The 57,671-nt window shown below is 66.9% G+C and carries 29 protein-coding genes, 2 tRNA genes and 1 pseudogene (2 of these 32 only partly in view); 22 read left to right on the top strand and 10 right to left on the bottom strand.

Annotation, left to right across the window (positions count from 1 at the left end):
• From KK131_RS02940 to KK131_RS02905, 8 genes are all read left to right on the top strand, one after another.
• Positions 1–285, top strand: the 3' portion of a protein-coding gene (locus KK131_RS02940; RefSeq protein WP_214555171.1) for an isoleucine--tRNA ligase. It extends 2,679 nt beyond the left edge of the window; 285 of the gene's 2,964 nt are visible here — the last part of the coding sequence; its start codon lies off the left edge, out of view; its stop codon occupies positions 283–285.
• Between the two features lie 99 nt (positions 286–384).
• Positions 385–885 carry a signal peptidase II gene (lspA, locus tag KK131_RS02935; RefSeq protein WP_214555170.1) on the top strand — a complete coding sequence of 167 codons (501 nt, stop codon included), beginning with the start codon at positions 385–387 and terminating at the stop codon, positions 883–885.
• 85 nt (positions 886–970) lie between these two features.
• Positions 971–1,933: a 4-hydroxy-3-methylbut-2-enyl diphosphate reductase gene (ispH, locus tag KK131_RS02930; RefSeq protein ID WP_214555169.1), complete on the top strand. Its 963-nt coding sequence runs from the start codon at positions 971–973 to the stop codon at positions 1,931–1,933.
• 88 nt (positions 1,934–2,021) lie between these two features.
• Positions 2,022–2,097, top strand: a tRNA-Thr gene (locus KK131_RS02925).
• A gap of 376 nt (positions 2,098–2,473) precedes the next feature.
• Entirely contained in the window at positions 2,474–4,135 is a 1,662-nt protein-coding gene (locus KK131_RS02920; protein WP_214555166.1) for a ShlB/FhaC/HecB family hemolysin secretion/activation protein, read from the top strand.
• Positions 4,136–4,223: 88 nt separating this feature from the next.
• A complete protein-coding gene (locus tag KK131_RS02915) occupies positions 4,224–16,007 on the top strand; it encodes a hemagglutinin repeat-containing protein (RefSeq protein WP_214555164.1) in 11,784 nt (3,927 codons plus the stop codon).
• Position 16,008: 1 nt separating this feature from the next.
• A complete protein-coding gene (locus KK131_RS02910) occupies positions 16,009–16,305 on the top strand; it encodes a hypothetical protein (RefSeq protein WP_214555162.1) in 297 nt (98 codons plus the stop codon).
• A gap of 487 nt (positions 16,306–16,792) precedes the next feature.
• Complete coding sequence (locus tag KK131_RS02905) at positions 16,793–17,023, top strand: hypothetical protein (RefSeq protein ID WP_214555161.1); 231 nt, start codon at positions 16,793–16,795, stop codon at positions 17,021–17,023.
• Between the two features lie 230 nt (positions 17,024–17,253).
• Here the strand turns inward: KK131_RS02905 and KK131_RS17600 are convergent.
• A pseudogene (locus KK131_RS17600) lies at positions 17,254–17,423 on the bottom strand (IS4 family transposase); the annotation flags it as partial.
• 268 nt (positions 17,424–17,691) lie between these two features.
• Between KK131_RS17600 and KK131_RS02895 the strand changes: the two are divergent.
• The 7 genes from KK131_RS02895 (at position 17,692) to KK131_RS02865 (ending at position 26,911) form a co-directional block, all read left to right on the top strand.
• Complete coding sequence (locus KK131_RS02895; RefSeq protein WP_345777238.1) at positions 17,692–19,557, top strand: diguanylate cyclase; 1,866 nt, start codon at positions 17,692–17,694, stop codon at positions 19,555–19,557.
• A 177-nt stretch (positions 19,558–19,734) separates the two neighbouring features.
• Positions 19,735–20,373 carry a GspH/FimT family pseudopilin gene (locus tag KK131_RS02890; RefSeq protein ID WP_214555159.1) on the top strand — a complete coding sequence of 213 codons (639 nt, stop codon included), beginning with the start codon at positions 19,735–19,737 and terminating at the stop codon, positions 20,371–20,373.
• Positions 20,370–20,867 carry a type IV pilus modification protein PilV gene (gene pilV, locus KK131_RS02885; RefSeq protein ID WP_214555158.1) on the top strand — a complete coding sequence of 166 codons (498 nt, stop codon included), beginning with the start codon at positions 20,370–20,372 and terminating at the stop codon, positions 20,865–20,867. The genes KK131_RS02890 and pilV overlap by 4 nt, the downstream gene beginning before the upstream one ends.
• Positions 20,868–20,878: 11 nt before the next feature.
• Positions 20,879–21,925 carry a prepilin-type N-terminal cleavage/methylation domain-containing protein gene (locus tag KK131_RS02880; protein ID WP_250887138.1) on the top strand — a complete coding sequence of 349 codons (1,047 nt, stop codon included), beginning with the start codon at positions 20,879–20,881 and terminating at the stop codon, positions 21,923–21,925.
• Position 21,926: 1 nt separating this feature from the next.
• Positions 21,927–22,553, top strand: a complete 627-nt coding sequence (locus KK131_RS02875) for a PilX N-terminal domain-containing pilus assembly protein (RefSeq protein ID WP_214555156.1) — start codon at positions 21,927–21,929, stop codon at positions 22,551–22,553.
• A 71-nt stretch (positions 22,554–22,624) separates the two neighbouring features.
• Positions 22,625–26,437: a PilC/PilY family type IV pilus protein gene (locus KK131_RS02870; RefSeq protein ID WP_214555154.1), complete on the top strand. Its 3,813-nt coding sequence runs from the start codon at positions 22,625–22,627 to the stop codon at positions 26,435–26,437.
• A gap of 12 nt (positions 26,438–26,449) precedes the next feature.
• Complete coding sequence (locus KK131_RS02865; protein WP_284731440.1) at positions 26,450–26,911, top strand: type IV pilin protein; 462 nt, start codon at positions 26,450–26,452, stop codon at positions 26,909–26,911.
• Between the two features lie 67 nt (positions 26,912–26,978).
• Here KK131_RS02865 and recD read toward each other — a convergent pair whose 3' ends face one another.
• The 3 genes from recD to recC are packed head-to-tail and all read right to left on the bottom strand — an operon-like array spanning position 26,979 to position 35,874.
• On the bottom strand, positions 26,979–28,874 hold the full coding sequence (recD, locus tag KK131_RS02860) for an exodeoxyribonuclease V subunit alpha (protein ID WP_214555152.1): 1,896 nt from the start codon (positions 28,872–28,874) through the stop codon (positions 26,979–26,981).
• Positions 28,871–32,452, bottom strand: coding sequence for a UvrD-helicase domain-containing protein (locus tag KK131_RS02855; RefSeq protein ID WP_345777222.1), 3,582 nt, complete (start codon positions 32,450–32,452; stop codon positions 28,871–28,873). Before KK131_RS02855 ends, recD begins: the two co-directional genes overlap by 4 nt.
• Positions 32,449–35,874, bottom strand: coding sequence for an exodeoxyribonuclease V subunit gamma (gene recC / locus KK131_RS02850; RefSeq protein ID WP_214555151.1), 3,426 nt, complete (start codon positions 35,872–35,874; stop codon positions 32,449–32,451). The genes KK131_RS02855 and recC overlap by 4 nt, the downstream gene beginning before the upstream one ends.
• Positions 35,875–36,050: 176 nt before the next feature.
• Between recC and KK131_RS02845 the strand changes: the two genes are divergently transcribed.
• The 4 genes from KK131_RS02845 (at position 36,051) to KK131_RS02830 (ending at position 42,194) form a co-directional block, all read left to right on the top strand.
• Positions 36,051–36,470, top strand: a complete 420-nt coding sequence (locus KK131_RS02845; RefSeq protein WP_214555148.1) for a YciI family protein — start codon at positions 36,051–36,053, stop codon at positions 36,468–36,470.
• A 49-nt stretch (positions 36,471–36,519) separates the two neighbouring features.
• Positions 36,520–36,972 (top strand): YciI family protein, encoded by a 453-nt coding sequence (locus KK131_RS02840; protein WP_214555146.1) that lies wholly within the window; start codon positions 36,520–36,522, stop codon positions 36,970–36,972.
• 89 nt (positions 36,973–37,061) lie between these two features.
• Entirely contained in the window at positions 37,062–38,339 is a 1,278-nt protein-coding gene (locus tag KK131_RS02835; RefSeq protein WP_214555144.1) for an RNA polymerase sigma factor, read from the top strand.
• A 123-nt stretch (positions 38,340–38,462) separates the two neighbouring features.
• Complete coding sequence (locus tag KK131_RS02830) at positions 38,463–42,194, top strand: EAL domain-containing protein (protein ID WP_214555142.1); 3,732 nt, start codon at positions 38,463–38,465, stop codon at positions 42,192–42,194.
• A gap of 443 nt (positions 42,195–42,637) precedes the next feature.
• On the opposite strand, the gene KK131_RS02825 is transcribed toward KK131_RS02830, so the two are convergent.
• Positions 42,638–42,712: transfer RNA gene (locus KK131_RS02825), tRNA-Val, on the bottom strand.
• A gap of 125 nt (positions 42,713–42,837) precedes the next feature.
• Here KK131_RS02825 and KK131_RS02820 point away from each other — a divergent pair.
• Positions 42,838–43,179: a lipid-A-disaccharide synthase N-terminal domain-containing protein gene (locus KK131_RS02820; protein ID WP_214555141.1), complete on the top strand. Its 342-nt coding sequence runs from the start codon at positions 42,838–42,840 to the stop codon at positions 43,177–43,179.
• Positions 43,180–43,201: 22 nt separating this feature from the next.
• Here KK131_RS02820 and metH read toward each other — a convergent pair whose 3' ends face one another.
• Genes metH through KK131_RS02805 form a run of 3 tightly spaced genes read right to left on the bottom strand, consistent with a single transcriptional unit; the run spans position 43,202 to position 48,062 of the window.
• On the bottom strand, positions 43,202–46,009 hold the full coding sequence (gene metH / locus KK131_RS02815) for a methionine synthase (RefSeq protein WP_214555140.1): 2,808 nt from the start codon (positions 46,007–46,009) through the stop codon (positions 43,202–43,204).
• Position 46,010: 1 nt separating this feature from the next.
• On the bottom strand, positions 46,011–47,099 hold the full coding sequence (locus tag KK131_RS02810) for a homocysteine S-methyltransferase family protein (protein WP_214555139.1): 1,089 nt from the start codon (positions 47,097–47,099) through the stop codon (positions 46,011–46,013).
• A 33-nt stretch (positions 47,100–47,132) separates the two neighbouring features.
• Positions 47,133–48,062: a metalloregulator ArsR/SmtB family transcription factor gene (locus KK131_RS02805; protein WP_214555138.1), complete on the bottom strand. Its 930-nt coding sequence runs from the start codon at positions 48,060–48,062 to the stop codon at positions 47,133–47,135.
• Positions 48,063–48,194: 132 nt separating this feature from the next.
• Here KK131_RS02805 and KK131_RS02800 point away from each other — a divergent pair, with 132 nt between their 5' ends.
• A complete protein-coding gene (locus KK131_RS02800) occupies positions 48,195–49,355 on the top strand; it encodes an acyl-CoA dehydrogenase family protein (RefSeq protein ID WP_214555137.1) in 1,161 nt (386 codons plus the stop codon).
• 201 nt (positions 49,356–49,556) lie between these two features.
• Here the strand turns inward: KK131_RS02800 and KK131_RS02795 are convergent, their stop codons facing one another.
• Positions 49,557–52,730, bottom strand: coding sequence for a multidrug efflux RND transporter permease subunit (locus tag KK131_RS02795; protein ID WP_214555136.1), 3,174 nt, complete (start codon positions 52,728–52,730; stop codon positions 49,557–49,559).
• A 12-nt stretch (positions 52,731–52,742) separates the two neighbouring features.
• Positions 52,743–53,936 carry an efflux RND transporter periplasmic adaptor subunit gene (locus KK131_RS02790; RefSeq protein WP_214555134.1) on the bottom strand — a complete coding sequence of 398 codons (1,194 nt, stop codon included), beginning with the start codon at positions 53,934–53,936 and terminating at the stop codon, positions 52,743–52,745.
• A 511-nt stretch (positions 53,937–54,447) separates the two neighbouring features.
• Here KK131_RS02790 and KK131_RS02785 point away from each other — a divergent pair.
• Positions 54,448–57,671: the 5' portion of an NAD-glutamate dehydrogenase domain-containing protein gene (locus tag KK131_RS02785; RefSeq protein WP_214555132.1), read on the top strand. The gene runs 1,702 nt beyond the window's last position; the window shows 3,224 of its 4,926 coding nt (coding positions 1–3,224); it begins with the start codon at positions 54,448–54,450; its stop codon lies off the right edge, out of view.

Below are 57,671 nucleotides of genomic sequence, written 5' to 3'. Positions count from 1 at the left end.
GCCGCGGTGCAGTCGCGCTACGCCGAGGTCGCCGACGAACTGCGCTTCTTCTTCATCACCTCCGACTTCGCCCTGGCGCCATCGACGCCGCGCGCGGACGATGCGGTGAAGGTGGAGCTGGACGGCGCCGGAGCCTGGGTTCGCGCCGACGTGAGCGGCGCCGCCAAGTGCGTGCGCTGCTGGCACCGCCGCGACGACGTGGGCAGCCACGCCGACCACCCCGAACTGTGCGGTCGCTGTGTCGGCAACGTCGAGGGGCCGGGCGAGGATCGCCGCTGGTTCTGACCGGATAGCTCATGGACCGCCAGGAGCCGGCAGGCCCTGCCCGCCGGCTTTCTGGAATCCCGACGACCGAAATTTTTCATCACCGAGTCCCTGTGCTTCATGACCCCGAAACCCAACGCACTCTCCTGGTTGTGGCTGTCCGCCACCGTCATCGTGCTCGACCAACTCAGCAAGTGGTGGGCGCTACACGCGCTGCAGCCGGTGGGCGTGCCGCATCCGGTGATTCCGGGTTTCCTGAACTGGACGCTGGCCTTCAATACCGGCGCCGCGTTCAGCTTCCTGGCCGACGGCGCCGGCTGGCAGCGCTGGTTCTTCGTGTTGCTGGCGGTGGCGATCAGCGCCGTGCTGATGGGCTGGCTGCGGCGCACGCCGCGGCGCGACTGGCGTACCGCGCTGCCGCTGGCGCTGATCGTGGGCGGTGCGATCGGCAATCTGATCGACCGCCTGCACGCGGCCCAGGTCACCGACTTCATCCACGTGTACTTTCGCCAGTGGAGCTACCCGGTGTTCAACATCGCCGATTGCGGCATCACCGTCGGCGCCGTGATGCTGATCGCGTTCGGCCTGTTCACCGGCAGGTCCGGGGACAGCGTGCGATAATTGAGGAGCGAGAAAAATCAGGAGTGAGAAGCGAGTGGCTGCCTTTGCTCGTTCTCGCTCCTCATCACCCACTCCCGAGAAGTCAATGGACATCCTGCTCGCCAATCCCCGCGGCTTCTGCGCCGGCGTCGACCGCGCCATCGCCATCGTCGAGCGTGCGCTGGAATCCTACGGCGCACCGATCTACGTGCGGCACGAGGTGGTGCACAACCGTTACGTGGTCGACAAGCTGCGTGCCGACGGTGCGGTGTTCGTCGAGGAGCTGCATGAAGTGCCCGACGGCGCCACCGTGATCTTCAGCGCCCACGGCGTGTCGCAGGCGGTGCGCGAGGAGGCCGAGCAGCGCCATCTCAAGGTCTTCGACGCTACTTGTCCGCTGGTCACCAAGGTGCATATGGAGGTGGCGCGACTGGGCCGCATCGGCCGCAGCGTGGTGCTGATCGGCCACGCCGGCCATCCGGAAGTCGAGGGCACGATGGGCCAGTGGAACCCGGCCAACAGCGGCGAGATCCTGCTGGTCGAATCGCTGGAGAACGTCGCCACGCTGGCGCCGGCATTCCCGCACGAGCTGTCCTACGTTACCCAGACCACGCTGTCGGTGGACGATACCAAGGCGATCATCGAGGCGTTGCGCGCGAAGTTCCCCGACATCGAGGGTCCGCGCAAGGACGACATCTGCTACGCCACGCAGAACCGCCAGGACGCCGTGCGCCGGCTCGCCGATGCGGTCGACCTGATGCTGGTGGTCGGCTCGGTCAACAGCTCCAACTCCAACCGCCTGCGCGAGCTGGCCGGGAAGCAGGGCGTGCGCTCGTTCCTGATCGACGGCGCCGAGCACATCGAGCGCAGCTGGCTCGATGGCGTCAACCGCATCGGCCTCACCGCCGGCGCTTCGGCTCCGGAAAAGCTGGTGCGCGACGTGATCGCCCGCCTGCAGTCGTGGGGTGCCGGCGACGTGCGCGAGCTGGACGGCGAACCGGAAAACATCACCTTCGCCCTGCCGAAGGAATTGCGCGTTGTCGGCAGCAGCAGCTCCGCCAGCCTCTGAGCAGTGGGCGGGTGGCACCCCACAGGCCGGGGCTGCCGGCCCGCCCTTGCACCGCCACGCCCCTCCCCGTAAAATCGCCGGCTCTTCCGCCGGAATAGCTCAGTTGGTAGAGCGGCGCATTCGTAATGCGTAGGTCGTAGGTTCGATTCCTATTTCCGGCACCAGTTTCTGCACTATTCGAAGCTCCGGTCAGCTCATGCTTTCCGGGGCTTCGCTGTTTTCGAAAGCGGGAAGATCGGTTGTGAGGTGGCATCGTTCCAGGTGCGCACGATCGCAAGGTCTCCCGCACGACGCGTACAACGCCAGGGTGACGTCGCAAACGGAGATGCGTCTGGCGTTCGAGGCGAATGAGCGGGGATATTTAGGAATATTCCTACAGATCGGTTTTGGCCGACATGATAGGTTGAATCCTGGCAGCAGGTGCTTGCCATGCAATTAAACAAGGACGCTCGGGGCTCTGCTGCTGGTGCCCTGGCTTAACAGGGAGAGTGGGTTTTGGTTATGTCAGGAACCCGGTCCTGTGGTTTCTTGCTTCACCGGGTGCGCATCATCGCTTGCGTGCTTGGCCTCGGTTCGACAGCCTGGGCTCAGGCCCAGCAAACGCCCGCACAGACCCAGGAACAACGCGAGCGCGCCGCACGCGCCGCGCAACAGCGCGAGCAGATGCAGCATGCTCCCGACGTGCGGTTGCAACCCGTCATGGCCAAGGGTTTTCGCGCCATCGCATTGCCGCAGGAAAGTCCCTGCTTCACGCTGCGTGCATTGAGTCTGGAAGGGCCGCGCCACGAGGCGTTCGGTTTCCTGCAACGCTATCTGGACCGTTACACCGGACGATGCGTGGGGCGGCAGGGGCTGGCGCTTGTCGTCCATCGCGCATCGGACCTGCTTCTTGCGCGTGGCTACGTCACGACGCGTCTGGCGACACCCGAACAGAATCTCTCGCACGGACATCTGCGTCTGCTGCTGGTGCCTGGCTTGGTCGGACGCGTGCGCTTCGCACCGGGTTCCGACCCTATCGCATGGCGCAATGCGCTGCCGTTGCGTCCCGGCGACCTTCTCGACCTGCGCGCGATCGAGCAGGGGCTGGAGCAGATGAAGCGACTGTCCTCGCAGGACGTGAAGATCGATATCGCGCCCGGGCGCGAGCCGGGTACTTCCGATCTCGTACTCACCGTCCGGCGCGGCACGCCGTGGCACGTGACTCTCAACTACGACGACAGCGGCTCCAATGCCACCGGGCGCGAGCAAGGTGGCGTGAACCTTGTTCTGGACCATCCGCTTGGCATCAACGACGTGTTCGTCGCTGGTGTCACCCATGCGGTGGGGCGCGATGGTCCGGAGCACGATACGCGGGGGTCGAACTTCAGCTACAGCGCGCCCTGGGGCGACTGGATCTTCAGCGCGTCGACCAACGCCTACGGCTACCGCCAGCCGGTGACCGGTTCGCTGCAGACCTTCGGCTTCACAGGGCGCTCGCGCACCAGCAGCATGAGTGTTTCGCGTCTGGTGCATCGCGATGCAGTTAGCAAGACCTCGGTGCAGTTCACGCTCAGCGGGCGCCAGGCGCACAGTTACGTGGATGGCGTGGAGATCGATGTGCAACGGCGGCAGACTCGCTCGATCGAGCTTGCCCTCGTGCATCGGCGCTATCTGGGTCAGGCGCAACTCGACCTGCGCCTGGCCTATCGCCGCAACATGCCGTGGTTCGACGGCGACTGGACGGCGAGCGTGAACGGCGGTCCGACCTTCCGCGCCGGCATCGCCACGCTGGACGCCAGCCTCGGCCTGCCGTTCCGTATCGGTGCGCAACCGTGGCTGTGGACCAGCGAGCTGCACGTGCAGGGCACCGGCGATCAGGTCTATGTCGAGGACTACATCACCGTGGCCGGGCGCTACACCGTTCGCGGCTTCGACGGCGAGCGTACGCTCGGCGGCCCGCACGGCGCGTATTGGCGCAACACGCTGGGCTGGCCGATCGGCCGCAGCGGTGTGGCGTTGTATGGCGGCGTGGACGTGGGTCGCGCCGGCGGCACGCCGACCCCGGGCATCACCCGTCACGTCGTCAGCGGCGCCGTGCTCGGCGTGCGTGGCAGCCGTTGGGGCCTCAGCTGGGATCTGTTCGCCGGCTGGGCGCTGCAGGCGCCGTCCGGCTTCGGTACCCGGCGCCCCGCTGCCGGCATGCAGTGGATTTATTCGTACTGATGCTTCACCGCCCCGCGTCCGTCGAGGCAGAGACGCAGGGTGTTCGGCTAGTCACAGGGATTGCCTCGGTAAACCAGGGATCGACGTCATGATGGATACCCACCTGCGTACGCTTCGCAACTCGTATTCCGGCCGCGCGTCGCGCACCGTCGCGCAGGGGCTTCGCCAGAAGGCTTTGTGGGCCGCACTCAGCCTGGCTTTGGGCCTGCCCAACGTCCATGCGCAGACGGCGCCCCCGCCGGTGCGAGGCGATGGCAGCACGAGCACCTCGACCATGCAGGCGCCGAACGGCGTGCCGCTGGTGAACATCGCTGCGCCCAATGCCGCCGGGCTTTCGCATAACCGCTACCAGCAGTTCGACGTCACGAGCCAGGGCTTGATCCTCAACAACAGCGGCGCGATCAGCAACACCCAGCTGGCCGGCTATGTCGCAGGCAACCCCAATCTGTCGAATGGCTCATCGGCGCGACTCATCCTCAACGAGGTCACGTCGACCGCCCCAAGCAGACTTGGCGGCGCGATCGAGGTAGCCGGTCATGCGGCCGATGTGGTGGTGGCCAATCCGAACGGCATCGACTGCACCGGCTGCAGCTTCATCAATACGCCGCACGTCACGCTCGTCACGGGTACGCCACTGCTGGACGCCAGCGGCGGGCTCGGCGGCTATCGCGTCACCGGTGGTCACCTCACCGTAAGCGGGGCTGGCCTGGGAGCGAGCGACGTCGACCGCGTCGACCTGATCGCCCGCGCGGTAAGCGTGAACGCCGGCGTCTGGGCGCGCCAGCTCAACATGGTCACCGGCGCCAACCGGGTGAACGCGGCATCGCTGGCCACGCAGGCCCTTGCCCCGACGGATGCCCAGCCGGCGGTCGCGCTGGACGTGTCCGCGGTGGGCGGCATGTACGCCGGTGCCATCCGCCTGGTCGGCACCGAAGCCGGCCTGGGCATCAACAGCGAAGGGCAGATCGCCGCGCAGGACGGCAGCCTCACGCTCACCAGCGCGGGCGACGTGGTGCTCTCCGGCAAGACCAGCGCCACCGGCAACCTCTCGCTGCGCAGCACGCAGGCCGTGAGCAACGCCGGCACGCTGGCGGCAGGCGGTACGGTGAGCGTCGTCGCTGCCGACATCGCCAATGCCGGCACGCTCTACAGCGGCAGCTCGATGATGTTGAGCGCGTCCGGCCAGCTGGGCAACGGCGGCAAGATCCAGGCACAAGGTGGCGGACTCGTGCTGCACGCGGGCGGTGCGCTGAGCAATGCGTCAGGCGGCAGCATCCTGGCCAATGGAGCGGTCGACCTCAGCGCCGCATTGCTGAACAACGCCGGTGCCCTGGAGTCCGCGCAAAGCGTTGACGTTCAAGTGAGGGGGCAGGCCATCAACCTCGGCAGCGTGCAAGCCGATCGCGGCCATCTCAACTTCGCTGCCAATACGCTGGACAGTCGCGGTGATCTGGATGCGGGTGGTGACATCACACTCGCCGGCAGAACATCGCTGAGCAGCACTGGCACCCTGGTGGCCGGCACAGCGGTGATCCTGAGTGCGCCACGGCTGACCACGGCCGGCACCGTCCAGGCCGGCACCGTGCTTGCGATCGATGGCGGCAGCCTGAACAACAGCGGCGCGCTTTACGCGCTGGGCGGCAACTGGCAGGCCCGGCTCTCCGGCGCGTTCACCAACACGGCATTGGGCGATCTCTACGCCGGCGGCGACCTGGCGCTGGATGCGACATCGCTCGCCAACGCTGGAGCGGTCGAGGCGAAACAGGCCGTGCGCCTCACGAGTGCGGGCGACCTGGTCAACACCGGTACGTTGCAGGCGGATGGTAGTGATCTTGCCCTCGTCAGCGGTGGCCGGCTGACCCACACCGGCGACGCTTCTGCCGCACACAACATCAGTCTCAGCGCAGTCGAGGAGCTGGCCGTTCATGGGCAGGCGGTCGCCAATGGTGACGTGAGCCTGAGCGGTGCAAGCCTGGACACGGCGGGAATCGTGCAGGCGGGTGGGCAACTCGGCCTGACCAGCGTCGGCACGCTGGCCAACGCCGGCAAGCTGTATGCGCTGGGCGGCGGCTGGACGGCGACCGTCGGTGGCGCGTTCACCAATCAGGCCGGCGGCGATATCTACGGCAGCGACAGCATCGCGCTGAAGGCGGCATCGCTGTTCAATGCCGGTGCCATCGAAGCGAGGCAGGACGCCGCTCTGACCGTGAGTGGCGCGCTCGCCAACTCGGGCTACGTCCAGGCCGACCAGGGCAGCATCGCCCTGACGGCCGGTTCGCTGGACAGCGGCGGCACGCTCAGCGCCCAGCGCAACGTGCGGGCGCAGGTGACCGGCGCCGCCCGCAACAGCGGCATGCTGGTCAGCGGTCAGGCCACCACGTTGTCCGCCGGCGGCTTCGAGAACAGCGCAAGCGGCCAGATACAGAGCGGTACCGATCTGGCGTTGTCAGCCATCGCGATCGACAACGCGGGCAACCTGCATGCGAAGGGGAGTGCCGTGATCGGCGGCGGCGATCTCGGCAATGCCGCTACGGGCATGCTGCTCGCCGACGGCGCGCTGACCGTGAACAACACGGGCGAGGCGAGCAACGCCGGCCTGCTGCAGGCCGGTAGCGATCTCACGCTCGACCAGGCCACGTCGCTCGTCAACGCGGCGGGCGCGACGGTCTATGCCGGCCATGACCTGAATCTCGATCTCGCGCATGCGCTGGTCAACGATGGTCTTGCCTATGGCGCGCATGCGGTTGTCATCGCTGCGGGTAGTACGGGCAACAGCGGCATCCTGCGCAGCGGCGGCTCGCTGTTGCTGGACAGCACAGGAGACGCAGGCAGTTCCGGGGCGATCCAGGCGCAGCAGGATCTGTACCTCGTCAGCGGCGGCACGTTCGCCAATCGCGGCAAGCTCTATGCGGTCGATGGCCGTCTGGACGTCCAATCGATGGGTGCCTTTACGTCCAGCGCGCAGGGCGACATCTACGGCAGTCAGGACGTGACGATCGCGGCGGACAGTCTGGCGAACGCGGGCCTGCTCGAGGCCGGTCAGGGCATGAGCCTTGACGCCCGGGGTGACGCCAGCAACAGCGGCACCATCCAGGCGGACCAGGGCGGCCTGACGATGGGCGGCACCACGCTGACCAACCAGGGCGCGCTCAGTGCCACCGGCAACATGCGACTCACCGGGTCCGTCCGGCTGATCAATCTCGGGCAGGCGGTCAGCGGTCAGGCCCTGACCATGGCCGGTACCGATCTGCACAATAGCGGCCAGACCCAAAGCGGCACCGCCACCACACTGCAGGCAGTCACCCTGGACAACAGCGGCAGGGTCCAGGCGGGCACTACGCTTGCTGTCAGCGGCAACCAGAGCCTCACCAACGAGGCCGCAGGTCAATTGCTCGCCGCGGGCGACATCAGCGCCGACACGGCGATGCTGCTCGGCAACGCGGGCGTGATCCAGTCTGGCGGCAACCTCGACGTCGATGCTGCGGGCGCCGTCGCCAACCAGGCAAGCGGCACGCTCTACGGAAGCCAGCGGACCAGCTTGCAGCTGGGCGGCAAGCTGGACAACGCGGGTGCGATCTACGGCGCGCAGGATCTGAGCCTGGCATCCAGCGGCCTGACCAATAACGGCAGCCTGCGCAGCGACGCGGTGATGCAGGTAGCCGTGCAGGGCAATGCCGGCTCCAGCGGCACGGTCTATGCGGGCGGCGATTCGGCGTGGAACGTGAGTGGTGCGTTCGCCAATGCCGGCACCCTGGCCGCGGCCGGCGACGCCACGATCACGGCGGGAAGCCTGACGGGAACCGGCACGTTGGCAGCCGGCCTGCAGGGCAATGGCTCACTGGGAACGACCGGTACGCTGTGTGTCGGCACCGATGGCATCCTCGCCTCGAATGGACGTGCGTTGGCCGGTGGCGATCTCGTATTCCATGGCGGCGCGATCGACCTGTCCGGCAGCCAGACCCGCGCGGGTGGCGATGCCACGCTCACGGCAACCCAGGGCAACGTGTCCAACCAGGGGGGCGACCTGGCGGTGAACGGCATGCTGACTCTTGCCACGCCGGGTGCGCTGCTCAATGGTGGCGCCAGTGCTGCCCAGGGCGGCAGGATCGCGGCACAGGTGCTGGCGCTGCAGGTCACGAGCCTGGACAACCGCTACGGTACGCTCACGCAGAACGGCAACAGCGACCTTGCGCTGTCGTTCGCGGGCACGCTCGACAATGCGCACGGCACGCTGGCCGGCAATGCTGACAACCTCACGATCAGCGCCGCTTCGCTGGACAACGGCGACGGTGCGATCAAGCATGCCGGTAGCGGCACCCTCAGCCTTTCCACCAACGGCGACCTCACCAACAGCGGCGGCCAGGTCGCCGGCAACGGCGCGCTGGCGATCCAGTCCGGCGGTGTGTTGCGCAACGTCGGCGGCAGCTTCGGCATGGCCGGCGACGCCACCGTGCATGCCGCGTCGATGGACAACGGCCACGGCACGTTTGCCGCGGCTCGCATCGGTCTCGGCCTGAACCAGGTGCTGAGCAACGTCGGCGGTACCGTGGAGGCCTCCAGCGGCATGACGGTAAGTGCCGGCACGCTGGACAACACGGGCGGCTATCTCAAAGGAACCGGCAGCCAGGCGCTGAGCGTAGCCACCGCCGGGGCGTTGACGAATGCCGCAGCCGGCGGCATCGGCGGTTTCCTCGGCAGCAATGGCGTGGTGACCGTGCACGCCGGCAGCCTGCGCAATGCCGGACAGATCTACGCCGGCAGTGCGCTGACGGTGGCCAGCCAAGGCACGCTCGTCAACGATGGCGGCGCGTTGCAGGCGATGTCGGCGCTGAATGTTTCGGCGATCTCGTCGCTCAGCAACCGCAGCGGGCGGATCGAGGCCGGTGCCGGCGACAGCGCGGCCACGCTGGCAGTGAGCGCCGGCAACATCGACAACACCGGTGGCCGGGTTGCCAATGCAGGGCATGGCGCCAGCACGGTCGGCACTGGCGGCAGCATCGTCAATCGGGGCGGCACGCTGGGCGGCCAGGGCAACGCCACGCTCGACGCGACCAGCCTGGACAACAGCCAGTCCGGTCACGTGGTGGCGGGACAGAGCCTTACGCTTGGTCTGGGCGGCATGAACAATGCGGCGGGCACGCTGTACGCAGCGGCCAACCTGGCATGGAGCAATGCCGACGCGCATCTCGCCAATGCCGGTGGCAACCTCGGTGCCGGCGGCAATCTCGGTCTCGGCCTGCAGTCGATCGACAACGGCGGTGGCGCCATCGCGGCGGGTGGCAACGTCAATCTCACCCTGGCCAGTTTCACCGGCGTGGGTCGTGCGGTGGCCGGGCAGGACCTCACGCTCGCCTTGTCGGGCGACTATGCCAACGGCAACGGCAACACGCTCAAGGCCAACCGCGACCTCACGCTCAGCCTGGGCGGCGACTTCACGAACCCGACCGGTGCCACGCTCACCGCTGTGCGCAACCTCAGCGTCACCGCGTCCAGCATCGACAACGCGGCCGGTGCCGACATCGACAGCGCAGGCACCACGCTGATCGCTCGCAGCGGCTTGGCCAACGCGGGACGCATCGAAGGCGACGCGATCACCCTCAAGGCCGCCAATCTCAGCAATACCGGCACGGTCATCGGCGGGAGCATCGGCGTCACCGCGGGCAACCTCACCAACGGCAGCGATTTGAGGACCGCCACCGACAACGCCGCCTACCAAAACGCGCTGATCGCCGCTACCAGCGGTATCGACCTGTTCGTCGGCGGCACCCTGCTCAATCGCGACGCCACGATCTTCACCCTGGGCGATCTGCGCATCGGCGCGAATGCCAGTGGCGGTCGCAGCGCCGCGGTGATCAACCGCTCCGGGGACATGGAGGCCGATGGCAACGTCACGCTGGCGGCTACGAAGTTCACCAACGAGCGGCGGGTATTCCAGACATCGACCTACAACCTCGACGCGACCGAGCAGGCGCAGAACACGTTGAACGAGGCGCCTCTGGTCCGTTACCGCTACGACGATACCGATCCGACCCACAAGCCACCTTACCTGGATGCCAGTCAGGTCGTCGATGCACCGGAAATCACCGTCGCCGATGCTTATTGCGGTAGCCGCAACAACGACCACTATCGCTGCATCGGCTACCCCTATGGCCAGGGCAGCGCCACCACTTTCCAGATGCTGCTCACCGATACGGTGGTGTCGGTGGAGCGGCTGGTGCGGACCAGTGCACAGAGCCGCCTGCTTGCCGGTGGCGACATCAGCCTCAACGGATCGGTGCGCAACGACAAGTCCACGCTCGCCGCCGGACACGACCTCGTCATCAACGGGCAGCCGCAGAGCGGTGGGGTATCCAGCGGCACCATCGGCGGCGAAACGGTGGAGAACATCGCCTGGGCGCCGACGGCTTCCGTGCAACGCAGTGCGGAACTGCAGGTACGGTTCGAGGGTGAGTCGCACGACGATGCCCTGTGTGCGCCGATCAACGGCGGGAGTCGTTGCTGGGTCCCTTCCAGTTACGAAACCTACAACCCGCAGGGCACCGGTCCCGATCTCTCGGCGCTGCTGACCCTCTCGCTGGCTTCCGGCCAGGCGCCCTCGTGGATCACCCTCCCCGGAGGCGAAAGCGCACCGGCATACATCACCGCCGGCAACACCGTCAGCATCACGGCGCACACCATCGACAACACCGTGGTCGGCGCGGACGGTCAGCCGGTACACGCGGTGATCGGGCTGGGCCAGAACGGCGGCAGCCAGGCGGTGAGCGGCAGCAACGCAGGCCCCGTGGGCAACGTGGGCGGTTCGGCCGCTGGCGTGGGCGACATCGCGATCGACGGTACGCCGGTCGCCGTCGGCGGCACCGCACTGGGATTGCCGGCCGGCCGCGCCGGAGGGTCCGGCGGCCCGGCACCCGTCGCGGGGGCCGGATCATCGGTTGCTGCCGGCACGCCCGGCACGCCGTCCGCCACCAACGCGCCGCCACCGCAGGTGGTTTCCGCGCTGAGCGGCGGCCATCCCACCGTCACGTTGCCGCAGTCGGGCCTGTACACCGTGCAGACCAATCCCGGCAGCCCGTACCTGGTCGAGACCGACCCGCGCTTCACCCGGTACAGCCAGTTCATCAGCAGCGACTACATGATGGACCAGCTGGCGATCGATCCGTCCGACATGCGCAAGCGGCTGGGCGACGGTTTCTACGAACAGCGCACGGTACTCGACCAGATCGCCTCGCTCACCGGCCGCCGCTTCCTCGACGACAACACCCATGCGCTCGCGCAGTACCGCACGCTGATGGACGCTGGCGTGCAGGTAGCCCGGCAGTTCGATCTCAGCGTGGGCATTGCATTGACGCCCGAGCAGATGGCCAACCTCACCCAGGACATGGTGTGGCTGGTCGGCGCCACGGTGGACGGCCAGCAGGTGCTGGTGCCGGTGGTGTACCTGTCGGCAGCGCATGCCAGGGCGCTGGCCGCCGGCGGGGCCACCATCGCCGGCAAGAACGTGATCCTCACCGCCAGCGGCGACATCACCAACAACGGCACCATCGCCGCCAGCGACAACGCGCAGCTCACCGCCGCCAACCTGCTCAACAGCGGCAAGCTGAGTGCCGGCAACAACCTCAGCGTCAGTGCCGCGCAGGACGTCCTCAATGGCGGCACGCTCGGCGCGGGCGGCAACGTCAGCCTGGTGGCCGGCAACGACGTGCGCAGCGGTATCGACGCCGCCGTCGCGCTCGGCGCGGTCGACCTCACGGGGCTGAGCGGGCCGGTGAGTGCGGTGGCACTGGGCAACCTGCAGCCGGGCAGCATCGGCGCGGGCGGCAATCTGGCGATCAGCACCGGTCGCGACCTCAATCTCGACACCGCACCGGTAACCGCCGGCAGCAACCTCAGCCTGGCCGCCGGCCGCGACCTCACTGCCACGGCCACCGCCATCTCTGCCGGCAAGGGCGCCCAACTGCTGGCCGGTCGCGACCTGAGCCTCGCGGCGATCGGTCATACAGTGCACACGGAAGGGCCGCACTACGATCACGCCGATACCACCACGAACACGGTCAGCAGCGTCACGGCGGCCGGCAACCTCACCGTGGTCGCCGGCCGTGACCTGACCAGTCAGGGCGCGCAACTGGATGCAGGTAATACCCTGGCGGTCGGCGCGGGGCGCGATCTCACCCTGGACACCGTAACCGACGTGGCTTCCAGCCTGACCCATGCCGCCGAAGGCCACACTGCGGTCAGCGAGAGCCATCGCGACGAAACCCTGCAAGGCAGCACGCTGAGCGGTGCCAACGGTGTCGTCGTCAGCGCCGGCCGCGACCTTGCCGCCACCGCTGCCACGATCGGCAGCGCCCAGGGCGCGGTGGTCCTGGGCGCCGGCCACGATCTCACCCTTGATGCCGGACAGGGGAACCACACCGCCAGCAGGGACACCACCCGCACCCATAGCGGCCTGCTCTCCAGCAGCACCACGACCACTCACGACGCCAGCAGCGATACCTACGCCGTCGGCACCGCCATCAGCGGCAGCAACATCACGCTGGGCGCCGGCCACGACCTGACCACCCAGGGCGCGCAGGTCAGCGCCACGCAGGACATCGGACTCAGCGCCGGCCACGACGTGCTGCTCGGTGCGGCGCAGGATTCCCACAGCGAGGCGCACGACCGCGGCACCACCAAGCGTGGCGGTGGCCTGGGCGTGCTGGTGGGTACCTCCAAGGGCGACCTGTTCACCCGCACCCACAAGGTGCAGCAGGACAGCAGCAGCGACACCGTCGCCGTCGGCAGCGTGCTCAGCGGCGACCACGTCAGCGTGGCCGCCGGCCACGACCTGACCACGCAGGCCGCGCAGATCGCCGGCACTCGCGACGTGGTGCTGGCCGCCGGCCACGATCTCACCGTCGGCACCGCCGACAACACCCACACGGAAGACCACAGCCTCGCGGTCAACACCTACGGCGCGCAGCGCAGCGGCCTGCACGGCATGTTCGGCGTGGCCAAGGCCACGCAGACCGCCAGCGAGACCGACACTACGCCCACCGGCAGCCTGGTCGGCAGCACGGACGGCGTCGTCACGCTGAGCGCCGGGCAGGGCGTGCACATCACCGGCAGCGACGTGCTCAGCCAGACCGGCACCGCGATCGTCGGCCAGAACGTCACCATCGATGCCGCCGTCGGCACCGCCGACAGCCACCAGACCCAGTCGCTGCACACCGGCGGCATCATGGCCGGCCTCACCGGCGGCGCGGCGACCGCGGCGGAGCAGGCCTACGCCTCAGGCCAACGCGCCGGGCAGGTCAGCGACAAACGGTTGAAGGCCTTGTACGCGGCACAGGCGGCGTATGGCGCGCGCGATGCCTACAGAGGCGGGAGCGCGGGTGTAGGCAGTGTTGGCAGTGGCGGTGGCGCCCAAAGTGCTGCGAACTCCAGCGGCGTCAGCCTGCGCATCGGCATCGGCGCCAGCAGCGCCTCGGCGCACAGCGACACCCACGATGACATCAGCTACGCCAGCCACATCCGCAGCAACGGCGACGTCCCCATCGCCGCGACGAACGGCGACCTCAACGTGATCGGCAGCCAAGTCAATGGCGTCGACGTCGCGCTGACCGCCAGCCACGACCTCAACCTGCTCAGCCAGGCCGAGCAGCATACGCAGAGCGACCACAGCGCCAACGCACGCGGCGAACTGGGCATCAGCATCGGCAGCCAGACCGGCTTCTACGCCACCGCCGACGGCGGCAAAGGCGTGACCCACGGCAACGGCACCAGCTATGCCAACAGCAGCGTCACCGCCAGCGACACGCTGAGCCTGCTGGCCGGCACCGATGCCACCATCGAGGGCGCGCAGGCCAAGGGCAACACCGTACTCGCCGATATCGGCGGCAACCTGTCGATAGCCAGCCAGCAGACCACCAACGACTACGCCAGTCACTCCTGGCAGGCCGGCGGCACCTATGTCTACGGCTCCGGCAGCGAAGTGCACGCCAGTGCCGGCATGGTCGACAGCAGTTACACGAGCGTGGATCAGGTCAGCGGCATCGGTGCCGGCAACGGCGGCTTCCAAGTGCACGTGGGCGGCCACACCGACCTCACTGGTGCGGTAATCGCCAGTACGGCCAATCCGTCCCTGAACCTGCTCGACACCGGCACCTTGAGCTTCAGCGATCTGAAGAACAGCGCCAGCTATAGCGCGATGAGCGCTGGCATCAGCGTGGGCTCCGGCAGTGGCGGCACCAGTGCCTCACCAAGCATTGGCGTGCCGCAGTTCGGCGACAAGAGCAGCACGACCCAGGCGGGCATCGCTCAGGGCACGATCATCACTCGCGACAACCCGGGGACCGATCTCAGTGGGCTGGATCGTGCGCCGGATATCGGCGCCGCCGGCCTCAAGCCGATCTTCGATCAGCAGAAGGTGACCGAGCAGCAGGAACTGGGCAATGTGGCCGGGCAGGTCGGCATGCGCGCAGCCGGTGATATCGCCAGCTACAAGCAAACCCAGGCCGCAGCGGATCTAGCAGAAGCCCGGGACGCTGGTGATACTGCTGCTGAGGCTGATGCTAAGCAACGGTTGGATAGATGGAGTGAAGGCGGATCCGACAAGATCATTCTCCATGGATTGGTCAGTGCCGCGACGGCCGCCCTGGGGGGTGGAAACGCTTTGCAGGGCGCTCTGGGTGGCGGCTCAAGCCAGGCCGCAAGTGGAGCCATGGAAAGGTACTTGGGTGATCAGGGCATTGATCCGTACAGCCCTGAAGGCAAGACGTATATGCAGTTGGCCAGCGCAGCCATCGGTGGCGCCGCAGGCGGTGGCGCCGGCGCAAGTACCGCACTTACCGGTGATGCATTTAATCGTCAGCTGCACCCGAACGAAATCAAGCTGATCACGGGCGAGCTTGCAGCCAAGTATGCGGGCGAACATCCCGGGGTCAGCGAGCGCGATGCCGAAACCATACTGATCAAGCAGAGCTTGCGTCAGGTGGACGATGCATGGTCCGCCAAGCTGGGGCCGGACGACAATGATGCCAAACAATGGCTGGCTAACAACACTCCTGATTGGGCGAAGCAAAACGGCTACTTCTCAGCAACGTCTGCCGAACGTGCTGATTCCACGATCAACGGCCAGTATTACGATGGCGAGTTCCACACGCAATGGAACGGCATACTCAGTGATCTTGTACCGAGTGTCGTAACGGGTTTCATCGGCAGTTATGAGACCCCTGCGCAACACGGCAGTCAGGTCAACTTGTCTGGCTACAAGGACATGGCCAACACCCTCCGCGATCAGGGCACCATGGAGTCTCTGGAGCGTAAGGTGGCAACCGGTCAAGGTTTAACGACCGACGAAGTGCATACCTACGCGCAGTTAGCCACGCTGTATCCTATGTTCAGAGCCGGTGCACTCGGGCCCTTCGGACAGTTGGGCGTGGCGATCCGCGACCAAGATGGCACGGCAGCAGCGGCAGCGATCATCGGGGCCGTACCCGGCGAGGGGCTGGCTGCCAGTGCTGGTAAATCGCTTGACGTGGCCGCGGATGGTGAAAAGGTTGCCAATATCTTGGCTCCAGCCAAGCGAAATACAGGAGAGACTGTTCTGGGTCACTACCCTGAATACGTGACGATGTCAGATGACATTGGAGCAAGGCGCTATCAAATTCCGGATAGTGTATGGAATACAATGTCAGAAGATCAGCGGTGGGCGTCAAATACTAGGTTTTTAGATAGGACTATAGATAGGGGAGACGCCGTAATATTGGCGACACCCGCGCAATCGGCCCGACCCGGGTCCTACTATGCTCGAGAAATAGAATATATGAGGCAAAAAGGATATGCGGTTTCCAGCGACGGTATGCGACTAACCCCTCCGGCCAAAGGAAAATGACATGATTCCAAACTCTTTTTTGATGGAGCAGTTCAATAAGTCTGGGGTAGAGCCACTTGATGTGCGGATAATTCGTTATAACGAGGAAAGCTTTGGTGATTTTGTTGCAGAAGTAAAATCGGACATTGGCTTACTGCGTGTAGAGAGAGAAAGGGGGCAGTGCTTTATCGATTACTTTGATGAAGAAAAAAATACATATGTTCGTGGCGATATTAAATGGCCGAAATTGTTGCCTATATTCAATAATGTGGTATGGGAACTTAGCGATCTCCTTCGTGTTATTAAGGCTTCATCGTAGTTCGCTAGAGAGAGTATGAGGAATAATGGTGAGTAATGAGCAACGAGAGGTTATCTCGTCCTATTCCCGCTCTCAGGCATTATAGCGGTCCACCCTCAGGAAGCGCACGTCCGATGAGGCAGGAAAAATAATAGGTGCAGCTAATTAAGGGAAATAAAGTGGCGCGGCTAATTAAGCCGCATGAGTCAGTCGGGGGGCTACCCCTTGAGTGTACCTGGGCGGGACGGCCGAGAGTACGTTCGACCATGGCCTGGAGAGCAGAGCTGCCAGGGGCGCGCTGCTGGTGAGGGTGGAAGCGGAGGGCGAGCAGATCGTCATCGCTTATACCTTCGCGTAGCCACACCCCGAATTAATTGGCTGCGTCCCCTTTGCGTGTTTATAGACAATGGCTACTTGGGTAAAATTAAAAGATCATACATGGTCGGGGTAACGCAATTGTATCGAATGGTGACTGCTTTGAATGCAGCACTTGTGGGGTAATACATTTATGAATTGGGTTATCGCTGGTGACGCGCAACTTGCTCGCTACTTCGAGCAAGAAAACGTTTGGTCAAAAGAGTGGGAACGGGCTGCCGGAAAGTACGCAGCAGTGCTCGATCATAATGATGGAGAATTGAATCTACCAATATGGGAAGCCACCTTTAATGGCAGGCGCAAATGTTTTGCAGCAGATGAAGTCTCCAATAGCGTTTGGGTCTTTGCGCTGCCTGAGCCTTAATTTTTGTCAGATGATGGCCGGCTCGAACTCCACATGCGACACCTTGCTATATTTGAAGCTCAGAGAAGGTGTCAGGAACACTTCCGGCAGTGGCGATCACGTCACCGTGGCCGCCGGCTACGACCTCAGCGATCTATAACGTGAGGGACGCGTGCGTTGGGTGGCTTGCAAATGGTTGGGAGTGGCCAGCTGCAGGTGGCGATTGCCGACAGGTGATCGAGCACGTTGAATGGCATGCGAATGCGCTTGGCCCCGACCACGAGCGGGGCAAGTCCTTTAGCGTTAGGCGATGACCGAGCGTCAGTGCTTCGACGGCATGCAGCAGCGTTCGGGCACGCTGCGCATGCATTCTCTTCAGTCCATCGCCAAGGCACTTTTGCAATACTTCGGTCGCGCGCATGGCGTGGCGGCACCTGGCTTCGTAACCCGTGAGAAATGACCGCGTCATGCACTCGCTGTTCCTTCAATATGCATGCAACAATGTTGATTGATTGAAAAGATTCGTGGGGAAACCTCAGCCCTGACACCGCTCTTGGGGCGCACTTCAGTTTTTTCGCGACCCGGCCGATAACGAGACGACGGCCTGCGCCGTGCGGACATGGAGAGTCTGAATCGACTTTCTTGGGGGCGTGTTGTCCGGACTATTTCGTGGTTTGCCTGGCTTGCTGGTGTTGCTGTTGGCGACGGCGCTGTGCGCGCACGCCGAACCGGCGGCGCAGGCAGCGGTGCGCGACACAGCGGCGTTCGACCAGCTCATCCGGCAACTGGACAACGGCGAGGTGGCTCTGAACAGCCAGGCGTCCGTTGACGACGCCCTCGACCGCCTGCGTGCCCTGCTGCCGTCCAATGACGCCTACCGGCAGCGCCGATACGAATACATGTACTGCTTCCTGGCGTTCGACAACGACGCCAACGGCGGCTACGCCTATGCGGGCCGCGGCATCGAACAGGCCCGCCAGGCGGGCGACCTGGAGGCGGAGGCCAACTTCCAGATTTGCCGCGGCCTTTACCAGGGCCGGGTCACCACGGAACGCGACGCGCTGCCGGCTTACGAGGAGGGCATCCGGATTGCCCGGCGCCTGGAGAACGCCCGCCTGATCGCCGACGGACTGACTTGGCGCGGCAGTGCCCAGTCGTTGCTGGGCGAGCAGGCGAAGGCGCTGTTCGATTTCCTGGAGGCGCAGCGCCTCTATGAAACCGTGGGCAATACGACGGCCGCACAATCCAACCTCATCAGCATCGCCACCATCTATCGACGACTTGGCGAATACGACAAGGCCGGCGACTACCTGCGCCAGTCGATGGCGTCGGCGCAGCGCAAGCAGGACAAGCAGGAACAGATGGTGGTCAACCTGCAACTGGGGTTTCTGGCGACCGAACGGGGCGATGCCGCGGCTGCGGTCGCGCCACTGCAGCAGGCCCTGGCGCTGGCGCGTGAAACCGGTTCGCGGCAAAGCGTGGGATCCGCCCTGCTGGCATTGGCGGAGAGCAGCAATGCCCGGCAGCAGTATGCCGAGGCGCTGCAGCATCTGGATCACGCCGCCAGGGAATTCCAGGCCGTCTCGGACAAGTCCAACACCGGCATGCTGGCCCTGCAGTCTGCCGAGGCCCACGCGGGTCTGGGCCAGCACGAACTGGCCGCGCGCGAGTTCGACATGGCCGAGGCGAACGTCAGGCACAGCAACAACATGCGTTACCTGGCCGAGCTCTACGAGGAGCGTTCGAAGAACCAGGAGGCGTTGGGCAAGCCAGCCGCTGCGCTGGCCGATCTCAAGCTCAAGATGAAGGCCGATGCCGCGCTGGCGCGCATGGCCAAGACCCAGATCACCACACTGATGAGCTACCAGTTCGATACCGAACGGCGCGAGTTGGAGAACCGCAAGCTGGCTGCCGACAAGGCGCTCAGGGAGCAGCAGCTGGCCGCGCTGGAGCGCGTTCGCGGCTGGCAGCGCCTGGCCATCCTGCTCGCCGGTGTGCTGCTGTTGCTGATGCTCTGGCTGGCATGGCGGCAATGGCGCCAGAGCCGTCGCCTGCACCGGCTGGCACTCACCGACCCGCTGACCGGCATCTCCAATCGTCGTCATATCGAACACATGCTGCGCATGGCCGTCGACGAGGCCCGCCGTGCCCATCGCGGGCTGACCGTGATCATGCTCGACATCGATCACTTCAAGCGCGTCAACGACAACCATGGTCACCCGGTTGGCGACCAGGTGCTGGAGCAGATCGTCCAGGCCTGCCAGGGTGCGCTGCGCCAGTTCGATAGGCTCGGTCGCATGGGCGGCGAAGAGTTCCTGGTCGTGCTGCCCGATACCGATATCGAGGGTGGCCTGCAGGTGGCCGAGCGCCTGCGCGCCAACGTGGCTGCCGCGCGGCCGACGGTCGCCGGCATCGAACTGCAGCTATCGGTCAGTCTCGGCGTCGCCCAGTTGAGGCACGCCGATACGGGTGCTGCTTCCCTCGTGCGGCGCGCGGACGCGGCGCTGTACCACGCCAAGGACAACGGCAGGAACCGGGTCGAGGCCGCTCCGTAGCGATCGGAGTGGCCGGGATGCGATCGCCGTCACCCTGGCCGACTGCGCGTGAACCCGGTCACCTTTTTCGCGCCGCCATCAGCCGCTTGTCGGGCAATTGCTACCGCTTGTCGGCTGGAGACTGGCCGGGCCGGGGCCGATAGGTACAGTGGCTGCAGGGGTATCAGGGAGAATTCCATGCAAGTCCTGTCGCGTCAGCGAGGCGTCTCGTTGATCGGAGCGCGCAAGCCGAAAAATGTCGGCGGTCGCTCGCCGGAGTGCGGATCAGTACGGGGCGCGGCGCAGCCGCGCGAGCGCGGCTTCACCCTGGTGGAACTGCTGATCACCATGGCCGTGGCCCTGGTGCTGATCATGATCGCGGTACCCAGCTTCAAGTCGCTGACGCTTTCCAACAAGCTCAACACCGCCGCCAACGACATCGTCAACGCGATCCACGTGGCGCGGATGGAAGCGGTCAAGCGCAATGCGAATACCCAGCTGTGCAGCAATTCGGCCAGCGCCAACACCTCCGACACGCTGGGCGGTGCCTGCACCACCCAGACCGGCGCGGTCTATGCCCTGACCAGCAGCGGCGCCGCCAGCCCGGTGCTGGCGGCCACGCCAGGCATCACCGGGGCCGTGCAGTTGAAGGGTGACGTGACGGCGATCCGCTTCAGCGGGCAGGGCCTGGGGCAGAAAGTCGGCACCACGGGTTCCTACACCGGTACGGTGGCCGACGTCTGCACCAGCCAGATGAGCAAGGACAACCATCGCGTGATCGCCATGACGACCGGTTCGATCCTCGTGACCACCACCAGCTCGGGAGCCTGCCCATGATCCGCCGCTCCGTTCCAGTCACGCCGCGCATCGCGGCGCAGTCCGGCGTGGGCCTGATCGAGGTGCTTATCGCCGTGCTGGTGCTGTCCATTGCCTTTCTGGGCATCGCCGCGCTGCAGGCCGTGTCGCTTTCCACCAACAACAGCGCGATGGCGCGCAGCATGATCACGGTTGCGAGCTACTCGATCCTCGATGCGATGCGGGCGGACATCAGCGGTGCCCGCAACGGGGACTACAACACGCCCACACCGATTGCAGCCAACGCCTGCCCCGCAGCAAGTGGTTCCCTGGCCAGCGTCCAGCTCAACCAGTGGTGCAGCCAGGGACTCGGCAACAAGAGCCTGGGCGCAGTCGCCAGCACCACCGGCAGCATTGCCTGTACGGCCGTCGGCACGGCCAGCGCCGACTGCACCGTCACCATCACGTTCGACGACAGCAGGGCGGGCGTAGGCGGCACCAACCAACAGCAAATCGTCACCAGGGCCATGCTATGAGCAGTCATCCCATGATCTGTCGTGGCGCAGCCCGTCGCCTGCCCAAGTCGATGAAGCTGCTGGCAGGCTTCACCCTGATCGAGCTAATGGTCGCGATGCTGCTGGGCTTGATCGTCATCGGCGGCGTGGTCAGCGTGTTCCTGGCCAACCAGCGCACTTATCGCACCAATCAGGCGCTGGGCGACGTGCAGGACGGCTCGCGTATCGCGTTTGAGTTGATGGCGCGAGACATCCGCAATGCCGGACTCAACCCCTGCAACAACGATGGACGCATGGCCAACGTGCTCAACAACAGCGGCACCGACTGGTGGGCGAACTGGGCCAATGCGCTGCGCGGCTACAGCGGCAACCAGGGCGATCCGGCGACGGGAAGCATATTCGGCACCGCCCAGGGACAACGGGTCGCCAACACGGATTCCGTGCAGATCCTCGGTGCCATCGACGCGGGCCTGAGCGTGGCGGAGGACAAGGAGCCAGCGGCGAACTTCAAGCTCAACGACAAGACCACCGACCTGCAGTCCGGCGATATCGTCATCGTGTGCGATCCCGACCATGCGGTGATGGTGCAGATCAGCAACTACAACAACAACACCGTCACCTTCGTGCACAACACCGGCAACACGGTCAGCCCGGGCAACTGCTCGAAAGGCCTGGGCTACCCCAGCGACTGCAGCAGCACCAACGGCAATCTCTACCAGTTCGGCAACAACTCGCAGATCGCCAAGCTGGGCGCCGCTGACTGGTACATCGGTAACAACCCGGTCAAGGGCGGGCGCTCCCTGTATCGAGTTGCGATAGCCACTGATTCCACCAGCGGAAACGTGGGCCTTGGGCCTGCGCAGGAAATGGTGCGGGACGTCAACGACATGGCCATCCGCTACCACGCGAAGGGCAGCGCCTCGTTCTTGCCTGCCAGTTCGATCACCAATTGGGCCTTGGTCGATGCCGTGCAGGTCACGCTGACGCTGCAGAGCGCCGACCAGCGCGCCGGCACCGACGTCAAGCCGCTGACACGTACCTTCACTGCCACCACCACCGTGCGCAACCGGGTGAACTGACATGAACCGCGTTCTTGCATCCTCGTCCGCGTTCGCGGCGCAGCCGTTCCGTCGAGGCGGCTTGCCACGGTTTCGCCGCACCGGCCAGCGTGGTGTGGCACTGGTGGTAGCGTTGATCCTGTTGGTGGTGATCACCCTGGTCGGACTGGCCGCGGTGCGCGGCACCATCATGCAGCAGAAGATGGCAAACAACCTGTATGACCGACAGGTCGCCTTCCAGAATACCGAGGCGGCCATGCGTGCGGCGGCAGCGCTGGTCAGCACCAATCCCGGCATCATCGCCCGCAACTGCCAGGCCGCCAGCGTGGTGTGCCTGGGCAATCCGTTTACCGATCCTCAATTCCCGGCCGGCAAGATCCAGACGGTGGCTACCGGCACCGCGGCAGGGCAGTTCACGGTCGGCAGCGTCGCCGCTGGCCAGCCGCAGTACGTGGTGGAGAACATGGGCAACTGGGTGGATACCACCTCCAGCACAGGCTTCAACCAGAGCGCCAACTCGCAGAACTACGGTGCACAGGGGACATCCACCACGGCGGTGTACTACCGCATCACCGCACGTAGCGGTGACCCCACTGTGGTCGGTGATCGTGCCGTGGTCACGCTGCAGGCGACGATCAAGCAGCGTTGATCGGCAAGCACAGACAAACAGATAGATCGCATGGGACGACCCATGCCGCACCACCCAGGAGCGGAACCGCCATGAACATCATCTCCCGCCTGCATCGCAAGCCCGGCCGCTTTCTCGGCAGGGCGCTGTCGGCCGGTTTGTCCGTATGGATGCTGGGTGTTGCCTTCTCGCCAGCGCTGGCCACCGTCCCCGTCGATCAGGCGCCGCTGATCATCCAGAAACCACTGCCGCCCAACATCGTGCTGATGCTGGACGATTCGGGGTCGATGGCGTGGGACTTCATGCCGGATGCCGGTTACCTGACCGGCAACCTCACGGCACGTGACGAGAACTGGAGCAAAAGTACGTACGAGAGTGCCGATGCGTTGCGCAGTTCGGGTGTCAACGGTACCTATTACAACCCGAGCGTCACCTATGCGCCACCATTGAAAGCCGATGGTTCCAGTTATCCAACGCCGACGGCACTGAACGCCGCCTATAGCGACCCGTTCAGCAGCGCGAGCACAACAGTGGATTTGACGCGGCACCTGTCGCCGTGGATGTGCGACTACAACAACTACAACAGATCGCAATCCGGTCAATATCCTTGCCCGAATTCGCTGTATTACGCCTTCCCCTACTACACGGCGTTTCCAGCAGGCAGCACCACCTATGCGCCAAGCCTGTCGTGCCCCTACGGTGGGAGTGTGCAAGGAGGCTTCTGCAAATCTTCGTATTACGGGTATTACGTCCCGACGGTCAGCTGCAAGTCCGGCACGAGCGACAGCTACAACGCAGGCACGGGTTGGTGCGAAACCGGCAACACCACCTACACCTACCTATTCACCTACGCCATACCGGGCAGCACGGCGGGCACCTATGTGCGGCGTTATGTGGGCCAGTCGTCCACGGATTGCGCGGTGGCGCCTGCGGGCACCTGTGCCTACGATGCGGCGACACAGCAGAACGTTGCTACCTGGTTCTCCTATTACCGCAAGCGCATCTTGATGGCCAAGAGCGGCCTGATGAATTCGTTCGCCTCCATCGACCCCATGTTCCGGGTCGGCTTCGGTTCGATCAACGGCAATAATGATGCCAACTTGCCGACACCGAACGACAAATACGGCAGCAACGATAACTACATAGCGAAGGTCCTACCCTTTGGCGATGGATCGGCCGGTACCCAGAAAGCCAATTTCTGGAATTGGGTTGCCGGAAGCAGTGCCAATAACAGCACGCCCTTGCGCAGGTCCCTGGATGCCGTCGGCAAGTACTACCAGACGAACCAGCCTTGGCAGACATCGTCGGCCGACACGACCGAACTGGCTTGCCGGCAGTCGTACACCATCTTGACCACGGATGGTTTCTGGAATGGTGATACGCCAAGCAATATCGGCAATGTGGACAACACCAAAGCGACTTTGAGCGGTAGCAATAACCAAACCTATACCTACACGCCTGCCGCACCGTATTCGGACAGCACTTCGGACACGCTTGCCGACGTGGCGATGAAATACTGGGTGACCGACTTGCGCAGCAGTACGCCCAACGAGGTGCCGACCAGCACGGAGGACCCGGCTTTCTGGCAGCACATGACCACGTTCACCCTGGGCATGGGCTTCGCGCCGACCGGCATTTCGCCTGCGGGCACGACGGTCAAGCAGATCTTCGACTGGGCCAACGGTGGCACGGCCGTTCCCAATTTCAGCTGGCCGCAGCCAGCATCCAATTCCATCAACAATATCGCCGACCTTGCTCACGCCGCCGTCGACGGCCATGGCGGCTTCTATTCCGCCACCAGCCCCGAGGCGTTCGCCAGCGGCATGAAGGATGCGTTGAAGCGGGCCTCCGAACGCGTGGGCACTGGCGCCAGCCTGGCGGCCAACTCCACCCAGTTGAAAACTGGCACGGTGGCGTACCAGGCCAACTACTACACCGCCAAGTGGAAGGGCGACCTGAAGGCGCTGGCGGTGAACCCCAACTCAGGGGCGATCGCCGCGACGCCGACGTGGACTGCGGCAGGCTCAATGCCGGCGGCGGCCAGCCGGAACATCTGGACCTATAACCCCGCGGTGACCGGGAAGACCTCTCCCTACGTGGTATTCCAGAACGGCACCGGCAGCACGCCGCCCGCACTATCCACCGCACAACTCAGTGCACTGGGCAGTACTGCCGCCGCCCAGGCGAACATGGTCAACTACCTGCGCGGCGACGCCGCGCTGGAGCAGAAGAATACCGGTGGTACTTACCGCAACCGCGATACGCCGCTGGGCGACATCGTCGATTCGCAGCCGGTCTACGTGGGAGCTCCCGACCCGAACCTGTTCGCCAACCAGACCTTCACGGGTTCGTCTACGTACCTGGCCTTCGCCAGCGGCACGACCGACAACCAGGGAAATTTCACGCCCAGCACTGCCGCCTCGCGCGCCGGGCTGATTTATGTCGCTGCCAACGACGGCATGCTGCACGGCTTTGACGCCACCACCGGCACGGAGAAGTTCGCCTACATTCCGGGCGCCGTGCTCACTGCCGGCATCGCCGGCGGGCTGGTTGGCCTCAGCCAGTTGTCCAGCCCTGATTACGGCACCACGGTGGGCGCGCCGCACCAGTATTTCAACGATGGCGAACTGACCGTAGCGGACGTCTACATGGGCAGCACCTGGAAGACCGTGCTGGTGGGCACCACCGGTCGCGGTCTGGCCAAGGCGGTCTATGCCTTCGACATCACCGATCCGACCGCGATCAAGTTCCTGTGGGAGCGCTCGGCCGGCGACGGCAAGACCAACAGCAACTACATCGGCCAGATGTCCGGCAAGCCGGTGATCGCGCAGACGGCGGACAGCACCTGGTCGGTGCTGATCGGCAACGGCTACAACAGCTCGGCCGGCGTGTCGGCCCTGCTGCAGTTCAATCTCGCCACCGGTGCGCTCAGCGTGCATGCAACCACCGACACCGCCGCCGACAACGGCCTGGCCGCTCCTGGCGTGTGGATGGATCCGGCAGGTACCGGCGTGAGCACGGTGGCCTACGCCGGCGACCTTCACGGCAACGTGTGGTCGTTCACGCTCAACACCGGCAGCGGCACGACCACCGCTACGCCCAGCAGTACCGGCAGCCTGCTGTTCGTGGCCAAGGACAGTTCCGGCAATTTGCAGCCGATCACGGGCGGCATGCTGGTGGGCAAGGATCCGGCAAACGGCAATACCTGGGTGTTCTTCGGCACCGGCCAGTATTTGAGCACGACCGACCTCACCAATACGGCCACCCAGAGCTGGTACGGCCTGATCGTGCAGACCACCAATGCAACCAACAGTCCGGTGATCGCCTCCACCATGACCCGCACCGACAACCTCGTGCAGCGCGCCATCGTGGCGGAGACCGCAGGCAACCCCGACGCGACGCCGCCGGTATCACCGGCACGGGCGGTGACGCCAACGCCGACCTCTTCCGACATGACGGGCAAGTCGGGTTGGTACATGGACCTGCTGTCGCCGACCGGTACGGGCGGTGCCCTCGTGGCCCAGGGCGAGCGGATCGTGACTTCCAACCAGTTCCAGGGCAACCTGCTGCTGGGCACCACGCGGATTCCGCAGGCCGCCGACGTGTGCAATCCGTCCGGCAGCGGCTGGATCATGGCGATCAACCCGTTCACCGGCACCAACCCGTCCGACAACTTCTTCGATGTCAACGGCGACGGCATGGTGAACGCATCCGACACGGTTACCGTGAACGGCAAGAGTTACCCGGCGGCCGGCATCGGCTTCAGCTCGCTGCCCAACAACCCGATCTTCGTGGGCGGCAGCATGCTGGTGAGCTTCGACAACGGTTCGAACAGCAGCATCACTACATCAGGCTCGACCGGCAGCATCCAGCGGGTTTCGTGGCGCGAGCTGATCAGCCAGTAAAGGAATGGAATGATGAAACGATTCTCACCGGTTGAAAGTGGCGCGATGACGGCCATGCGCATGCGCCGCAGCGCCGGCTTCACCCTGATCGAGCTGATGATCGTGGTGGCGATCATCGCGATCCTGGCGGCGATCGCCTTGCCCACGTACACCAATTACATCACCAAGACCAAACGAGTGGCGGCGGAGGGGTGCCTGTCAGAGCACGCCAATTACATGGAGCGCTACTACACCACCAACCTCAGCTACAAGGGGGCGGCGTTGCCGGGGCTGGATTGCGCCAGCCCCCAGCGCACCGGCGCCGACTACAACTACGACCTGCCGTCCTCATCGTTGAGCGTGTCGAAGTACAAGCTGACGGCCGCGCCAACCGGTGCGCAGCTGACCCGCGACGTCAAGTGCGGCACGCTCTCGCTCGACCAGGCCGGCACGCGCGGGGCCACCGGCTCCGCTGGTGTGGCTGGCTGCTGGTGAGGTCGCCGTGTTTGCGCCGAGCCGGCACTACGGCCTTCAGGCACGCGCCGGCTCAGCACCGATTTTCTCATGATCGTTGCAGCCGCTCACGCAAACCGCCCTGCCGCCGGATCGGCCGCGCCAGCGCGGCGCGCAGCGAGTCGTCAGTGGTCCAGATCTCGGCGTGGGACCGGGCGCGCGAGATGGCGGTGTAGACCAGTTCGCGGGTGAGTACGCGGTTGTCCGGGTCGGGCGGCAGCAGCACGGCCACGTCGTGGTACTCCGAGCCCTGGCTGCGGTGGATGGTGATCGCCCAGGCGCTTTCGTGGGCGGGCAGGGCGCGTGGCGAGTAGCTGCGCAGGCCGGCGCTGCCGTCGCGGTCGCTGAGCTCGAACCACACGCGCAGTCCTTCCGCACCTTCCAGTGCAATGCCGACGTCGCCGTTGAACAGGCCGCGGGCGTAGTCGTTGCGGGTGATGATGACGGGGCGGCCGTGGTACCAGGCGCGGCCGCCGTCGATGCCGAAACGGGCGGTGAGCCGGCGCGCGATCAGGTCGTTGAGGCCTTGCGCACCGAACGGGCCGTCGCGCAGCGCGCACAGGATCTGCAACTGGCGCAGTCGCTGCAGCGCCGCGGCCGCGTCGGCGGCTGGCGTCAGCAGCGATTCCAGCAGATCGGCGTGGCGTTCGATCCAGCCGTCGACGCAGGCGCGCAGGGCGTGCGGGTTGGGGCAGTGGCGCAGGTGCAGGTCGCCGTCCGTCCGCTCGCGCAGCAACGTGTCCAGCCAGACTGGATCGGGCGTGTTGCGCAGCGCCTCGATGCCGCGCTGCAGCCCGCTGCCTGCGCGCCAGGTATGGGTGAGGGTGAGCACCTGTCCGGCCAGCGCGGCGTTGTCCGTGGTGGCGGATGGAGCGTGCTGCAATGGGGCGCGCTGCAGCAGCGGCGCGAGCAGGCCGGCCAGTGACGGCGGTAATTGGTTCTGCGGTGCGCTGGCGACGATGTCGGCCAGCACCGAGCCGGCATCGACCGAGGCGAGCTGGCCCGGATCGCCGAGCAGGATCAGCACCGCGTCGGGGCGCAGCGCTTCCAGCAGCTGGCGCATCATGGCCAGATCCACCATCGAGGCCTCGTCGACCACCACGATGTCCTCGGCCAGCGGGTTGCGCGGGCCGCGGCTGAAGCTGTTGTCCATCGGCTTGTAGCCGAGCAGGCGATGCAGCGTGCGCGCGTCGGCGTGCGGGATTTGTTGCAGCAGGTTCGGCAGGTTGGGTCGAAGCGGATTCGTGGAACGGACATGGCCCGCCGGTTGTCGATCTTCGCCCAACGCCATCTGCAGCTCGGCCTTGCCCTTGGCGATGGCCTGCACCAGGCGCTGCGCGGCTTTGCCGGTGGGTGCGGCCAGCGCGATGGACGGCTGTGCCGGCAGGCCGCAGGCTTGTGCGTGGTGCAGCAGCATCAGCAGCATGCGCACGACGGTGGTGGTCTTGCCGGTACCGGGGCCACCGGTGAGCACGAAGAAGCGCGCACCGGGCGCGGCGGCCACCGCGGCGCGTTGCCAGCCGGTGGGGCCGTGCGGCATGCCGGCGAACAGCGCGTCCAGGTCTTCGGCCAGGGTGGCAGCGGGAATCGGCAGCGTGCGTCGTGCGCAGCGCTGCAGGATCGCTGCGGCCAGCGTCGATTCGTGCTGCCAGTTGCGCCACAGGTAGAAGCGGTTCTGCGCGTCGAGCACGAACGGGGTGAAGTGCGAGCCGTCACCGACCCATGCGTGCTGGCACAAGGCCTGCAGCGCATCGGTGTCGAAGCTGGCGTCGGCCTGCGGGTCGTCCAGCCACGCACAGGAATGGCCGTGGCCTTCGGCGCTGCTGGCCGCGCGCGTGGCGGCGGCGAGCAGGGCGGAGCCAGTGCGCCGGAGCACCCATTGCGCCAGGGTCTGGTCGATCGCGCGCTCGCCGGTCTCGGCGAGATGATCATGCGGACGGTTCATGCGGCAGCCTCCTGCGTGCCGGCGAAGGCGTCGTCCAGCGCCTCGATCAGCGCCACCGGCCAATGGTGGCGCCATACGCCATGCCCCGGTGCCAGGCCGAGCGCGCGCACGAACAGGTACCAGCTTTCGCCGAGATGGCGTTCAGCCGTATAGCCGTCCATGCGCTGGCGCAGGTAGCGGTGCAGGGCCACCGTGTAGAGCAGTGCCTGCAGCGGGTAATGATGCTCGGCCATCGCGGCGTCGAGCGAGCTTCCCTGGTAGTCGCGCAGCCGTGCGCCAAGCCAGTTGGTCTTGTAGTCGAGCACGTGGAAGCGGCCATCCCATTCGATGATCAGGTCGGCGAAGCCGGTGAGCATGCCGTTGAGCGTGCCAGTGTCGAGGCTGGCCGGCACGACGTCGGCCTGCCCGTGCGCGGCGCACAGCTGGCGTAGACGCGCCAGCGGAACCTGATGCACGGGGAACTGGAATTCGAACTCGACGATGCGCTGCGTGGGGGCGATGTCGCACAGGCGCAGGCCGCTGCCGAGGTCGGCCTGGCGCGCGCGGTCGATCATCCGGCCGACCCGTTCCAGTGCTTCATCCGGCGCCACGTTGTGGGCCTTGACCGCCTGCGCGGCCAGCTGCCGGTGCAGCAGCTGGCGCTGTCCGGGCCAGACCGGACCGGGCTGGGCCAGTTCGAACACGTGATGCACGGCATCGCCGAAACGCGGGCCGCGCAGCGGGTACAGGCTCAGCAGGCGGCTGTCCTCGCCAGGTTCATCGACGTTGGCCGCGGCTTCCTCCTGGCCGGTTTCGTCGCTGGCGTCGCGGTCGTCGATCACCACGGCGGCGGCCGCGTAGCGGGTCAGGCCGCTGAAGCTGTGCAGCCACTGGTAGGGCCGCAGGCGCGGCAGCGGTGCTTGCGTGGCCCGCGGCGAGGCTGTTTCGGCCGGCGCTTGATAGCCGATGAAGACGTCGGCGAACGGCGCGGACAATTGCATGCCACCGAGCGTTGCGGCCATCGCCTCCAGCGAGGCTTCGCCCTCGGTCAGCTCCAGGCGTTGCTGGGTCTGCCGGGTCAGCAGGTCGATCGCTGCCCACTCCCAGGCGTGCGCGTCGCCGGCCGGCAGCGGGCCGCGATCGACCCAGTACACGTGCACCGCGTGCACGGCGCGGGTCAGGGCGACGTAGAGCAGGCGCAGGCGTTCCTCCAGTTCCTCGCGGAAGTGTCGGCCGCGATGTTCGATGAAGTCGACCGAGCCCAGGTCCACGCAACGGTGGCCGCTGGCGTCGTGGTAGCGCAACAGTTTCGGCGAGCGTACGCCGGTGCGGTCACCGATGCGCCAGGCCAGCGGCAGGAAAACGATCGGAAACTCCAGCCCCTTGCTGGCGTGGATGGTGAGCAACTGCACCCGGCGTGCATCGCTTTCGATGCGCAGCTGGCGTTCGTCGGCGGCCTCGGCATCGCCGTCGGCGCCTTCCTGGCGCATCTCCAGCAGCCATGCGTAGAGGCCATCCAGGCCCTGTCGCGCGCTTTCCTCCGCGGCCAGCAATTCGCCCAGGTGGCGCAGGTCGGTGAGCACGCGCTCGCCCTCGGGCAGCGCCAGCAAGGCGGTGGCGCGAATGGCCAGCAACGCCTCGATCAGCGCCAGCACGCCGCGGCTGCGCACCAGCGCGCGCCACGCCTCGAAACGCTCCAGCTCGCGCTCGAACGCGGCGGGCTGGTCCTGCCAGGCGCGAAACTGTTCCAGCGTGGCGCCGAGCAGGCGGGTGGCCAGCGCGCCGCGCACGGCCTGGTCGTCGTCGGGGTGCAGTACGGCGTACAGGATCAGCTCCAGCTCGCGCGCGACCTCGCCGGCGAAGATGTTGCCGCGGCCGCCGCCCACGCAGGGCACGCCGCGCGCGACCAGTCGCGTGCGCAGCGCCACGATCTGGTTGTTGGTGGACAGCAGCACCGCGATGTCCCCCGGCGTCACCCGCTGGCCGCCGATCCGCTGTCGCGGGTCGTTGAGCAGTTCGGCGACGCGGTTGGCGCAGTCGTCCAGCGCCAGCGCTTCGAGTTCGCCGAGCGCCTTCAGCGGATTGCCTTTCCGGTCGACGGCGTCGCCGCGAAACGGATGGATCACCAGAGGTTGCGCCACGGTTTCATCGCCGACGGCATACGGCTTCTCGTCCGCCTTGCCGGCCGGCGCGACCTGCTGGTAGCGGATCTGCGGCTGGCCGAAGCCGCCTTCGGTGTGGCCGTACCAGGCGTTCAGGGCCTCGACCAGGGCGCGGCTGGAACGGTGGTTGGTCCCCAGCGAAAAGCGCTGGCCCGCCTGTTCGCTGGCGCGCAGGTAGGCGGCGATGTCGCCGCCGCGGAAACTGTAGATGGCCTGCTTGGGATCGCCGATCATCACCAGCGTGCCGCGCCCGCGGTAGATCCGCTCGAAGATCGCGAACTGGCGCTGGTCGGTATCCTGGAATTCGTCGATCAGTGCCACCGGGTAGGCTTCGTACAGGCGGTCGGCCAGTACCGCGTCGGACGGCTCGCCGCAGAGCCGCTGGTATACCGCGTCGATCAGCATCGAGAACGTCATGACGTGGCGCTGGCGCGCGCGCCGCGGCATTTCCTCGCGGCAGGTTTGCGCCGCTTCGGCCAGCACCGCGCCGCGAGTGAAGGTGGTGCGCAACTGCAGCAGCGGACGCAGCGCCTGCAGGGCCTCGATCAAGGGGTGGGCGTTGAGCGTGCCGGCGCTGGAGGGTGCTTCCTGTGCGAGCACCTGGTCGGGGGCGAACGTGTCGTCGAGCGCGGCAGCCAGCTGTTCTTCATCGTCGTCCTGCAGCGCGCGGGCGATCTTGTCGAGCCGGTTCGACAGCGCGCTCTTGCGCGGCGCGTACAGGGTCTTGTCGCCGGCCAGCCGCTGCAGCTCGGCGATGCTCCCGGGCGTGTGCAGAGCGGCCAGTCGGCGTTCGAGTTCGGCCAGGCCGCCGGCCTCGATCCGCGCGTCGGCGCTGTTCGCCAGCCCGCCGAGATCGCGCAGCAAGCCTTCCGGGCCGTCCTTCAGCAGCAGCTCGGCCTCGCGTGGGTCGACGTTGCCGACGAGGTAGCGGCGGCGCCAGAAGTCCTCCACGCATTCGCGCATCAGCTGCTGTTCGTCGAACAGCTTGTCGTTGGCGAAGGCGGCGCCGCTTTCCAGCGGGTAGTCGCGCTGGATGCGCTGGCACAGCGCATGGATGGTCGACACCGGCGCGCGGTCGAGGTCGGTGCGGGCGAGCTGGATCCGGCGCAGCGCGCGCCGGGTGCCGTCTTCGTCGGGGCACAGTGCGGCCAGCCAGCTTTCCAGTGGATTGTCGCTGGCCTCGTCGAGGGAGGCGGATTCGAGCAGCCGCTCGGCCTCGACCAGGCGCCGGCGCAGGCGCTCGCGCAATTCCTGCGCGGCGGCATCGGTGAAGGTGGTGACCAGGATCTGCTCCACGCGCAGCTCGCGTTCGAGCAGCAGGCGCAGGTAGATCACGCCGATGTTCCAGGTCTTGCCGGTGCCGGCGCTGGCCTCGATCAGCACGCGCCCGTGCAGCGGCATGGCACGCCAGTCGAGCGGGGGCAGGGCGGCGGTCACGGTTGGATGTCCTGCGCAATTTTCATCAATGCCGCATGTCCGGGGTCCAGCACGTCGCAGACCAGTTCGGTGGCGGCGACGAAGGCGCGATGGGCGGGGCTGGCTTCGTCGAAAAGATCCAGGCCGCGACTCAGCAAGGCCGCGTAGCCGGGCGCGTAATCGCGTTCACCGCCGTTGAAATCGTCGCCTCCCCAGGCGGCGGCGGCCTTGGCGAGGCGGTCCTGCGGCGCGCTGGCGGCGTAGGCTTGCGCGGTGCGCGGGAAGAACAGCAGCGGTTGTCGTTCGGCGGACAAATAGGCCTCGACCAGGCGGCGTAGGCCGCGGCGCAGTTGCGCGGCGTCCTGCGCCAGCACGGGCGCGAGCAGCCCCGCGCTGCGCGACTTCCTGTTGTTGGACGTGGGCTCCAGGTACTCGCCGTGCACGGCGTCGGCGCGGGTCAGCCGCAGCGCGGCCCAGTCGATGTAGAAGGCGAGGATGTCCTTCAGTCCCGCGGCACGCGAGGGTTGCGCGTCGAACAGCAGGGCGCCGTCGACGCCGTGGAATACCCGATCGACCGCACCGGTCAGGCGCAAGCCATCGCCGAGATCCAGGTCGATCGCCTGTGCCTGCGATTGCGCGTTGCCGTCGGCGAACAGCGGCCGCGCATGCTCGAGCAGTGGATGCAACGCGTCGCGCAACTGCGCGTAGGCTTGCGCGCCGATCGCGCCGCCGGCCAGCATGCCGGAATGTGCCAGCCATGCCGGCGGTTCGGTGGGCAGCGCGTCGCGGCCGGCGGCGAGCGCTTCGAACAGCAGCCGGTGATCGACCCGTTCGAGCTTCTCCAGCTTCGTTTCCAGCGGCTCGCGATCCGGCCAGCCACCGTCGTCCAGTGCCTGCAGGCTGATGCCCTGGCCGCGCAGCAAGGCGTCGCGTGCGGGATCGCGCCAGTAGCGCTTGAGTGCGCTGAGGGCGATTTCACCGCGGGCCGCCGTTTCTGGTGCAGTCTCCGGCGAGCCGAGAAAGGGCGGCATGTCGGTGCTGGCCGCGGCGGCGAGGAACGCCGGGTCGTACGAGAACAGCCGCGGGTCATCCAGGGGTTGGCCGTGCGCGTCGCGTTCGTAGTAGCGCGCATCGAACGGCTGCAGCGGATGGCGGATGCGCCATGGCCGCTCGGCCTTGTCGTCGTCGGCGATGGCGTGCTGTTCGTCGAGGAACTGCAGCAGCTCGGCCAGCGGCGCGGCGGGATTGCGCGGCTTGCCGTCGCGCACGCCTTCGCCGACGAAGCTGACGTGCAGCGCGTCGCGCGCCGACATCAGCGCTTCCAGGAACAGGTAGCGGTCCTCGCTGCGGGTGTCGCGGTCGCCGCGGCGCGGCTGGCTGAGGATCTTGTTGAGGCCGGCGTCGTTGCCGGGGCGCGGGAACTCGCCCTCGTTCATGCCGAGCAGGCAGACCACGCGGAACGGGATAGATCGCTGCGGCACCAGTCCGCAGAAGGTCACCCCGCCGAGCAGGAAGGCCTGGCGCTCCGGCACCGCGTCGAGCGCGCCGCGCAGCGCTTCGCGCACCACGCTCCATGGCAGCGCCGCGTGGACGTCGGCCTCCGCGGCCTGGCTGGCGAGGCCGGCGGCGAGCCGGCGCAGCGCGTCGAGCGCGTTCTGCTCGGCGTCGTCGCGCGGGTCGGCGAGAAACAGCGCGTCGATCCGTTCCAGCAGCCACTCGCTCCATGCGGCCAGCGGGCGCGCGCCGGCGAAGGCGTGGCGCGCCTGGCGCAGTTCCCCGAGCAGGCGGTCGAGCTGGCCCAGCGCCTCCACCGCGCTGCCGGCGACGCCCGGCAGCGGCAGGATGCCGTCGAGCAATTCGCCATCCGCATCCGGGCCCGCGATCAGCCCGGCGTACATGCGGTCGAAGCCGAACTGCCACGAATTCGTGTCGACCGCCGCCGCGCCGGCCTCGGCCTTCATCGCGGCATCCAGGCCCCACGCCACGCGGGCGCGGCGCAGCCAGCGCTCCAGCGCGTCGCGCCCGCCGGCGTCGATCGCGAAGCGCCGCGCCACCGCCGGCACGTCGAGGAAGTCCAGCACCTCGCTGACGGTGAAACGGCTTTCGGCCAGGTCCAGCAGCTGCGCGAACGCGCTCATCAGCGGGTGCGCGCGGGCCAGCCCGACGTCGGCCAGGTGCCAGGGGATGTGCAGCGGATCGCTGCGGTACTGCGCCGGCTCGCCGAACACCGCCGCCAGGTAAGGCGCATACGCGGCGATATCCGGTGCCATCACCACGATGTCGCGATGCTGCAGCGTGGGATCGTCGGCCAGGCAGCGCAGCAAGGCATTCTTCAGCACCTCCAGTTCGCGCAGGCGCGTATGGCAGGCGTGCACGCGCAGGCTGGTATCGTGGCGCAGCGCGGGCAGGATCTCGCCCAGGCTGGCACCGCCGGCCAGTTGTTCGCGGATCGGCGCGCCGACCAGCTCCGGCTGCAGGCAGCGGATGCTGGACTGCAGCCGGGCGAGCAGCGCGGTGGCATCGTCGAGCGGCTCGGCCTCGTCGAGCGGGTCGCGCTCGTCGATGGCGTCGCACTCGTCCAGGGTGAGGCAGAAATCCTGAGCGATGCGGCCAAGCGCCACCAGCAGCGGGTGGCCGACCTCGTAGTACAGCGCCTCCGGATCGTCCGCGTGGGCGAGCAGGAAGCGCTGCTTGCGCAGATACACCCAGTGCTCGCGACAGGGGTCGGGAAAATACAGATGCACCGGCGTATGCAGCGCGGTGGCCTGCAGCGCTGCCAGCACGTCGGGCGGCAGGTGGCTGACGCCGAACACGTGCAGCGGCGGATCGTCGGCCAGGTCGTTGCCGGTACGCAGCGCATCGAGCAGGGCGGCGCTGCGCTGCGCGCGGTGCGGGTGCCGGATGGAGGTTCGCAGCCGATGCCACAGCGCCGCCTGCCAGTCGTCGTCGTGGCGGGCGGGATGCTGTTCCCAGTCGAGGATCCAGTCCGGCCGGTAGATCAGGTACTGGGTGTACAGGCCGGCGAGGTGCTCGGCCAGCTGGAAACCGCGGCGCGCGGCGTCGTCACCGGCCAGATAGGCGCGGACTTCCGCCGCGTTCGACGCGGACAGCACCTGCAGCAGGCGCCAGCGCAGTACCTCGTGCCGATACGCGCCGCCGATCAGCGCCTCGTCGCCCAGCATGCGGCGCGCGCAGCGCTCGAACCACTGCCATGGCAGGATCATCTCGACGTTGGCGGCTATGCCGTGCCCGCCTTGCGGGCCACGGCGCTGCGCCAGGCGGCCGAGCAGCCAGCGCTGCAACCCGGGGTGCGCCACCACCACGGTCTGCGCGGCCAGCGGATTGGCCGGCCGTTGCGCTTCCAACTGCAGCGCCAGCGCGTCGGCCAGCCGTTCGGTGCGGCTGCCGCGATGGACGATCAGTCCGCCTGGGTTTTCCTTCATCCCTTCCTGCCCGATGACGCAATGCATACAGCATACCGAGCCGCGACTCATCGTTTGCGATTGTGGTTTCAGTTGCCTGCAGGCTGCCGTGTCGATTTGCCGGCCCGCCGTTCGTCGTCCGGATAGAGCCAGGGTTGGCGTGCCTGGCTCCCGCCCCATTCGAAGGAGACACGACGATGCGATGCATGGTGATAGTGAAGGCGACCGCGGACTCGGAAGCCGGCGTGATGCCCAGCGAGCAGCTGCTGACCGCGATGGGCAAGTTCAACGAGGAATTGGTGAAGGCCGGCATCATGCTGGCGGGCGAGGGCCTGCAGCCCAGTTCGAAGGGCGTGCGGGTGAAGTTCTCGGGCCGCGCGCGCACGGTGACCGACGGGCCGTTCGCGGAAACCAAGGAGCTGATTGCCGGCTTCTGGCTGTGGCAGGTGAAGTCGATGCAGGAGGCGATCGAGTGGCTCAAGCGCGCGCCGTTCGACGACGATGCCGAGGTCGAGATCCGCCAGGTGTTCGAGGCCGAGGATTTCGGCGCCGAGTTCACCCCCGAACTGCGCGAGCAGGAGGAGCGGCTGCGCGCGCAGATCGCCGCGAAATCATGAGCCGGGCCATGGGCCAGTCCTGGCAAGGGCATGCCGGGGAGCAACCGCCATGCGTTTCATGATGTGGCTGATCCCCGGTGCCGGCGAAGGCGGGGCCCCGGGGAATGCGCCCGATGCCGACGGCGTGGCCGCGATGGCGCAGTACAACCAGGCGCTGTGGCGGGCCGGCGTGCTGCTTGCGCTGGACGGATTGTGCCCGTCGTCGATGGGCGCGCGCATCTTCTTCGCCGACGGCCGGCCCGCGCTCGTCGACGGCCCGCGCAGCGGAACGGTGGGTGTGCCCGCCGGCTACTGGATGATCGATGTCGCGTCGCTGGACGAGGCCATCGCCTGGGCTTCACGGTGCCCGGCGGCGGCTGGCGAGACCATCGAACTGCAGCGGGTGCAGGAGTTTGCCGATCTTGCCGACGACGTGCAGCAGGCGTTGACCCGGGGCATCGACAGGCAGGCGGATGACGCGGACCGGGATGCTCTCTGCCGCCGCCCCGTCGCCATGCCTTGACGGAAGGCGTCGGGAACAGGAGTGGGGAGCCGGGACGGCGTGGCCTGCGGTCTTGCGCCGGCGCAATGGGGATGGTGTGATCGGTCGCCATGAGCATGACCGATACCCATCGCACCATCGACGCCGTCTGGCGGATCGAGTCGGCCCGGCTGATCGCCGGCCTCGCGCGCATGCTGCGCGATGTCGGCCTGGCCGAGGAGCTGGCGCAGGATGCGCTGGTGGTGGCGCTGGAGCAGTGGCCGCAAACCGGCGTGCCAGACAATCCCGGCGCGTGGCTGATGACCACCGCGAAGCATCGTGCGATCGACCGGCTGCGCCGCAGCAAGCTGCTCGAACGCAAGCACGAGCAACTGATGCACGAGCTGGAACACGAGCAGGAATATGCAAGGTCCGCGGACGAGGCGGCGCTGGACGACCCGTTCGGCGACGACCTGCTGCGGCTGATCTTCACCGCCTGCCATCCGCTGCTGTCCATGGAGGCGCGCGTGGCGCTGACCCTGCGCCTGCTCGGCGGCCTGACCACGGAGGAAATCGCGCGCGCCTTCCTGGTGCCCGAGCCGACCATCGCGCAGCGCATCGTTCGCGCCAAGCGCAGCCTTGCCAAGGCCGAGGTGGCCTACGAGGTGCCCCGCGGCGACGAGATTGCCGCACGCCTTTCGTCGGTGCTCGGGGTGATCTACCTGATCTTCAACGAGGGCTACTCCGCCACCGCCGGCGACGACTGGATGCGCCCGGCCTTGTGCGAGGACGCCCTGCGCCTGGGCCGGGTGCTGGCCGGCCTGATGCCGCGCGAGCCCGAGGTGCATGGCCTGGTGGCGCTGATGGAGCTCCAGGCCTCGCGCTCGCGCGCACGCGTGGACGCGCGCGGCGAGCCGATCCTGCTGCTGGAGCAGGATCGGGCGTTGTGGGACCGGCTGCTGATCCGCCGCGGCCTGGCTGCACTGAAACGGGCCCGGGAGCTGGGCGGCGCGCTGGGTCCGTATGCGCTGCAGGCGGCGATTGCCGCCTGCCACGCGCGTGCGCTGACCAGCGAGGGGACCGATTGGCCGGGCATCGCGGCACTGTATGCGACCCTGGCCCGGGTGGCGCCGTCGCCGATCGTCGAACTCAACCGCGCGGTGGCCGTCGGCATGGCGGGCGGCGCGGCGGCGGGCCTCGAGCTGGCCGATGCCCTGGTCGACGAGCCGAGCTTGCAGAAATACCACCTGCTGCCCGCGGTGCGGGGCGATTTGCTGGCCCGGCTGGGCCGTGTCGACGAGGCGCGCCGGGAGTTCGAGCGGGCGGCCGAGCTTGCCATGAACCGGCGCGAGCGCGAGCTGATGCGCAAGCGCGCCCGGGCATGCGGGGAGAGCGCGTCGCCCGAGTGAAGCGTGCCGGTCCGGGGCATGTGCGTGGTGCCGCAACGCCTGATGGATTAATGCGGGCTCCCGTGATGAAGTATGGCGACGGTCGACGACCGTTTGTTCGTTCACGGGGGAACTCGCAGGCGGATGGATAGCCAGGAACAGGCACGCGGCGAACTTCGCGAGCGCTTCTACCGAAGCGTGGCGGAAACCCTCGCGCTTTTGCATGCGACGCCGGATCGCGACCGCCGCCTGGTCATGGTCACGATCGCGGGCATTCTGGCCTCGACCATGGATCTTCCGCTGGTCTGGGTCGGGCGGCGCGAACCGGGGTGCAGCGCCGTCGAGGTATTGGCGGCGTCTGGGCCCGCCGCCGCCTATGCGGCGGCGTTGCACCTCAGCACGGATGAATCCGCCCCCGGCGGGCGCGGGCCGGTGGCGATGGTGTTGCGCCAGGAACAGGCGCGGGCGACCCCGGTCGACGCGCCGGAGTTCGCGCCCTGGCGGGACGCCGCACGGCGGCACGGTTTCGGCTCCTGCATCGTGGCCGCATCGAGGACGCGTGACGATGGCCAGCTGGCGCTGGCCGCCTACTCCCGCGACGACGGCCCCAGCCTGAGCGGGGAGCTGCTCGATTGGGCGCAGCGGTTGGTCGACGAGCTGAGCCGGTTCTGGGATCACCAACTGCTGCTGGAGCGCAGCATGCGGATGAGCCGCTACCGCGATGCGCAGCGCACGATTCAGCGGGCCCTGCTCGAACAGCCCGACCCGGAATCGGTCTATCGCACGCTGGCCCGGGCGCTGGCCGACATCGCCGGCGCCGCCGGAGTCGACGTGTTCGCCACCGATGGCGCCGACCACATGCTGCGGCGGGTGGCCCTGGTCGGTCCGATCGCGGACATCCTGCGCGCCCTGCCCCTGCCGCCGCGGTACGACGACAGTCCGGCCGTGCTCACGCCGACGCAGGCCTTCATGCAGGGCACGCCGGTCATCCGGCGGCATCCGCGCAATGCACCGCAGGCCGACCGGGCGTTCCGCAAGGAGCTGCTCGAACATGCCGGTGCGGTGGGGTGCTGGCCGCTGTTTGCGTCCACTGCCGACACGATCGGCACGGCGCGGGTGCCGACCGGCGTATTCGTCGTGGTAACCGTCGAGTCGGATGCCTTCGACGACGAGATGTGCCGCCTGCTGGACGAGATCGCCGACGCGACCGGGCTGGCGCTGCGCCAGCACGCGCAGCGGCACGCCCTGCTGCAGGAGCAGGAACGGCAGACCTACCTGGCCCTGCACGACGATCTCACCGGCCTGCCCAACCGCCGCGCGCTGGATCGGCACCTCGAGACCGCGCTGGCCCGCGCCAGGCGGCGCGGACGACTGGTGGCAGTGGGGCTGCTCGACCTGGACGACCTGAAGCCGATCAACGACCGCCACGGCCATGCCGTGGGCGATCGCCTGCTGGTGGAGATGGCGGGCCGGTTCCAGCAGATGCTCGACGCCGGCGACTACGTGGCCCGACTGGGTGGCGACGAGTTCGTGCTGGTGTTCGAGGATCTCGAATCCGAGGCGGACGTCGACGGGCTGCTGGAGCGCATCGGCGGAGTCCTGCGGCTCCCGCTGATGATCGACGGCACGGCGATGTCCGTGGGCGCCAGCCTGGGCATCGCGATGTATTCCGGCGAAGTCCAGGCCACCGGCGAGCAACTGCTGCGCCGTGCCGACCAGGCGATGTACCAGGTGAAATCGCGCAAGCGGTACCGCTCGCACTGGTGGTCGCTGGTTTCGCCCAACGGCGTGACGGACCAAGCCGACGAGCTGGACGCCGCTGCCTCGCCTTATGGTGGGCAAGCTGCCTTGCTGCTGGGTGCCTGCAGCAAGGCGTGGGAGCCGCGGTTGCCCGGCATCGTGGAAAGCTTTCACGCCGGGCTGCGTTCGCACGACGGCATTGCCAGGCTGCTGGACCTGCTTCCGGCCGCGGATATGAAGGCGTTCGAGGAGCATCAGCTGCAGCATCTGCAGGCCCTGCTGCGGGTGGATCTCGACATGGCCGGCCACCATGCCCGGGCGACCCGGACCGGCCTGTTCCATGCGGCCTGCGGACTCGAGGAAGTCTGGCTGTTGGAGGCGATCGAGCAGTTGCGCGACATTCTGGCGACCACGCTGGCCGGCGTCGGCCAGACCGACCATCGTGCGCTGGCGATCCTGCTGCAGCGGCTCGGCATGGAGCGGCAATGGCAACTGGAAAGCATGCGCGAACTGCAGCGCCGCCGGGTGGCCTTGCTGTCCAGGGTCAACGCACTGGCGTGGTCGGCCGAAGGCTACCTGGAACTGATCCAGGGCGTGGCCGACATCCTGGTGTCGCACAAGGAAATCATCGCCTGTTCGGCGGGGCGTCCGGACGCGTCGGGCCAGCTGACCTACGAGGCGGTGGCGGGAACGGCCTTTGCCGAATACCTGCATGCGCTGGTCAGCGGCAAGGCGCTGCCGATCCGGGTCGATGCCGGCCAGCCGGAGGGGCAGGGCCCCAGCGGGCGCGCCTGGCGCACGGCGCGGATCCAGCGTTGCGCCCACTACGGCAGCGACCCGTCGATGACGGGCTGGCGCGACATCGCGCTGAGCCTCGGGGTGGTTTCCAACGTCGCCATTCCGCTGTGTCCGTCGCCGCTGAAACCGGCGGTCGTGCTGACCGTGTACAGCCCGTATGCCGGCGGCTTCCAAAGCGAAGACCAGCGGGCTTTCCTCGAACAGATCAAGACCGTGCTGGATCTTGCCCTAGCACGCCTGGCGCCGCCGCGCCAGGGCACCGAACTGCTGCCGTTCTTCGTGCGCGAGCGCTGGCGCGCGACGGTCGCGACCGATGCGCTGCAGATGCACTACCAGCCGCTGGTCAGGCTTGCCGATGGCCGGGTTACCGAGGTCGAGGCGCTGGCGCGGTTGCGCGACGATGACGGCGACCTGCTGGCGCCGGCCAGGTTTCTTCCCGCGCTGGGCGCGGACGATTTGCTCGTGCTGTTCCGCCGGGGGCTGACCCAGGCCACCGCCTGTCGCGAATGGCTGTTGCAGGCGGGCCATGCGCTGGACATCTCGGTGAATGCGCCCGCGGCCGCGCTGGAGGACCCGCGCTATGCCGAAGTGGCGGCGGCGGTCATCGCCAGCAGCGGCTGTGCGGCGCGGGCGCTGTTGTTCGAGATACTCGAATCGCCGATCGGCACCGAGCATGCCGCCGTGCCGCAGGGCTCGGGCATGCAGTCGCTCAAGGTCCTGGGCGTACGCCTGGTCGAAGACGACCTCGGCGCGGGCTACAGTTCGCTCATCCGCCTGCGCCAGTGGCCGTTCGACCGCATCAAGATCGATCAGGCCATCGTCAGCCAGGTTCGGCAGGATCCGTTGGGCACGTTGCGCTTCATCCGCCAGCTGATCCGGATCGGGCACGACCTGCGGCTCGAAGTGGTCGTCGAAGGGCTGGAGTCGGTCGACCTGATCGAAGCCGCAACGATCCTTGGCGCGGATTTCGGCCAGGGCTATGCACTGGCGCGGCCGATGCCCGCCGACGCATTGCCTGCCTGGCTGGCGCAATACCGGTGCGGGCAGGACTCCGCATGGCCGCGAACCGGGCTGGGCGCGCTCGCCGGCGAGCTGTGCTGGGAGGAACAGTTCATCGCCTTGCCGGCCGAGCCGGCGTTCTGGATCCGGCACGCACAGGTGAGTTGCGGCCCGGGCGAGTACCTGCACAACCTGGAACCTGGTGCAGTGCTGAATGCCAGTCACGAGGCCATGCACAGAGCAGCCCTGGCCGGCCCGTCCGACCCTGGCTACCGGCGCGAGCGCGAAGCCTTCCTCGCGCTGCTGGTCGAACACGTGCTCGGCAACTTTCATCCCTGAGGAAGCGTGCGCCCCGCAGAAACGAACAAGGGCCCGGCAGTGCCGGGCCCTTGTTCGCTGGATTCGATGGTGGGCGGTACAAGGATCGTTGTGTGACACCTGCCGTGTGAAGTGCCCGTTGCTACACGCACGCTGCGCACTTGATGGTGCCCAGACGACGAAACCGGCCGCGGGGGCCGGTTTCTGGATTCGATGGTGGGCGGTACAAGGATCGATGTGTGACACCTGCCGTGTGAAGTGCCCGTTGCTACACGCACGCTGCGCACTTGATGGTGCCCAGACGACGAAACCGGCCACGGGGCCGGTTTCTGGATTCGATGGTGGGCGGTACAAGGATCGTTGTGTGACACCTGCCGTGTGAAGTGCCCGTTGCTACACGCACGCTGCGCACTTGATGGTGCCCAGACGACGAAACCGGCCACGGGGCCGGTTTCTGGATTCGATGGTGGGCGGTACAAGGATCGAACTTGTGACACCTGCCGTGTGAAGGCAGTGCTCTACCGCTGAGCTAACCGCCCACTGCGAGCGCGCAATTTTAGGGGCAGTCGCGGGGCGGGTCAATGCCTCGGATGGATCGGCAGGCGGCAAGGACAGGGGCGCGGGTTGCTAGACTTGCCTCCCCCTACGTCAAAAGCGCACCACCATGGAACTCTTCAACATCCACCTGGCCAGCATCCTTCGCGCCTTGCAGCAGTTCGAGCTGACGCCGTGGAAGGCCGTCGGCCTGCTCGGCTCGGTGATGTTCACCAGCCGCTGGTTCGTGCAGCTGTACTACACGCGCAAGCTGAAGCGGGTGGTGATGCCTCTGTCGTTCTGGTGGCTGTCGGTCTGCGGCAGCATCCTGCTGCTGGCGTACTTCATCATCGGCAAGAACGATTCGGTGGGCATCATCTCGAACTTCTTCCCCGCGTTCGTCTCGATCTACAACCTGGTCGTGCACCTGCGCCACCGCAAGAACAGCATCACCGGCGACGCCACCGTGTGATGGCGTAACCGGGGATCCACGACTATTCCGGCTCGTAATCCAGGTTCGAGGCGAGCCAGCGTTCCGCTTCGGCGAGGGTCCAGCCCTTGCGTCTGGCGTAATCCTCGACCTGGTCCTTGCCGAGCCGGCCGACCACGAAGTACTGGCTGTCCGGATGCGAGTAGTACCAGCCCGAGACGGCGGCGGCGGGGTACATCGAGAAGCCCTCGGTGAGTTCGATGCCGGTGTTGCGGGTGACGTCGAGCAATTTGAACAGGGTGGCTTTCTCGGTGTGTTCGGGGCAGGCGGGATAGCCGGGAGCCGGGCGGATGCCGCGGTATTTCTCGGCGATCAGCGCGTCGTTGTCGAGCGACTCGTCCGGCACGAAGCCCCAGAATTCCTTGCGCACGCGCTCGTGCATGTGTTCGGCGAACGCTTCGGCGAGGCGGTCGGCCAGGGCCTTGAGGATGATCGAGGAGTAGTCGTCGTAGTCGGTCTGGAAGCGCGCCAGGTGTTCCTCGATGCCGAGGCCGGCGGTGACCGCGAAGCCGCCGATCCAGTCGGGTTTGTCGAATTCCTTCGGCGTGATGAAGTCGGCGAGGCAGAGGTTGGGTCGCTCGATCGGCTTGTCGGCCTGCTGGCGCAGGCTGTGCAACGTGGCCAGCTTTTTCCTGCTCCCTTCGGAGTCCCCTTGTGGGTGAGAAGGTGCCCCCATAGGGGTGGATGAGGGTACGGACGGAGCGGAAGATTTCGCTTCGGCCGTACCCTCACCCCCAGCCCCTCTCCCGGTGGGAGAGGGGAGTTCATACACCTCGACGTCGTCGCCAACATTGGCCGCCGGCCACAAGCCGATCACGGCGCGGGCGGTCAGCCACTTCTCGGCGATGATTCGGTCCAGCATGGCCTGGGCATCGCGGAACAGCTCGCTGGCCTGCGGGCCGACCACCTCGTCGGTGAGGATGGCCGGGTAGTGGCCGGCCAGTTCCCACGCCTGGAAGAACGGGGTCCAGTCGATGTACTGGCGGATGGTGGACAGGTCGTAGTCGTCGAACACGGTGACGCCGGGCCGGTTCGGCTGCGGCGGTTCGTAGCTGGTCCAGTCGCAGCGGAAGCGCTGCTCGCGGGCTTTTTCCAGCGACACCAGTTTCTTGCCGGGGCCGCGGTTGCGGTGGCGCTCGCGCACGTCGGCGTATTCGAGGCGGATCTTTTCGAGGAACTCGCCGACCAGGTCCTTGCTGACCAGCGACTGCGCCACGCCGACCGCGCGCGAGGCGTCCTTCACCCAGACGCAACCCGCCTTGTAGTGCGGCTCGATCTTCAGCGCGGTGTGCGCGCGCGAGGTGGTGGCGCCGCCGATCAGCAGCGGGATGTGGAAATCCTGCCGCTGCATTTCCCTGGCGACCTGGCCCATCTCCTCCAGCGACGGCGTGATCAGGCCGGACAGGCCGATCATGTCGGCCTTCTCGGCGATCGCGGTTTCCAGGATCTTCTGCGCCGGCACCATCACGCCGAGGTCGATCACCTCGAAGTTGTTGCAGCGGAGCACCACCGCGACGATGTTCTTGCCGATGTCGTGCACGTCGCCCTTGACCGTGGCCATCACGATCTTGCCGTTGTTCTTGCCGGTGTCGCCGGTGCGCAGCTTTTCCGCCTCGATGTAGGGCAGCAGGTAGGCCACGGCCTTCTTCATCACGCGGGCGGATTTCACCACCTGCGGCAGGAACATCTTGCCGGCGCCGAACAGGTCGCCGACCACGTTCATGCCGTCCATCAGCGGCCCTTCGATCACGTCGAGCGGGCGCGTGGACATCTGGCGCGCCTCTTCGGTGTCCTCGACCACGTACTGGTCGATACCGTGCACCAGCGCGTGGCTGAGCCGTTCGCGCACGTCCTTCTCGCGCCAGGCCAGCGTCTCGACCTCGGCCGCGCCGCGCTTGCCCTTGTAGTTGTCGGCGATCTCCAGCAGGCGCTCGGTGGCGTCCTCGCGGCGGTTCAGCACCACGTCCTCGACGCGCTCGCGCAACGGCGGGTCGATGTCGTCCATGATCGTCAGCGCGCCGGCGTTGACGATGCCCATGTCCATGCCGGCCTTGATCGCGTGGTACAGGAACACCGAATGGATCGCCTCGCGCACGGTGTTGTTGCCGCGGAACGAGAACGACACGTTGGAGACGCCGCCGGAGATGTGGCAGTCGGGGAAACGTTTCTTCAACTCGCGTGCGGCATTGATGAAATCCACCGCGTAGTTGTTGTGCTCCTCGATGCCGGTGGCGATGGCGAAGATGTTGGGATCGAAGATGATGTCTTCGGGCGGGAAGTCGAGCTGCGTCGTCAGCAGTTCGTAGGCGCGCGCGCAAATTTCCACCTTGCGCTCGCAGGTGTCGGCCTGGCCCTGCTCGTCGAACGCCATCACCACGGCGGCGGCACCGTATTGCCGTACCTTGCGCGCGTGTTCGAGGAACTGCGCTTCGCCTTCCTTCATCGAGATCGAGTTGACGATGCCCTTGCCCTGCAGGCAGCGCAGGCCGGCCTCGATCACCGTCCACTTGGACGAGTCGATCATGAACGGCACGCGGGCGATGTCGGGCTCGGACGAGATCAGGTTGACGAAGCGGGTCATCGCCGCCTCGGAGTCGATCAGCCCCTCGTCCATGTTGATGTCGATCACCTGGGCGCCGTTGGCGACTTGCTGGCGGGCGACTTCGACGGCCTCGTCGTAGCGGTCTTCCTTGATCAGCTTCTTGAACTGCGCCGAGCCGGTGACGTTGGTGCGCTCGCCGACGTTGATGAACAGCAGGTCGGGAGTGATGACCAGCGGTTCGAGGCCGGACAGGCGGGTGTGGCGCGCCATGTTATGCGGCCTCCGCTTGATCGGCGGAAGGCAGCACGCGCGGTGCGGCGTTGCGCACCGCCTCGGCGATCGCCCTGATATGCGCCGGCGTGGTGCCGCAGCAGCCGCCGACCAGGTTCAGCAGGCCGTCCCGGGCGAAGCCGCCGATCACGCTGGCCATGTGTTCGGGGGTCTCGTCGTATTCGCCGAACGCGTTCGGCAGGCCGGCGTTCGGATGCGTGCTGACGTAGCTCTCGGCGAGGTTGGCCAGGGTCTGCACGTGCGGGCGCAGGTCTTCGGCGCCGAGTGCGCAGTTGAAGCCGACGGACAGCGGCCGCGCATGGCGCACCGAGTAGTAGAACGCCTCGGCGGTCTGGCCGGACAGGGTGCGGCCGGAACGGTCGGTGATGGTGCCGGAGATCATCACCGGCATTCGTGCGCCGCGCCGGTGGAACAGTTCGCTCAATGCGAACAGCGCGGCCTTCGCGTTCAGGGTGTCGAAGATCGTCTCGACCATGATCACGTCGGCGCCGCCGTCGATCAGGCCGTTGGCGGATTCGGTGTAGTTTTCCGCCAGCTCCTCGAACGTGACGTTGCGGAAGCCCGGGTCGTTGACGTCCGGCGACAGCGAGGCGGTGCGGCTGGTGGGGCCGAGCACGCCGATCACGAAGCGCGGTTTTTCCGGTGTTTTCGCGCTCATCGCATCGCAGGCGGCGCGCGCCAGCCGGGCGCCTTCGCGGTTCAATTCCTGCGCCAGATGCTGCAGCTTGTAGTCGGCCTGGCTGATCCGGGTGGAGTTGAAGGTGTTGGTCTCGACCAGGTCGGCGCCGGCTTCCAGGTAAGCCTCGTGCACGCCGCGGATGATCTGCGGCTGGGTCAGCGTGAGCAGGTCGTTGTTGCCGCGCAGGTCGCAGCCGGGATGATCGTGCGCGTGCGCGTGCGCGTGGCCGTCGTGGCCGTGTTCGAAGCGCTCGCCGCGGAAGCCGCCTTCATCCAGTCCGTGTGCCTGCAGCATGGTGCCCATGCCGCCGTCGAGGATCAGGATGCGTTGGCGCAGCGCCTGTTCCAGCAGGGCGACGCGATCGGGGTGGAGCCAGGGCAGGGTACTCATCGAACTTCCTTTGGTTAAGCGGTGCAACGGTATTCAAGCGGGCTTGCGCGCCAGCAGGCTGGCCACTTCGAAATGCGGCGCCTTGCGCTCGCGGCTGAGCCGGTTGCAGCTCAGCACGTCGAGGCCGGCGGCGCGGGCGTAGCCGTCGAGTTGTTCGTTGCTGAAGCCGAGATTGCGGTGGTCGAACGGTTCGACCGCGGCGCGGTGATCGTGCTGGCCCAGCGTCACGGCGAGCAGGCGGCCGCCGGGGCGCAGCAGCCGCGCGGCTTCGGCCACGGCCCTGGCGGGATGCTCGGCGTAGGTCAGCGCATGCAGCATCAGCACCAGGTCGAAGCGTTGTTCGCCCAGCTCCAGCGCGTGCATGTCGCCCTGGACCACGCGCACGTTGGCGAACGCCTTCAGCCGCTTGGCGGCGGCCTCGACCACGCGCTCGCTGGAATCCACGCAGACGATCGAATGCGCATGCGGCGCCAGCAGCTCGGCGGTGATGCCGTCGCCGGAGGCGATGTCGAGCACGTCGCCGGTCTCCAGCAACTGCAGCAGCGAGCGCGCAAGGGTTTCCCAGGTGCGGCCGGGGGAGTAGTGGCGCTCCATGTCGCCGGCCACGGTGTCGGCCCAGCCTTCTTCGCGGGCGCGGTTCGCGAGCACGCCGGGCAGGCGCGCCGAGTCTTCGCGCAGCAGTGCATCGTCGATGCTGGCGCGCAGCGAAGCGAGCAGGTTGTGCTGGGCCTCGTCGCCCTCGTTGTTGGCGCGGTAGTAGGCCGACACGCCGGCGCGGCGGTCGCGCACCAGGCCGGCCTCCTTGAGCTTGGCCAGGTGGGTGGACACGCGCGGCTGCGCCAAATGCAGCACCGCGGCCAATTCGGCCACGGTGAGTTCCTCGTGTTCGAGCAGGGCCAGCAGGCGCACGCGGGTGGGGTCGGCCAGCAGGCGCAGCACGCTGGAAGCGGTGGCCAGATCCATCGGTTATCCCTGTATCGCGATACAAAGATGTATAGGCTAGGCCGGCCTTTGCGGCGCGTCAAGCGCACGCCGGCAAGCCTGCGCGCCATTTCCCGCTAAAATTGCCGGCTTGATTGCCTTCAGGAGCAGCCCGTGGATTTCCGTTTTACCGAAGACCAATTGTCGATCCAGGCGATCGCCCGCGACTTTGCTTCGAGGCGCATCGCGCCGGTGGCGGCAGAACTGGATGCCCGGGGCGAGTTTCCGCTAGAGAACATCCGCGAGATGGGCCAGCTCGGCCTGATGGGCATCGAGGTGCCGGAGGAGTACGGCGGCGCGGGCATGGACCCGATCGCCTACGTGCTGGCGATGATCGAGATCGCCGCGGCCGACGCAGCCACCGCGACCGTGATGTCGGTGAACAATTCGCTGTTCTGCAACGGCATCCTCAAGCATGGCAGCGAGGAGCAGAAGCAGAAGTTCGTGCGCGCGATCGCCACCGGCGAGGCGATCGGCGCCTATGCGCTGACCGAGCCGCAGTCCGGCTCCGACGCCTCGGCCATGCACACCCGCGCCACCAGGAACGCGAACGGCGACTGGGTGATCAACGGCAAGAAGAGCTGGATCACCTCCGGTCCGGTGGCGCGCTACATCGTGCTGTTCGCCATCTCGACGCCGGGCATCGGCGCCAAGGGCGTGTCGGCCTTCATCGTCGATACCCAGCTGCCGGGCTTCCACGCAGGCAAGACCGAGCCGAAGCTGGGCATCCGCGCCTCGGCCACCTGCGAGATCGAGTTCACCGACTACGTGCTGCCGAAGGAAAACCTGCTCGGTGAAGAGGGCAAGGGCTTCTCGATCGCGATGGGCGTGCTCGACGCCGGCCGCATCGGCATCGCCTCGCAGGCGGTGGGCATCGCCCGGGCCGCGTACGAGGCGACGCTGCAGTGGTCGCGCGACCGCAAGGCGTTCGGCCAGCCGATCGGCACGTTCCAGATGACCCAGTCGAAGATCGCCGACATGAAGTGCAAGCTCGATGCAGCGACCCTGCTGACCTTGCGTGCGGCCTGGACCAAGGGCGAGACCGAGAAGAACGGCGGCCGCTTCGGCACCGAGGCGGCAGTGGCCAAGCTCACCGCGTCCGAGGCGGCGATGTGGATCAGCCACCAGGCCGTGCAGATCCACGGCGGCATGGGCTATTCGAAGGAGATGCCGCTGGAACGCTACTTCCGCGACGCCAAGATCACCGAGATCTACGAAGGCACCAGCGAGATCCAGCGGTTGGTGATCGCGCGGGCGGAGACGGGTCTGCGATAGATCCGGGAATAGGGAGTCGGGATTGGGGAATCGGCAGAGCGTCGTGGCCCAGCGCAGTTTGGGCCTGCAAAAAGTCTGATTGCCATGTTTGGTTTCCGATGGATACAAAAGCGCCCCGGCTGATGCCGGGGCGTTTTGTTTCGAGGCTGCGCGGGTACGCCTTTTCGACTTTCTATTCCCTCAATCCCGAATTCCCTGCTCTCAATGCCCCCGCCGCGGATCGGAGTCGAACGTGTGCGGGCCGTCCAGCGCGGGCCTGGCTGGCGCGTTGCCGTCCAGCTTGTCGCCGAGCAGGCGGCGCACCACCACGTAGAACACCGGGATCAGCAGCACGCCGAGGAAGGTGGCGAAGATCATGCCGCCGATCACGCCGGTACCGATCGCATGGCGCGCGTTGGCGCCGGCGCCGCTGGAGATGAACAGCGGGAACACGCCCAGGATGAACGCCAGCGAGGTCATCAGGATCGGCCGCAGTCGCAGTCGCGCCGCTTCGATCACGCCTGCGCGCAGCGTCTGTCCGTGTGCCTGCTGCTCCACCGCGAACTCCACGATCAGGATCGCGTTCTTCGCCGCCAGGCCGATCACCGTGATCAGGCCGATCTTGAAGTAGATGTCGTCGGGCAGGCCGCGCAGCAGGGTGAACACCACTGCGCCGAGCATGCCCAGCGGCACCACCAGCAGCACCGAGACCGGGATCGACCAGCTTTCGTACAGCGCGGCCAGCGCCAGGAACACGATCACGATCGACAGCACCATCAGCAGCGTGGCGGCGTTGCCGGAAAGGATTTCCTGGTACGACTGGCCGGTCCAGTCGAAGCCGAAGCCCTTGGGCAGGTCGTTGGTGACGAGCTTCTCCATCTCGCTCATCGCCTCGCCCGAAGCATGCCCCAGTGCCGGCGAGCCGACGATCTCCACCGCCGCGTAGCCGTTGTAGCGGGTCAGCGAGGGCGAGCCCACCTCCCACTTCGCGTGCACCACGTTGGACAGCGGAATCATCGACGGCGTGCCGGCGGCGGTGGCCTGCGTGCTGGGAGTGAAGAAGTGCTGCAGCGCGTCCGGGCTCATGCGGTAGGACGCGTCGGCCTGCATGATCACGCGCTTCACGCGGCCGCCGTAGGTGAAGTCGTTCACGTACACCGGCGCCAGCATCAGGCCGATCGCGTTGTAGATGTCGCCCACCGACAGGCCCATCGACTGCGCCTGTACGCGGTCCACGTCCAGGTGCAGCTGCGGGGAATCCTCCAGCGCGTTGGGGCGCACGCCGGTCAGCCCGCTGTTCTGGGCGGCCTTGCCCAGCAGCGTGTTGCGCGCCTGGGTGAGCGCTTCGCGCCCGGCGCCGCTGCGATCCTGCAGGTACATGTCGAAGCCGCCGAACTGGCCCAGGCCCTGCACCGTGGGAATATTCGCCACGAAGATGCGCGCGTCGCGGATGCCGTGCAGCTCCATGTTCGCGCGCTGGATGAACTCGGCGGCGGTGACGTCGCGCTTGTCCCAGTCCTTGAGCTTGATGAAGGCCATGCCGGCGTTCTCGCCGGAGCCGATGAAGCTGAAGCCGGTCACTTGGAGCACGCCTTCCACGGCGGAGTCCTTGTCGAGGATGGCGCGCATCTGCGCCATCACCTCGCTGGTGCGCTGCTTGCTGGCGCCTGGCGGCAGCTGGATCACGGACAGGGCGTAGCCCTGGTCCTCTTCCGGCAGGAAGCTGCCGGGCAGGCGGGTGTACAGGAAGCCGCCGAGTACCGCGATCAACACGAAGGCCAGCATCCAGCGCGGCGCATGGCGCACCGCACCGCCGATGTGGCCGGTATAGGTGTGCGTGGTCCAGGTGAAGAACTCGTTGAACTTGCGGAACACGAAGTTCTTCTTCTTGTGGTGCTCCGGCTGCAGGAAGCTGGCGCACAACGCCGGCGTGAACGACAGCGCGAGCAGCGCGGAGAACCCCATCGACACCGCGATGGTCAGCGCGAACTGCTTGTAGATGATGCCCGAGGCGCCCGGCTGCAGCGCCGAGGGGATGAACACCGCCGCCAGCACCACGGTGATCGCCACGATCGCGCCGGTGATCTGGCCCATCGCCTTGCGCGTGGCATCCTTCGGCGACAGCCCCTCCTCGGTCATGATGCGCTCGACGTTCTCGATCACCACGATCGCGTCGTCGACCACGATGCCGATCGCCAGCACCATGCCGAACAGGGTCAGCTGGTTGATGGTGAAGCCCAGCGGCAGCATGCCGAGGAAGGTGCCCAGCAGGGCCACCGGGATGACCAGGGTGGGAATGATGGTGGCGCGGATGTTCTGCAGGAACAGCAGCATCACCAGGAACACCAGGATGATCGCCTCGACCAGGGTGTGCACCACCTCGTTGATCGAGATGTTCACGAACGTGGTGCTGTCGTACGGGCTGAACCAGCTCACGCCCTGCGGGAAGCTGGGTGCGATCTCGTCCATCTTGCCGCGCACGGCGGTCGCCACGTTCAGCGCGTTGGCGCCGGGCAGCAGCTGGATCGCGAAGGCGCCGATCGGCTTGCCGTTCCAGGTGGTGTCGAAGCCGTAGCTGCCTGGGCCGAAGCTGATCCTGGCCACGTCACCGAGGGTGACGGTGGTGCCGTCGGGGTTCGCGCGCAGGATGATGCCGGCGAACTGCTCGGGCGTGGTGAAGCGGCCTTCGGTCGATACGGTGGCGGTGAAGCCCTGGCCGGGCAGCGCCGGGTCGGAACCGATCGAGCCGGCGGCGAACTGCACGTTCTGCGACTTGATCGCGGCCAGCACCTGCGAGGCCGACAGGCCGTAGCCCTGCAGCTTGTCGGGGTTCAGCCAGATGCGCATGGCGTATTCCGAGCCGAACTGCTGGGTGCTGCCGACGCCGGGAACGCGCGAGATCTGGTCGAGCACGCGCGAACCGACGATGTCGTTGAGGCGGTTGCGATCGATGCTCGGGTTGTCCGACTGCAGCGCCACCACCATCAGGAAGCCGGCGTTGGCCTTGGCCACCACCACGCCCTGCTGGGTCACTTCGGACGGCAGGCGCGGCGTGGCCAGCGCCACCTTGTTCTGCACCTGCACCTGGGCGATGTCCGGGTCGGTGCCGCTCTCGAACGTCAGCGTGATGCTGGCGCGGCCGCTGGCGCTGGACGACGAGCTGAAGTACAGCAGGTGGTCGATGCCGGTGAGCTGCTGCTCGATCACCTGGGTGACCGTTTTCTCGGTGGTGTCGGCGCTGGCGCCGGGATAGGTGGCGTTGACCACGACCTGCGGCGGCGCGATCGACGGGTACGATTCCACGCCCAGGTTGAGAATCGCCAGGACGCCACCCAGGGAAATCAGGATGGCGACCACCCAGGCGAAGATCGGGCGGTCGATGAAGAAACTCGGCATGTCCGGACTCCCTTACTTGCCGCGCGCCGGCGCGCTGGCGGCCGCGGCGGAGCCGCGGTTGCCCGCGGTGCTGGGTTGCCATGGCGAGGCCTTGGCCGGTTCGCCTTCCTTCACGTTCTGCACGCCCGAAACGATCACCTGCTCGCCCGCGGCGAGGCCGGCGGTGACCACCCAGTTGCCGCCGCTCGCGGCGCTGGTGGCGACGTCGCGGCGCGCGACCTTGCCGTCCTTGCCGACGGTGAACACATAGGCGCCCACCGTGTCGCGCAGCACGGCCTCCTGCGGCACCAGGAACACCTTGTGCTGTTCGCCGAGCTGCGCTTTCAGCGTCACGTACATGCCCGGCAGCAGGCTGTGCTTCGGATTGGGAATCTGCGCGCGCAGGTTCACCGCGCCGGTGGCCGGGTCGACCGTGGTGGAGGAGAAGTCGAGCGTGCCCGCTTCGGCATAGGCGCTGCCGTCGGGCAGGGCGACCTGCACGCTGGCCTTGTCCGGTTCGGCCAGGGTGACGTTGCCGTTGCTCTGCGCGCGGCGCATCTGCTCCAGGTCGGCCACGCTCATGGTGAAGTTCACATAGAGCGGGTCGATCTGGTCGACCGTGGTGAGCAGGGTCGCGTCGCCGCCGTTGCCGACCAGCGCACCCTCGGTCACCTGCTGCTGGCCGGCGCGGCCCTCGATCGGCGAGGTCACGCTGGCGTAGCCGAGACTGATGCGCGCGGTCTGCACGTTGGCGCGCGCCGCCTGCACGGCGGCCGCCGCGCTGCGCTCGCTGGCCTGCGCGTTGTCCAGGTCGGACTTGGAGATGTAGCCCTTCGGCGCCAGCTCGCGGGCGCGCTGCGCGTTGACCTTGGCGTTGGTGTACGTGGCCTGGGCCTGCGCCAGCGAAGCCTCGGCGGCGCTCAGCGCGGCCTTCAGCGGGGCCGGGTCGATCTGGAACAGCAACTGGCCCTGCTTGACGTCGGTGCCTTCGGTATAAGCGCGCTTGAGCAGCACGCCGGCCACGCGGGCGCGTACGTCGGCGCTGCGGTAGGGCGACAGGCGGCCGACCAGGTCCTTGGTCAGCGGTGAGCTTTGCGGTTGTATCCGGATCACGCCGACTTCCGGTGGCGGCATCTGCGGCGGGCCTTGTTCCTTGCCCTTGCCGCAGGCGGCCAGCGCCAGCAGGCTCAGGCACAACAAGGTCATGCTCGGTGATGAGGACTTCATGGGAGCTCCAGGACTTGCTTGAACGGGGATAGGGGGCTTGCCGGGGTGCGCTGCAGGTTGCCGTGGACGGGATACTGCATCGCGCTCCGTATGTCTTGTGTCATAGGTTGGCTTGGCCGCGGATGACCGCTGCTCGAATCGCGTCGCCGTTCGGCGAGGCGCGATGCCAAGCGGTTCGCAGCCAGACTATACCGGTCAGTTTACATTTTATGGCTGTCGTGAATCCAGCCGTTGACAAGTGGGGCGATGATCTGCACCGCGCTGGCGCGGGCGGCGGCAGCGCTTTCGGAAGCTGTCGCGGGGTGTTCGGCATCCCGTGTGCTCGCGGCGTGTCGCGCGATCGAGTGACTGGCACGGCTTCCGTGAAGATGTCTCGCGACCAATCTGAACCATGCGCGCGGGCATGGTCGCAGCAGGGGTGCGCGGCTGGATTCGCCCTGTCGCGCGGCGTATCCTTCCAAGGCTTTTTACCTGCCTTCCCGACCATCGTCTCCACTAACCAGAAGATGCCATGAATGCGACTCTTGCGGCGAACGACCCTTCCCTTCCGTCAGTAGTGTTTGCAGAGCTGAAAAAGGGCGGTTTTTCGCCCGAGCGCCTGAGCGAGGCGCAGGTTTTCTGCGAGGCTTTCTTTGCACGTATCGGGGGCGGCGACGCGCATCTGCACACACCGGTGCAGTGGGCGGCGCTGGTCGGCAGCCTGCTGGAGTTCATGCAGCAGCGCCGCGCCGGTTGCGCCAGCGTGCGCGTGCTCAGCCCGGCGGATGTGCAGGCCGGGCGCAGCCTGCTGCAGATCGTCACCGACGACATGCCGTTCCTGGTCGACACGGTCAGCATGATCGTCTCGTCGAAGCTGCAGATCCATGCGGTGATCCATCCGGTGCTGAAGGTGGCGCGCGACGCTTCCGGCAAGCTGCTGAGCCTCGGCGGCGACGCCGGCAGTGCCGAATCCCTGATGCATTTCGAGATCGACCGGCTCGCCGATACCGCCGAGCAGGCGCATCTGGAGGCGCAGGTCGAGGCCGCGCTGGACGACGTGCGCGCGGCGGTGAGCGACTGGTCGGCGATGCGCGACAAGGCACTGGCGGTCGCCAACGAGCTGCCGCAGCGCAAGCTGCCGCTGGATGCCGCTTCGGTGCAGGAGGCCAGCGAGTTCATGCGCTGGATCGCCGCCGACAATTTCACCTTCCTCGGCTACCGCGAATACGAAGTCGCCGACGCGGACGGCGATCGCGTATTGCGCGCGATCGAGTCGTCCGGCCTGGGCATCCTGCGCAGCAACGAGCGCTCGATGGCGCCGCGCTCGCTGCGCACGCTGGCCGCCAGCGAGCTGCCGCAGTCCGGCGCCACCGACGCGATCATCCTGACCAAGACCAACGCGCGTTCGCACGTGCACCGCACCGGCTACATGGATTACATCGGCGTGCTGCAGTTCGGCGCCGACGGCCGCGCCGTGGCCGAGCAGCGCTTCCTCGGCCTGTTCTCCTCCAATGCCTACATGGCCCGTCCGCAGGACGTGCCGCTGATGCGGCACAAGGTGGAGACCGTGCTGGCGCGCTCGGGCCTGAAGCGCGATTCGTATTCCGGCAAGTCGCTGCGGCACATCCTGGAAACGCTGCCGCGCGAGGAGCTGTTCCAGAGTACCGAAGACGAGCTGTTCGCCACCGCGATGGGCATCCTCGAGCTGCGCCAGCGCGCGCGCACGCGGCTGTTCATTCGCCGCGACCGTTACGGCCGCTTCTTCACCTGCATGGTGTTCGTGCCGCGCGACCGTTTCAACACCTCGGTGCGCGAGCGCATCGAGGCGCTGCTGGGTGCGGCGCTGCACGTCGAGCAGAGCGATTCCTCGGTGCAGATGGGCGAGGCCGCGCTGGCGCGGCTGACCATCGTGCTGCGGCCGAAGATCGGCGACCAGCCCGCGTACGACCTCGCCGAACTGGAGCGGGGCGTCGCCGGCATCGTGCGCAACTGGCACGACGAGGTGCGCGATGCGCTGGTGCAGCTGCGCGGCGAACATGAAGGCGTGGTGCTGGCCAACCGCTATGCGCGTTCGCTGCCGGCCGGCTATGTCGAGGACGTGAGCCCGGCGGTGGCCGCCGAGGACGTCCACCAACTGTCGCAGCTGGCCGGCGACAACGCATTGCGGATGTCGTTCTACCACCCGCCGAAGAAGCCGGAGACGCTGCGTTTCAAGGTCTACCGTTCGGGCGGCGACATCGCGCTGTCCGAGGTGCTGCCGCAACTGGAGAACCTCGGCCTGCGCGTGCTCACCGAACATGTCTACGACATTTCCGGCGGCGCGCCGCTGTCGATCCAGGATTTCGAGGTGCAGCCGGTCGGCAAGCTCACCTTCAGCGTGGAGCAGGTCGGTGCGCTGTTCGAGGATGCGTTCGAGAAGATCTGGCGCGGCAGCGCCGAGAACGACGGCTTCAACCGGCTGGTGCTGGGCGCCAAGCTGAGCTGGCGCCAGGTGGCGATGCTGCGCGGCTACTGCAAGTACCTGCTGCAGACCGGCGCCACCTTCTCGCAGTCGTACATGGAGGAAACCCTCAACCGCTATCCGGCGATCGCCGGCCTGCTGGTGGAACTGTTCCTGGCCAAGTTCGATCCGCGCCGCGAAGCGCTTTCCGCCGACGAGCTGAAGGCCGCCGGCGCCACCCTGGTCGCCGAGATGCAGGCGCTGATCCCGGCCAACGTGCAGGCCGCGCAGCCGGCGTTGATCGACGGCCTCGGTGCCATGCTGGCGAAGCCGCGCGACGAGCAGGTCCAGGCTGTCGAGCACGCGATCGGGATCCTGCTGGAGAACGTGGCCAGCCTCGACGAGGACCGCATCCTGCGCAGCTTCGTGAAGCTGATCCGCGCCACCCTGCGCACCAGCTTCTTCCAGCAGTGGGACGGCGCGTACCGCGACTACATCAGCTACAAGCTCGATTCGCACATGCTGCCCGACCTGCCCAAGCCGGTGCCGTACCGCGAGATCTGGGTGTGCGCCCCGCGCGTCGAGGGCATCCACCTGCGCTTCGGCGCGGTGGCGCGCGGCGGCCTGCGCTGGTCCGACCGGCGCGAGGATTTCCGCACCGAGGTGCTGGGCCTGGTCAAGGCGCAGATGGTCAAGAACACGGTCATCGTGCCGGTTGGTTCCAAGGGCGGCTTCTTCGTCAAGAAGGCGCCCGTTGGCGGCGACCGCGACGCGCAGCTGGCCGAGGGCATCGCCTGCTACCGCCTGTTCATCAACGGCCTGCTCGACATCACCGACAACCTGGTCGACGGCAAGGTGGTGAACCCGCACGACGTGGTGCGCCACGACGCGGACGACCCCTATCTGGTGGTGGCCGCGGACAAGGGCACCGCCACGTTCTCCGACATCGCCAACGCGATCTCGATCGAGCACAACTACTGGCTCGGCGACGCGTTCGCCTCCGGCGGTTCGCACGGCTACGACCACAAGGGCATGGGCATCACCGCGCGCGGTGCGTGGGAATCGGTCAAGCGCCACTTCCGCGCGCTCGGCCGCGACTGCCAGAGCCAGGACTTCACCTGCGTGGGCATCGGCGACATGTCCGGCGACGTGTTCGGCAACGGCATGCTGCTGTCCGAACACATCCGGCTGGTGGCCGCGTTCGACCATCGCCACGTGTTCCTCGACCCGAACCCGGATGCGGCGCGCGCGTTCGTCGAGCGCCAGCGCCTGTTCAAGGTGCCGCGCTCGAGCTGGGACGACTACGACAAGTCGCT

Source organism: Rhodanobacter sp. LX-99, from assembly GCF_018599185.1.
In the GTDB taxonomy this organism is placed as follows: Bacteria; Pseudomonadota; Gammaproteobacteria; order Xanthomonadales; family Rhodanobacteraceae; genus Rhodanobacter.
This window is presented reverse-complemented; position numbering and strand designations above follow the sequence as displayed.

Coding starts and splice junctions, on each gene's coding strand:
- lspA (WP_214555170.1), top strand. CDS start 385: ATGACCCCGAAACCCAACGCACTCTCCTGGTTGTGGCTGTCCGCCACC.
- ispH (WP_214555169.1), top strand. CDS start 971: ATGGACATCCTGCTCGCCAATCCCCGCGGCTTCTGCGCCGGCGTCGAC.
- KK131_RS02915 (WP_214555164.1), top strand. CDS start 4,224: ATGATGGATACCCACCTGCGTACGCTTCGCAACTCGTATTCCGGCCGC.
- KK131_RS02910 (WP_214555162.1), top strand. CDS start 16,009: ATGATTCCAAACTCTTTTTTGATGGAGCAGTTCAATAAGTCTGGGGTA.
- KK131_RS02905 (WP_214555161.1), top strand. CDS start 16,793: ATGAATTGGGTTATCGCTGGTGACGCGCAACTTGCTCGCTACTTCGAG.
- KK131_RS02890 (WP_214555159.1), top strand. CDS start 19,735: ATGCAAGTCCTGTCGCGTCAGCGAGGCGTCTCGTTGATCGGAGCGCGC.
- pilV (WP_214555158.1), top strand. CDS start 20,370: ATGATCCGCCGCTCCGTTCCAGTCACGCCGCGCATCGCGGCGCAGTCC.
- KK131_RS02880 (WP_250887138.1), top strand. CDS start 20,879: ATGATCTGTCGTGGCGCAGCCCGTCGCCTGCCCAAGTCGATGAAGCTG.
- KK131_RS02875 (WP_214555156.1), top strand. CDS start 21,927: ATGAACCGCGTTCTTGCATCCTCGTCCGCGTTCGCGGCGCAGCCGTTC.
- KK131_RS02870 (WP_214555154.1), top strand. CDS start 22,625: ATGAACATCATCTCCCGCCTGCATCGCAAGCCCGGCCGCTTTCTCGGC.
- KK131_RS02865 (WP_284731440.1), top strand. CDS start 26,450: ATGAAACGATTCTCACCGGTTGAAAGTGGCGCGATGACGGCCATGCGC.
- recD (WP_214555152.1), bottom strand. CDS start 28,874: ATGAACCGTCCGCATGATCATCTCGCCGAGACCGGCGAGCGCGCGATC.
- recC (WP_214555151.1), bottom strand. CDS start 35,874: ATGAAGGAAAACCCAGGCGGACTGATCGTCCATCGCGGCAGCCGCACC.
- KK131_RS02845 (WP_214555148.1), top strand. CDS start 36,051: ATGCGATGCATGGTGATAGTGAAGGCGACCGCGGACTCGGAAGCCGGC.
- KK131_RS02840 (WP_214555146.1), top strand. CDS start 36,520: ATGCGTTTCATGATGTGGCTGATCCCCGGTGCCGGCGAAGGCGGGGCC.
- KK131_RS02835 (WP_214555144.1), top strand. CDS start 37,062: ATGAGCATGACCGATACCCATCGCACCATCGACGCCGTCTGGCGGATC.
- KK131_RS02830 (WP_214555142.1), top strand. CDS start 38,463: ATGGATAGCCAGGAACAGGCACGCGGCGAACTTCGCGAGCGCTTCTAC.
- KK131_RS02820 (WP_214555141.1), top strand. CDS start 42,838: ATGGAACTCTTCAACATCCACCTGGCCAGCATCCTTCGCGCCTTGCAG.
- metH (WP_214555140.1), bottom strand. CDS start 46,009: ATGGCGCGCCACACCCGCCTGTCCGGCCTCGAACCGCTGGTCATCACT.
- KK131_RS02810 (WP_214555139.1), bottom strand. CDS start 47,099: ATGAGTACCCTGCCCTGGCTCCACCCCGATCGCGTCGCCCTGCTGGAA.
- KK131_RS02805 (WP_214555138.1), bottom strand. CDS start 48,062: ATGGATCTGGCCACCGCTTCCAGCGTGCTGCGCCTGCTGGCCGACCCC.
- KK131_RS02795 (WP_214555136.1), bottom strand. CDS start 52,730: ATGCCGAGTTTCTTCATCGACCGCCCGATCTTCGCCTGGGTGGTCGCC.
- KK131_RS02790 (WP_214555134.1), bottom strand. CDS start 53,936: ATGAAGTCCTCATCACCGAGCATGACCTTGTTGTGCCTGAGCCTGCTG.